The organism is Marinobacter vinifirmus (assembly GCF_002258215.1).
GTDB classification, from domain to species: Bacteria; Pseudomonadota; Gammaproteobacteria; order Pseudomonadales; family Oleiphilaceae; genus Marinobacter; species Marinobacter vinifirmus.
Genome location: NZ_NEFY01000001.1, coordinates 1 through 57,671, shown reverse-complemented (window position 1 = coordinate 57,671; position 57,671 = coordinate 1). Strand labels below are relative to the sequence as shown.

43 protein-coding genes and 1 tRNA gene (1 of these 44 running past the window's edge) are annotated in these 57,671 nt (G+C 57.5%); 15 read left to right on the top strand and 29 right to left on the bottom strand.

Features of this window, described 5'->3' with window-relative positions:
• Positions 1-1,327: the 5' portion of an exonuclease domain-containing protein gene (locus B9Q17_RS00220; RefSeq protein ID WP_094623638.1), read on the bottom strand. It extends 125 nt beyond the left edge of the window; 1,327 of the gene's 1,452 nt are visible here — the first part of the coding sequence; the start codon lies at positions 1,325-1,327; the stop codon falls past the left edge of the window.
• A gap of 161 nt (positions 1,328-1,488) precedes the next feature.
• On the opposite strand from B9Q17_RS00220, the gene B9Q17_RS00215 reads away from it, so the two are divergent.
• Entirely contained in the window at positions 1,489-2,646 is a 1,158-nt protein-coding gene (locus B9Q17_RS00215; protein WP_094623637.1) for a DcaP family trimeric outer membrane transporter, read from the top strand.
• A 403-nt stretch (positions 2,647-3,049) separates the two neighbouring features.
• On the opposite strand, the gene B9Q17_RS00210 is transcribed toward B9Q17_RS00215, so the two are convergent.
• On the bottom strand, positions 3,050-4,303 hold the full coding sequence (locus B9Q17_RS00210; protein ID WP_094623949.1) for an NADH:flavin oxidoreductase/NADH oxidase family protein: 1,254 nt from the start codon (positions 4,301-4,303) through the stop codon (positions 3,050-3,052).
• 282 nt (positions 4,304-4,585) lie between these two features.
• Here B9Q17_RS00210 and B9Q17_RS00205 point away from each other — a divergent pair, with 282 nt between their 5' ends.
• Complete coding sequence (locus tag B9Q17_RS00205) at positions 4,586-4,831, top strand: type II toxin-antitoxin system Phd/YefM family antitoxin (RefSeq protein WP_094623636.1); 246 nt, start codon at positions 4,586-4,588, stop codon at positions 4,829-4,831.
• A 29-nt stretch (positions 4,832-4,860) separates the two neighbouring features.
• Here the strand turns inward: B9Q17_RS00205 and aceF are convergent, their stop codons facing one another.
• Together aceF and aceE are read right to left on the bottom strand one after the other, a co-directional pair.
• Entirely contained in the window at positions 4,861-6,510 is a 1,650-nt protein-coding gene (gene aceF, locus B9Q17_RS00200) for a dihydrolipoyllysine-residue acetyltransferase (RefSeq protein ID WP_094623635.1), read from the bottom strand.
• Positions 6,511-6,520: 10 nt separating this feature from the next.
• A complete protein-coding gene (gene aceE, locus B9Q17_RS00195) occupies positions 6,521-9,184 on the bottom strand; it encodes a pyruvate dehydrogenase (acetyl-transferring), homodimeric type (RefSeq protein WP_058341781.1) in 2,664 nt (887 codons plus the stop codon).
• A 488-nt stretch (positions 9,185-9,672) separates the two neighbouring features.
• Between aceE and B9Q17_RS00190 the strand changes: the two genes are divergently transcribed.
• Positions 9,673-11,037 (top strand): KamA family radical SAM protein, encoded by a 1,365-nt coding sequence (locus tag B9Q17_RS00190; protein WP_058341782.1) that lies wholly within the window; start codon positions 9,673-9,675, stop codon positions 11,035-11,037.
• A 73-nt stretch (positions 11,038-11,110) separates the two neighbouring features.
• Here B9Q17_RS00190 and B9Q17_RS00185 read toward each other — a convergent pair whose 3' ends face one another.
• The 3 genes from B9Q17_RS00185 to trxA all read right to left on the bottom strand — a co-directional run bounded on the left by B9Q17_RS00185 (position 11,111) and on the right by trxA (position 16,579).
• Positions 11,111-12,202, bottom strand: a complete 1,092-nt coding sequence (locus tag B9Q17_RS00185; RefSeq protein WP_094623634.1) for a hypothetical protein — start codon at positions 12,200-12,202, stop codon at positions 11,111-11,113.
• Positions 12,202-15,462, bottom strand: coding sequence for a hypothetical protein (locus tag B9Q17_RS00180; RefSeq protein WP_094623633.1), 3,261 nt, complete (start codon positions 15,460-15,462; stop codon positions 12,202-12,204). Before B9Q17_RS00180 ends, B9Q17_RS00185 begins: the two co-directional genes overlap by 1 nt.
• Positions 15,463-15,715: 253 nt before the next feature.
• The gene (trxA, locus tag B9Q17_RS00175; protein WP_094623632.1) at positions 15,716-16,579 is read right to left on the bottom strand and encodes a thioredoxin; all 864 of its coding nucleotides are present in this window, start codon (positions 16,577-16,579) and stop codon (positions 15,716-15,718) included.
• 137 nt (positions 16,580-16,716) lie between these two features.
• Between trxA and lon the strand changes: the two genes are divergently transcribed.
• On the top strand, positions 16,717-19,167 hold the full coding sequence (gene lon, locus B9Q17_RS00170) for an endopeptidase La (RefSeq protein WP_094623631.1): 2,451 nt from the start codon (positions 16,717-16,719) through the stop codon (positions 19,165-19,167).
• A gap of 399 nt (positions 19,168-19,566) precedes the next feature.
• Here lon and B9Q17_RS00165 read toward each other — a convergent pair whose 3' ends face one another.
• Complete coding sequence (locus tag B9Q17_RS00165) at positions 19,567-20,061, bottom strand: MarR family winged helix-turn-helix transcriptional regulator (protein ID WP_022988280.1); 495 nt, start codon at positions 20,059-20,061, stop codon at positions 19,567-19,569.
• A gap of 203 nt (positions 20,062-20,264) precedes the next feature.
• Here B9Q17_RS00165 and B9Q17_RS00160 point away from each other — a divergent pair, with 203 nt between their 5' ends.
• The 6 genes from B9Q17_RS00160 (at position 20,265) to B9Q17_RS00135 (ending at position 26,216) form a co-directional block, all read left to right on the top strand.
• Positions 20,265-21,176, top strand: coding sequence for a tetratricopeptide repeat protein (locus B9Q17_RS00160; protein WP_094623630.1), 912 nt, complete (start codon positions 20,265-20,267; stop codon positions 21,174-21,176).
• 162 nt (positions 21,177-21,338) lie between these two features.
• Complete coding sequence (locus B9Q17_RS00155; RefSeq protein ID WP_094623629.1) at positions 21,339-22,451, top strand: branched-chain amino acid ABC transporter substrate-binding protein; 1,113 nt, start codon at positions 21,339-21,341, stop codon at positions 22,449-22,451.
• Between the two features lie 98 nt (positions 22,452-22,549).
• Positions 22,550-23,473: a high-affinity branched-chain amino acid ABC transporter permease LivH gene (gene livH, locus B9Q17_RS00150; RefSeq protein WP_022988283.1), complete on the top strand. Its 924-nt coding sequence runs from the start codon at positions 22,550-22,552 to the stop codon at positions 23,471-23,473.
• Entirely contained in the window at positions 23,473-24,744 is a 1,272-nt protein-coding gene (locus B9Q17_RS00145; RefSeq protein ID WP_094623628.1) for a high-affinity branched-chain amino acid ABC transporter permease LivM, read from the top strand. The genes livH and B9Q17_RS00145 overlap by 1 nt, the downstream gene beginning before the upstream one ends.
• 5 nt (positions 24,745-24,749) lie before the next feature.
• Complete coding sequence (livG, locus tag B9Q17_RS00140; protein ID WP_022988285.1) at positions 24,750-25,505, top strand: high-affinity branched-chain amino acid ABC transporter ATP-binding protein LivG; 756 nt, start codon at positions 24,750-24,752, stop codon at positions 25,503-25,505.
• A 9-nt stretch (positions 25,506-25,514) separates the two neighbouring features.
• Positions 25,515-26,216, top strand: coding sequence for an ABC transporter ATP-binding protein (locus B9Q17_RS00135; RefSeq protein WP_094623627.1), 702 nt, complete (start codon positions 25,515-25,517; stop codon positions 26,214-26,216).
• A 72-nt stretch (positions 26,217-26,288) separates the two neighbouring features.
• Here B9Q17_RS00135 and B9Q17_RS00130 read toward each other — a convergent pair whose 3' ends face one another.
• The gene (locus B9Q17_RS00130) at positions 26,289-26,678 is read right to left on the bottom strand and encodes a hypothetical protein (protein ID WP_094623626.1); all 390 of its coding nucleotides are present in this window, start codon (positions 26,676-26,678) and stop codon (positions 26,289-26,291) included.
• Between the two features lie 363 nt (positions 26,679-27,041).
• Between B9Q17_RS00130 and B9Q17_RS00125 the strand changes: the two genes are divergently transcribed.
• The 3 genes from B9Q17_RS00125 (at position 27,042) to B9Q17_RS00115 (ending at position 30,300) form a co-directional block, all read left to right on the top strand.
• Positions 27,042-27,506 (top strand): DUF3015 domain-containing protein, encoded by a 465-nt coding sequence (locus B9Q17_RS00125; RefSeq protein ID WP_022988288.1) that lies wholly within the window; start codon positions 27,042-27,044, stop codon positions 27,504-27,506.
• A gap of 83 nt (positions 27,507-27,589) precedes the next feature.
• On the top strand, positions 27,590-29,455 hold the full coding sequence (locus B9Q17_RS00120) for an Lnb N-terminal periplasmic domain-containing protein (RefSeq protein WP_094623625.1): 1,866 nt from the start codon (positions 27,590-27,592) through the stop codon (positions 29,453-29,455).
• Entirely contained in the window at positions 29,425-30,300 is an 876-nt protein-coding gene (locus B9Q17_RS00115) for an alpha/beta hydrolase (RefSeq protein WP_094623624.1), read from the top strand. The genes B9Q17_RS00120 and B9Q17_RS00115 overlap by 31 nt, the downstream gene beginning before the upstream one ends.
• A 97-nt stretch (positions 30,301-30,397) precedes the next feature.
• Here B9Q17_RS00115 and pnp read toward each other — a convergent pair whose 3' ends face one another.
• The 13 genes from pnp to ftsH form a co-directional block, all read right to left on the bottom strand.
• Positions 30,398-32,512: a polyribonucleotide nucleotidyltransferase gene (gene pnp / locus B9Q17_RS00110; RefSeq protein ID WP_244177287.1), complete on the bottom strand. Its 2,115-nt coding sequence runs from the start codon at positions 32,510-32,512 to the stop codon at positions 30,398-30,400.
• A gap of 299 nt (positions 32,513-32,811) precedes the next feature.
• A complete protein-coding gene (gene rpsO, locus B9Q17_RS00105; protein WP_011786757.1) occupies positions 32,812-33,081 on the bottom strand; it encodes a 30S ribosomal protein S15 in 270 nt (89 codons plus the stop codon).
• A gap of 78 nt (positions 33,082-33,159) precedes the next feature.
• A complete protein-coding gene (gene truB / locus B9Q17_RS00100; protein WP_094623622.1) occupies positions 33,160-34,083 on the bottom strand; it encodes a tRNA pseudouridine(55) synthase TruB in 924 nt (307 codons plus the stop codon).
• Entirely contained in the window at positions 34,080-34,511 is a 432-nt protein-coding gene (gene rbfA / locus B9Q17_RS00095) for a 30S ribosome-binding factor RbfA (RefSeq protein ID WP_022988293.1), read from the bottom strand. Before rbfA ends, truB begins: the two co-directional genes overlap by 4 nt.
• Positions 34,511-37,045, bottom strand: coding sequence for a translation initiation factor IF-2 (gene infB / locus B9Q17_RS00090; protein ID WP_094623621.1), 2,535 nt, complete (start codon positions 37,043-37,045; stop codon positions 34,511-34,513). The genes rbfA and infB overlap by 1 nt, the downstream gene beginning before the upstream one ends.
• 20 nt (positions 37,046-37,065) lie before the next feature.
• Positions 37,066-38,559, bottom strand: coding sequence for a transcription termination factor NusA (gene nusA, locus B9Q17_RS00085; protein ID WP_022988295.1), 1,494 nt, complete (start codon positions 38,557-38,559; stop codon positions 37,066-37,068).
• Between the two features lie 54 nt (positions 38,560-38,613).
• Entirely contained in the window at positions 38,614-39,075 is a 462-nt protein-coding gene (rimP, locus tag B9Q17_RS00080; protein WP_094623620.1) for a ribosome maturation factor RimP, read from the bottom strand.
• Positions 39,076-39,387: 312 nt separating this feature from the next.
• Positions 39,388-39,472, bottom strand: a tRNA-Leu gene (locus B9Q17_RS00075).
• Between the two features lie 8 nt (positions 39,473-39,480).
• On the bottom strand, positions 39,481-39,864 hold the full coding sequence (gene secG, locus B9Q17_RS00070) for a preprotein translocase subunit SecG (RefSeq protein ID WP_022988297.1): 384 nt from the start codon (positions 39,862-39,864) through the stop codon (positions 39,481-39,483).
• A gap of 24 nt (positions 39,865-39,888) precedes the next feature.
• Positions 39,889-40,647: a triose-phosphate isomerase gene (gene tpiA / locus B9Q17_RS00065; RefSeq protein ID WP_081697549.1), complete on the bottom strand. Its 759-nt coding sequence runs from the start codon at positions 40,645-40,647 to the stop codon at positions 39,889-39,891.
• A 95-nt stretch (positions 40,648-40,742) separates the two neighbouring features.
• A complete protein-coding gene (glmM, locus tag B9Q17_RS00060; RefSeq protein WP_094623619.1) occupies positions 40,743-42,086 on the bottom strand; it encodes a phosphoglucosamine mutase in 1,344 nt (447 codons plus the stop codon).
• Entirely contained in the window at positions 42,086-42,916 is an 831-nt protein-coding gene (folP, locus tag B9Q17_RS00055; protein ID WP_094623618.1) for a dihydropteroate synthase, read from the bottom strand. Before folP ends, glmM begins: the two co-directional genes overlap by 1 nt.
• A gap of 96 nt (positions 42,917-43,012) precedes the next feature.
• Positions 43,013-44,956 (bottom strand): ATP-dependent zinc metalloprotease FtsH, encoded by a 1,944-nt coding sequence (ftsH, locus tag B9Q17_RS00050; RefSeq protein WP_173637051.1) that lies wholly within the window; start codon positions 44,954-44,956, stop codon positions 43,013-43,015.
• Positions 44,957-45,235: 279 nt separating this feature from the next.
• On the opposite strand from ftsH, the gene yhbY reads away from it, so the two are divergent.
• Entirely contained in the window at positions 45,236-45,544 is a 309-nt protein-coding gene (yhbY, locus tag B9Q17_RS00045) for a ribosome assembly RNA-binding protein YhbY (protein WP_094623617.1), read from the top strand.
• 57 nt (positions 45,545-45,601) lie between these two features.
• On the opposite strand, the gene greA is transcribed toward yhbY, so the two are convergent.
• From greA to grpE, 7 genes are all read right to left on the bottom strand, one after another.
• Complete coding sequence (gene greA, locus B9Q17_RS00040; protein ID WP_081697550.1) at positions 45,602-46,081, bottom strand: transcription elongation factor GreA; 480 nt, start codon at positions 46,079-46,081, stop codon at positions 45,602-45,604.
• A gap of 4 nt (positions 46,082-46,085) precedes the next feature.
• On the bottom strand, positions 46,086-49,304 hold the full coding sequence (gene carB / locus B9Q17_RS00035; protein WP_094623616.1) for a carbamoyl-phosphate synthase large subunit: 3,219 nt from the start codon (positions 49,302-49,304) through the stop codon (positions 46,086-46,088).
• 82 nt (positions 49,305-49,386) lie between these two features.
• Positions 49,387-50,517, bottom strand: a complete 1,131-nt coding sequence (carA, locus tag B9Q17_RS00030; protein ID WP_208618739.1) for a glutamine-hydrolyzing carbamoyl-phosphate synthase small subunit — start codon at positions 50,515-50,517, stop codon at positions 49,387-49,389.
• 441 nt (positions 50,518-50,958) lie between these two features.
• Positions 50,959-51,762, bottom strand: a complete 804-nt coding sequence (dapB, locus tag B9Q17_RS00025) for a 4-hydroxy-tetrahydrodipicolinate reductase (protein WP_094623614.1) — start codon at positions 51,760-51,762, stop codon at positions 50,959-50,961.
• An 11-nt stretch (positions 51,763-51,773) separates the two neighbouring features.
• On the bottom strand, positions 51,774-52,901 hold the full coding sequence (gene dnaJ, locus B9Q17_RS00020) for a molecular chaperone DnaJ (RefSeq protein ID WP_022988307.1): 1,128 nt from the start codon (positions 52,899-52,901) through the stop codon (positions 51,774-51,776).
• 78 nt (positions 52,902-52,979) lie between these two features.
• Positions 52,980-54,899: a molecular chaperone DnaK gene (dnaK, locus tag B9Q17_RS00015; RefSeq protein WP_094623613.1), complete on the bottom strand. Its 1,920-nt coding sequence runs from the start codon at positions 54,897-54,899 to the stop codon at positions 52,980-52,982.
• 120 nt (positions 54,900-55,019) lie between these two features.
• On the bottom strand, positions 55,020-55,598 hold the full coding sequence (gene grpE, locus B9Q17_RS00010) for a nucleotide exchange factor GrpE (RefSeq protein WP_022988309.1): 579 nt from the start codon (positions 55,596-55,598) through the stop codon (positions 55,020-55,022).
• 264 nt (positions 55,599-55,862) lie between these two features.
• On the opposite strand from grpE, the gene recN reads away from it, so the two are divergent.
• Positions 55,863-57,542 (top strand): DNA repair protein RecN, encoded by a 1,680-nt coding sequence (gene recN / locus B9Q17_RS00005; RefSeq protein ID WP_094623612.1) that lies wholly within the window; start codon positions 55,863-55,865, stop codon positions 57,540-57,542.
• Positions 57,543-57,671 lie beyond the last annotated feature (129 nt).

Here is a 57,671-nt window from a genome sequence, read left to right as displayed (position 1 = left end):
CGTTTCCAGGCTGAAAGTCTACCAGTTCCTCTTCACTGTGCAGGGTTTGCAGGTGTATCCAGTTCCAGATAACCAGCAGGTCTGTGCGTTCGTTATCCGGATTCTGCTCCACCAGAGCTACCGGACCGGCCCAGGGCCAGGTTTTCAGGCGCAGGCCATGGAAGGCAATCTGCATGCGCAGGTTGTAGCGGGTTACGTCCTCGGCACCCTCACAGGCACCTTTGCAGCGCCCAAGGCTTCGCTGGAAACAGGGCCCGGGGCCTGTAGGTTCCAGGCCCAGCAGCTTGCCGCAAAGGTCATTCTTGCCAGCAATGCCCCGTAACGCCGCCACCGCATCCCGCTTGCTGCGAAACAGGCCGTAATACTGCCCCAACTGATCCGGCTGCAGGCTGCGGGCAATGCGTGCCTGCAGATAGCCGCCGGCACCCTCTTCCAACACCATGCTGGCCAGCTGCTTTGCCGCCCGGGAGCGGCGGTTGTAGAGGGGGTTCAGGGTTTTGATCTGTTTGAGTTCCAGCAGCAACGCCCCCAACTCACCGGCGGTTTCTGTGAACTCCACCCTGCGCAGGCTTTCAGACAGCCGTAGCCCGCGGCTGGACTGATGGTCTCCCGAGAAATGGGATGCCACCCGCTGCGCTATGTTGGTGCTTTTGCCAACGTACAACAGCACATCGTTGTCACCGTAAAACCGGTAAACACCCGGGCCATGGGGCAGTCCGGCGAATAATTCGGCAGGTACGTTTGAGGGCGTGCTCTGGCGCTGCAAGAGCTTCCGAATAGCGTTGTTGATGGCATCCGAACCGTGCTCTGCGCGGGCATGCTCGAAAAACGCCAGCATCGCCGCTACATCGCCCATGGCCCGATGCCGCTCCACCTCAGGTAAATTGTGACGGGCAATGAGGGCATCCATGTTGTGCCGGCTATGTTCCGGATACAACGCCCGGGACAGGCGCACCGTGCACAAAACCTTCGCACTGAACGGACGGCCCAAACGGCGAAATTCGGACTTTATGAAGCCATAGTCAAAGCGGGCGTTGTGGGCAACAAAGACCTTTCCCTGCAGCTGCTGCTCCAGCTCATCAGCAATATCGGCAAACAGCGGCGCATCAGCCACCATCACATTCGTGATGCCAGTGAGCCTTTCGATAAAGCCGGAAATTCTGGTCTCCGGGTTCAGCAAGGTTTGCCATTCCCCCACCACCTCACCGGCTCGCCAGAACCGGATGCCGATTTCCGTGATCCTGTCGCGCTGCGGGTTTCCGCCGGTGGTTTCGATATCCAGGAAAGCGAAGGTTTCTTGCTGCAAGGGTGTGTTTCTGGTTGTCATCATGGACCGTACGCAGATTGCTCAACTTTGGTTTAGCTCACCTTGAGCTCAGGGCCTATAGACATTCGTCTAAAGAGTGATCAATTCTGTTTGAATTGTCACCTAACCGTAACTAACTTCTTTGTGGGTCCAACAAAAATAAAGATGTGGAGACAACAACGATGCAAAATAACAAATTGAGAATGGCCATTCGTGCGACGGCGGCTGCGGCAATTTTTGGCGTTGCCGGGCAGGCTGGTGCCGTTAGCTTTGAGGCCAATGGCTATGAAGCAAATCTGTATGGTTTCGCGAGGGTCGTAGCATCCTACGACATTGATGAGAATATCGCCGCCGGCGGTCAAGCTGGCAATTATTCAAAAATCACCACAGGTTCAGGCGATACCTCAGACGGCCATTTCGGCATGGATGCAAATACCAGCCGACTGGGTTTTTCAGTAACATCGCCGGAAGACGTAAAGGTTGTGGTTGAACTGGACTTTGATAACAACGACACACTTGAGCCGCGCCTTCGTCACGCCTATGGCGAATATAATAACGTCCTGATCGGTCGCACCTGGTCTAACTACAACTCATTTGTAGGCAACACTGCGGGCATCGACTTTGACGGTGCTCCAGGCCGGCCGGGTACCCAGGGGCGTACAGAACAGATCCGCTACACTTCAGGCGCACTGTCATTCTCTCTCGAGCAGGCCACCAATAGCGTAGGTAACGGAGTGGATGCTGACGGCCCGATCACCGACGACACGAAGAGCAGTACGCCAGCTCTGACTGTACGGCTTGAGGACTCCTCCGGAGGACTATCTTACTCAGCGGCAGCAATGGTCAAGCAAACAGCCTATGACACCGGATCTGAGGACGATGCAACCTTCGGATATGCTGCATTCTTGGCCGGTAAGGTTGCAGTTACTGACATGCTCTCGGTTCAGGGTGCTATCAACTATGGTGAGGGCGCTACCGGGTATGTTTGGCGAGCAGGCGGCAACTTTGGCCAATATGATGGCTATGTAGACGCCAACGGTGACATCGAAACAGTCGAAGCGTACGGTGGCACAATTGGTGCCAGCATGAGCCTTGGCGGCGGTCGTTCCGTTAACCTGGGCTACGGTATGGCAACTGTGGATCTGGACGACGCGGTTCGGGACACAACGTTGTCTGCTGATGAGACCGACACTAACTCAATGATCTATGTTAACTACATGTGGTCGCCAGTCAAAAACGTCAATATGGGCGTAGAGTATGGCTACCTGGAAACTGAAACTCAGGGTGGGGATGACGGCGACGCTAACCGCGTACTCTTCCTGGCGCAATACAGCTTCTGATTTCCTAGGCAGTTAACTCAGAATCACCCCGGCTCCGGCCGGGGTTTTTCGTTTCTGGCTGGTGCACATGCACCATTCTGGCTCAATTCCCAAACCCCACACCTGCTCGACTCGGGCCCTTCCCCCGGGTATTCAACACCTTACAAGCCAGAAAAAAATCTGGCATAGCTAATGCTAGTACCAAACTGCAAGCCGGTGAAAACCACTCACCGCATCAACCGCTGCAACTCTGTGAGGTAATGCCATGAAACTTGCCAAAGACCAAAGCCTGTTGTTTGAACTTACCCAAGCCGCAGAAGCCTATGCCATGCAGGATCTACACGATTACTTTGACTGGATGTACTTCGCGAACTAACCAGGGGACGATGCAGGGCCGGGCCAAAGGCCCCGGCCTGCAAACTGCCTATTCACCCGCCCGGAGCCTGCTACGGACGCTTCGGGTTGTCATCACGCCGAGAACCTCCATCAACGACAGAATCCCCCGGTCATGCTGTTTCGGTGCTATGCCCCTGGCAATCCGGCCGATCTGCCGGGTGTACCAGCTCACTTCCATCAGGGCCATGTCATCAATCAGTCGAATCCCTGTTTTGATGGGCCTAACCGCGCTGGTCACCTGATCGCCTTTCATAATCCGGTTCGGCAAATCCGGCTCCACCACCAACGGCCTCGCCAGGCCCACCAGGTCCGTGGCGCCGGAAGCCAACGCGTCGGCCATTCCGGTCTCGGTGCGGAAGCCGCCCGTCACCATCAAGGGTACGTCAGTGAGATTGCGCACTTTCTCGGCGAACTCCAGGAAGTAGGCCTCCCGCGCCAGGGTACTGGCCTTTACTTTGCCATTTTCAGCGCCCTTTGCCATGGCCGGGTTCTCGTAATTGCCACCTGAGATTTCCACCAGATCAATGCCCTCGGCCACCAGGGCCTCAATCACCGCCAGCGATTCCCCTTCGGTAAAACCTCCTCGCTGAAAATCCGCTGAGTTCAGCTTGATGCCGATGTTGAAACTAGCGCCACAAACCTCCCGAATGGCCCGGTACACGGCCAACACAAAGCGCCTGCGGTTCTCCGCCGAACCACCCCACTGATCCGTGCGCTGGTTGTGGTGGGGTGACAGGAACTGGCTCACCAGATAACCGTGGGCGCCGTGGATTTGCACGCCGTCGAATCCGGCTTTCTGGGCAATGGCAGCGCTGCGGGCAAAGCGCTGGATGACATCCTCAATTTCCGGGCCGGTCAGGGCGCGGGGTGTGGCAAACATGCTGCGGAGCTCTTTTTTGAATGGTATCGCGCTGGGCGAGACCGGGTCCTTGTTCAGCATTTTGGGGCTTTGCTTGCCGGGATGGTTCAGTTGCATCCAGATCTGTTTACCTCCCTTTTGCCCGGCCTTGGCCCAGGCGGTAAGAAGCTCAAGGTCGCCTTCGTCTTCCACCACCACATTCTGTGGCTCTCCGATCTGCCGGCGGTCGATCATTACATTACCCGTGATCGACAGCCCGGTGCCGCCCTCTGCCCACGCACGATACAGGGTTGCCAGCTCTTTGGTGGGGTGGTTGTCAATGGTGCCCAGAGTCTCGCTCATGGCGGACTTGGCAAAGCGGTTGGGGATGACAGAGCCATTAGGGAGCTTGAGCGGCTGAGAGAGCAGTTCTGCGGGAGTCATAAGGGCCTCAAGGTGGTTTGCGGGTTCCATGAGGCTGATAGTGGATCTGCCCGGCGAACCGGTCATTGGCCGAAGAGACTGATTTTATCAAAAGAAAGCCTGAATGCCGGGCAACACCGAATTCGTCACTGATGCCATTGCCACCGAGCATGTCGCGGGCCAGCCATAAACGGCGACCCGACAGGGGCATCCGTCGGAGGCCGAAAGCCAGAACGAGCCTGATGACTGCGTTAGGGCTTGTGATGCATAGTTGCACGAAATATCCACACATAGAGGTGCTTCATGGACACAATCAGTGTAAACAAGTTTAGAGATAACTTGGAAAATGTTGTTGAGCAGGTAATTAGTCAGCATGAACCGGTCAAGGTTACACGCCGAGCCGGAGAAGCTTTCGTGGTGATGAGTGCTGAGGACTGGGAGCGAGAGCAGGAAACCCTTCTCGCTCTCCAAAGTAAGAGCCTGATGCAGCAAATTGGTAGAGATTTGGCCAAACTCAACGCAAAAACGAGAAAGCCGCCCCGCAACTAAAAAGCTACGGAGCAGCCCTCGACTCAGGACTACAGCAACAAGGTCCGAATATCCCCCAGCAGCTGCGTCAGCAGGTTGGTAAACCGAGCGGCATCTGCCCCGTTCACTGCACGGTGGTCGTAAGACAGCGACAGCGGCAGCATCAGCCGCGGCTGGAATTCCTTGCCGTCCCACACCGGCTTCATGGATGCCTTGGAGACACCCAGAATCGCCACTTCCGGCGTGTTCACAATCGGTGTGAACGCAGTGCCGCCAATGCCTCCCAGGCTGGTGATGGTAAAGCAGGCGCCCTGCATTTCTGCTGGCTTCAATTGCTTGTCCCTTGCCTTCTGGGCCAGCTCGGCGCTTTCCGCCGCCAGCTCCCACAGGCCTTTCTGGTCGACATCCCGGATCACCGGAACCATCAGGCCATGAGGCGTATCCACCGCAATACCGATGTGGATGTACTTCTTGCGCACTACCTCTTTGCGTTCCATGTCCAGGGACACGTTGAACTGAGGCAGTTCCGCCAGTGCTGCCGCGCAGGCCTTTAGCAGGAACGGCAGCGGGGTCATTTTCACGCCACGCTTTTCGCCGGCTGCTTTCTGGCCTTTGCGGAAGGCTTCCATTTCGGTGATGTCGGCATCGTCGAACTGGGTTACGTGGGGCACGTTCAGCCAGCTGCGCTGCATGTTGGTGGCCGTAGCCGCCATCATGCGGGACATGCCTTCACGCTCGATCTCACCAAACTGACTGAAGTCCGGCAGTTTCACGCCCGGAATGCCCGAGCCAACCGCCACGCCGCCGCCCTGCTGGGCCTGCTGCAACTGGCTCTTCACGTAGGCGTGCACATCATCTTTGATGATGCGTCCTTTCGGGCCGGAGCCTTTCACGCGGGTCAGGTCTGCACCCAGTTCCCGTGCCAGTTTGCGCACGGCCGGGCCGGCATGCACCTTGGTGCCCGGTGCCGGCGGCTCGTAGGTAGAGCCTTGTGGCTGCGGGGCCGCTTCAGGCTTGCTGTCTTTCTTCTCCGGCTTGCTGGCCTGGCTTTCGGCCTTGGCACTGTCACCGGAATCTGCCGCTTCTTCCTCATCCTCACCATCGTCTTCGATGGTCATTTCCAGCAGGTCAGAGCCTTCAGAAAGCTTGTCGCCTTCCTTCACCAGAATCTTGCCAACCTTGCCGGCATAGGGAGACGGAATTTCCATGGTGGCCTTATCGGACTCCACGGTCACCAGCGGATCATCCTCGCCCACGGTGTCGCCTTCGGACACGTTGATCTCGATTACCGGCACGTCGTCGAAGCCATCCAGCGAAGGCACCTTCACCACTTCGGTGCGGGAGCCGCCAGACTTTTTCTTCTTCGGTGCAGGCTTGCTGTCTTCAGACCTGGCCTCGGATTTCTCCTCGGCCTTTTCTTCAGACTTGTCCTCTTCCGCATCGTCAGAGCCACCGGCGTCTCCGCTGGCAGACAACATGCCGATAACGTCGCCTTCCTTTACCTTGTCACCCACCTTCACGGTGATCTTGGTGATCTTACCGGCCGCCGGGGCTGGCAGTTCTACCGAGGCTTTATCAGATTCAACGGTCAGAATCGGATCTTCTTCTGCAACCGAGTCCCCTTCGCTGACGATGATTTCGATGATCTCGACTTCATCTGCACCGCCAAGATCGGGAACCTTGATTTCCTGTTCACTCATAGCGGTCTCCTTAGCTCAGCACCGGGTTCGGTTTGTTGCGATCGATTCCGTACTTGCGCATAGCTTCGAGAACCTGCTCCTGCTTGATTTCACCGTCTTTGGCCAGGGCTGCCAGCGCGGTTACCGCCACGTAGTAACGATCCACTTCGAAGAAGCTGCGCAGCTTCTCGCGGGTGTCACTGCGGCCGAAACCGTCGGTGCCCAGGGTCATGTAGGTTTTCGGGATGAATGCCCGCAGCTGCTCGGAGTGCAGCTTGATGTAGTCGGTAGACGACACTACCGGGCCCTGCGCATCTTCCATGCACTGGGTCACGTAGGCCTTGCGGGGCTTGTCGTCCGGGTGCAGGTGGTTCCAGCGCTCCACGTGCTGGCCATCACGGGCCAGTTCGTTGTAGCTGGTTACGCTCCACACATCGGAAGCCACACCCCAGTCGTCTTTCAGCATCTGTGCGGCGGCGCGCACTTCATTCATGATCGAGCCGGCGCCCAGCAGCTGAACCCGCGGGCTCTTCTTGCGGCCCTTGGTTTCTACAGACTCGAACTTGTACATGCCCTTGATGATGCCGTCTTCACAGTCTTTCGGCATGGCGGGCTGTTCGTAGTTCTCGTTCTCGATGGTCAGGTAGTAGAAGACGTTCTGGTTGTCTTCGAACATCTCCTTCATACCGTGACGGATCACCACGGCCATTTCATAACCGTAGGCCGGGTCGTAGGCCTTACAGTTCGGAATGGTGTTGGCCAGTACGTGGCTGTGACCGTCCTGGTGCTGCAGGCCTTCGCCGTTCAGGGTCGTCCGGCCGGCGGTACCGCCGATCAGGAAGCCTCGGGCCTGCATGTCGCCGGAAGCCCAGGCCAGGTCACCCACGCGCTGGAAGCCGAACATGGAATAGAACACGTAGAACGGAATCAGCGGGAAGCTGTTGGTGCTATAGGACGTAGCCGCGGCCATCCAGGTAGACATGGCACCGTCTTCGTTGATGCCTTCCTGAAGGATCTGGCCCTTCTTGTCTTCCCGGTAATACATGATCTGGTCGCGGTCCTGGGGCACATACTTCTGCCCTTCCGCGGTGTAGATGCCCAGCTGGCGGAACATGCCTTCCATACCGAAGGTACGGGCTTCGTCCGGCACGATGGGTACTACACGCTTGCCGATGCGCTTGTCTTTTACCAGCGCGGTCAGGATGCGCACGAACGCCATGGTGGTGGAGATTTCACGGCCACCGGAGCCTTCCAGCACCTGCTTGAAGATATCCAGTTCCGGAATCTGCAGCGGCTGGCAATCCTTGTTGCGCTTGGGATAGAAGCCACCCAGCTCCTGCCTGCGCTTCTTCATGTACACCAGCTCCGGGCTGTCCGGCGCCGGGCGGTAGTAAGGTACGTCTTCCAGCTCTTCGTCTTTCAGGGGCACACCGAAGCGATCCCGGAAGGATTTCAGGGTATCGATGTCCAGCTTCTTCAGGGAGTGCGCGGTGTTCTGGGCTTCGCCCGCTGCACCGAAACCATAACCCTTGATGGTGTGGGCCAGAATCACGGTGGGCTTGCCGTTCGCGTGGTTTACCGCCTTGTGGTAGGCCGCATATACCTTGTACGGGTCGTGGCCGCCGCGGTTCAGCTTCTGGATATCTTCATCCGACATATCCTCCGCCAGCTTGGCCAGCTCCGGATGCTTGCCGAAGAATTCCTTGCGGGTGTAAGCCGGACCCTTGAAGGTCAGGTTCTGCAGCTCGCCATCACAAATCTCGTCCATGGCCCGCTGCATCACGCCGTCTTCGTCTTTCTCGAACAGCGGATCCCACATGCGCCCCCAGACCACCTTGATCACATTCCAGCCGGCACCACGGAACACGCCTTCCAGCTCCTGGACAATCTTGCCGTTACCACGCACCGGGCCGTCCAGGCGCTGCAGGTTGCAGTTCACCACCCAGATCAGGTTATCCAGCTTCTCGCGGCCGGCCTTGGAGATGGAGCCCAGGGTTTCCGGCTCGTCACACTCGCCGTCACCCACGAACGCCCACACCTTGCGGCCGTCCATGTCGATCAGCTCACGGCTGTGCAGGTACTTCATTACGTGGGCCTGGTAGATAGACTGGATAGGGCCCAGACCCATGGATACAGTCGGGAACTGCCAGTAATCCGGCATCAGCCAGGGGTGCGGGTAGGAAGACAGCCCGTCGCCATCTACCTCTTCACGATACTTGTCCAACTGCGCTTCGCTGAAGCGGCCTTCCAGGAAGGAACGGGCATAGATACCGGGCGATGCGTGGCCCTGGAAATACACCAGGTCTGACGCGCGTTCGTCGCCACCGCCGTGGAAGAAGTAATTGAAGCCCACGTCATAAAGGGTGGCTGCAGAAGAGAAGGTGGAGATATGGCCACCCAGGTCACCCGGGCGCTTGTTGGCCCGTACCACCATGGCCATGGCGTTCCAGCGAATCAGGGAACGGATACGGCGCTCCATGAACAGGTCACCCGGCATCCGGGATTCCTGGGTAACGGGAATGCTGTTGCGGAACGGCGTGGTAATGGAATACGGCAGCTCAGTGCCGTCCCTGCTGGCGCGCTCAGACAAGCGCTCCAGAATATATTTGGCACGGTCGACGCCTTCGTTTTCGATTAACGACTCTAGTGCGTCAAGCCATTCGCTGGTTTCAATGGGATCATCATCGCGGTACATCAAACCCTCCCCCTCGGGAACAATTTAAGCTCTCACAAGCATAGAACAGCTCTGGCATTTTTCCTGCTGAACGACAGAAGAGCATTCAGGAATAAAACTTTCGTACTTTTACTACAAAACGGCGCTCAAAAACAAACAAACAGGCGTTTGAAAGTACTTTAATTAGCATTAGTTACGTAATAATGACTACTTCCGATGACAGGAACAAGACGCTCTCAGACCAATGTCTCACACGTACTTCCAACGATAATTCCATCGCCTGACTAAACACTGACCTTAAAGATTTTTTGACGAAATTAGCCGAAAAACGGCACAAATCCATGCAATTTGACACTTTTAAAGGCACTGATCAGCGCCAGGAATCTCTACTATTAATTAGACCTGAAAATGAATTGCGATTTATGTATACTTGCCTGCCCGATTTTTGACCAGTGAAGGAGGAAAACACCCCTCCTTTTGATTTTCCGACACACAACAGAGGGCGATCTATGAACTCCATCGTCACCTTTCCGAACCGCATCCCGGTTCAGGAATTCGAGGAACGCCGGTTCAAGGTTTTTACTGACCGCCAGCTCGACAAAATTGAGGCGATCCAGAATCTCCCTGAAGACACCCTGTTCGAGATGAAAGTGGTAGCCAGCGTGCTGCCATTCCGGGTTAACGAATACGTGATCAACGAACTGATCAACTGGGACAAGGTACCAAACGACCCCATCTACCAGCTTGTCTTCCCTCAAAAAGGCATGCTGAAAGACGAACATTACGAGCGCATGGCCAAGCTGCACCGCGAAGGCGCAGAAAAAAAGGACATCCAGGCCGCAGCCAAGGAAATCCGCGACGAGCTGAACCCGCACCCGGCCGGCCAGATGGAAATGAACATGCCGGAGCTGGATGGCGAAGTGCTTGACGGCGTACAGCACAAATACCGCGAGACCGTGCTGTTTTTCCCGTCCCAGGGCCAGACCTGCCACAGCTACTGCACCTTCTGCTTCCGCTGGGCGCAGTTTGTCGGTGACAAAGACCTGAAAATGGCCAGCACCGATGCCGAGAAACTGCACGGCTACCTGCAGGAACACACCGAAGTGACCGACCTGCTGGTGACCGGTGGCGACCCCATGGTAATGAAGACCAAGAACCTGGTTCAGTACCTGGAACCGCTGCTGCAGCCAGAGTTCGACCACATCCAGACCATCCGCATCGGCACCAAGGCCCTCACCTTCTGGCCGTACCGTTTTGTGACCGACAAGGATGCCGACGAACTGATCGAACTGTTCGCCAAACTGGTTGATGCCGGCAAGCACGTGGCCATCATGGCCCACTACAATCACTGGCAGGAAATCACCACCGACATCGCGGAAGAAGCCATTCGCCGCATCCGCGCCACCGGTGCCGAAATCCGCGCCCAGGGCCCGCTGATCAAGCACGTGAACGACGATGCCGACGCCTGGGCCAAGCTGTGGAAGAAAGAAGTGAAGCTGGGCATCATCCCCTACTACATGTTTGTAGAGCGGGACACCGGCGCCAAGAACTACTTCGAAGTGCCCCTGGCCGAGGCCTACAACATCTACCGCGAAGCCATGAAGCAGGTCAGCGGCCTGGCCCGCACCGCCCGCGGCCCCAGCATGAGCGCAGGCCCCGGTAAGGTGGAAATCCAGGGCGTAACCGAAATCAAAGGCGAAAAGGTGTTCGTGCTGCGCTTCCTGCAAGGCCGCAACCCGGACTGGGTACAGCGCCCGTTCTTTGCCAAGTACAGCGAAACGGCCACCTGGCTGCACGAGCTGGAGCCCGCCTTTGGGGAGGAGAAGTTCTTCTTTGAGGATGAGTTTGAGGCGATGAAGCAGGGTAATGCCTGAGGCTCTAGCCTGAACTAGACGAAAAAAGCCGGATGGTTTCGCCATCCGGCTTTTTTACAGCTTTTCCTGCTGCTTAGTAACCGTAAGCAATACCAACCGACATCGCCTGTACTTCATTCCAGTCAAACTGATCCAGCACCAGCGTGCCCCGCCAGTTCCCGGATTTTGCCTCGATCCCGAACTGATCATATTCGGGCCAGAACAACCCGGTAACAGCAAAACCGTTGGCAAACCGATAACCACCACCTACTCCGGCATAGCCATAGCCGAACTGGTATTGGCCACGTAACGACCCGTGCCAGGCATCAGCATTCCAATCCAAACTCAAACGATATCTCGGGTCAATATCTTGATAATAACGGTCTATCGTACCCTCAGCCCACAGCCCCACAGGAGCCTGCTTACTATCCTGAATACGCCGATCCAGAGATACAGGCTCCAGCGTTCGTGTTGCCGGCACATCTGTCCAGCGAATTCTCGCAAATAGGTCCTCGGCTGCAAACTCAAACCTCAAATGATCATGTGCCTGCCAAGCGAGCACTAGGTCACCACTCCAACCGACACCTTCGGGCCGTGAGGTATCCTCCCTCCCGAAAATCAGATCTTCGTAGTACACGTAATCAATGCTCGCTTCGAAGGAAAAGTCCTCTGGCGTCTTAGCCAGCATCTCACCCCAAAGATCCCCCTCAAGCAAATAGTCAGCCTTGAACAGGGAGCCCCCAAGAGCAACATCCCAACCACCTTCTCGCACCCGATAACCTATGCGTAAGCCATCTCCGGTAAATCCATGTGCCGATACCTTCACAGGAATCTGCTCACCAGGCATCAAAGCTTCATCACGCTTTACCCTTCCATAGAAACGCGCAGCTTCTTCATTGAACCTCAGGTCCGCCAACGCTCTTGCAAAGAGTGAAACCTCAAGACCGCTGCCATACCTTACACCGAGCTCTGTGCGGGCATCGATCCACTGCCGCTTTCCAGACTCGAATTCATCGCCCCAATTACCCAACATGCCATTGACGGGTTCAGGCTCGCTGATGGCTTGGAGACGGAATTGCCCGAAGAAGTTAAGCTCCCCAGCGCACACCAGTACCGGAAGAAACAGAATCAAAAAAAAGGCAGGGCCGAAGCCCCACCTTTTTCTGTCAGAAGACAGTCCTATCATCAGAACAACGTCTCTACGATAGTTTCAGAACCACTGTTGTACTCAATTACTGGTATCTTCCCGGCAGCGGTGTCACGAAGAGTAACTTTGCCCACTTCTTGACCGTTCGCCATGGCTTTGCCAGTCAAGCCCACCAGTTTCTTATCCGCATCAAACGAAGGGGTCAGCTGAAGCAAATGTCCCTCGGCATTGAAGAACTCCGCATTCACCTCCGTTCCCGCCAGATCTTCGAAATTGGTTGAAGCAACCCTTACGCTATAGTTACCGCCATTCCAGATGACATTAGCCAGAACAGAACCACCTTTCTGGGCAGTTCGATCCAGTGTTACGGTCGCTTTGGCCAGCGGCAGTTCAGGCAACTCCACTTCAGCCGACACAGTGATACTGCCGTTCAGGAAGTAATCAGCTGTTTCGAGATCCGGGAACTCAGCCAGCATTTCTATGGTTGCAGCGTTAGACAGCCCAGAAGCCGCAGAGCCAAATGTCAGCTCAGAGTAGTAGGAGCGAGTATCTACGTCCTCAGCAAAGTCACCAAGTTCCGACACAAGGATGTTCCGCCCAACCTGATCCAACTGGGAGAAATCAACACTCATACCCTCGTAGTCCGAATAGCCAAAATCAACCCAGTTACCGGCTAAGGTATTCTCAGCGCAATGCACTAGGGTTTCTTGCTCGGACAAGTCTGAGTATGCCCATCCAGTCAGCTTTTGGAGTTCGTTCGGAGCATTGCTCACACAAGCCTCAAAACGAGACAAGGAAACTGGGACTTGATAATTCACGTTACCCCAATATTCAACCTCACCTGACATTGAACTAAAGTCCAACCAATACCCTCGGTATGTGGCGCCCTCAACGTTAACGTACTGTGACGCATCAACCTCTAAGAGTGGATTAGGCGTACCAATAAGTTGGGCCCCACCGGAAACCCAATCCTCCAAAACATTAAACGATGCATCAAAAGAAAGGGTGCTTCCTCCCTCTTCGTCTGACCAGACGTTTCCGACACTAATACGCCCGCCATTAGCATCTACAAAAACTAAATTGCTGTCCTCGAAACTTCCAAGAGATCCGCCGTCCATGCCTAAGGTAACATTTCCATAGCCAACTACTTCATCGTAGTTAATCCACCCGTAAACAAGCGGCAGCGTCGTAAACTCCTCCGGAGTTAGCTCATAAATCGCACTATTTGTCTCCCAAGACTCGAGAACAAACCGCCCTTCAAGCCCTCGTAACCGCTGAAGCACAGAATTTACAACCTGATCTGTCATACCACTCAGGTTGCTATCGCCAGGGTACAGATAGTTTTCACGGGCTTGTCCATTATCAACGAAGTACTGCCCATAGCCCCACTGCCCCTGATAGTCAGCATCGAAACCACCCTGAACAAACCCTACAACAACGTCGTCAGAGAAGGGTTGAGACATAAAGCCCAGCTCTTCTTCCGTCGCGGAGAGCGGTAACCAACGGGTCTGGGAGCTGTACTCCCCCCATGACAACACATCAAACTCCGCACCATTACGAATATTTAATGCTGCGGATGCCGAGAAGCTTCCGACTTCCGGATTTGCGGAATCGAACTCGCCTGAGACCCTGAAGCGCTCGACCGAAATACGTGTAAAGTTCAGTGCAGAATATGGAAGATCAGCGTCTTTGAGTCGAGTGAGACCAACTTCCAGGTCACCAGAGAATCGATCCCCCTCCGCGCTATTAATAGTCACCTGTCCCGCAAGTTTTGCAGATGCAAATTTTGCTTCGATGCTATCTGCCTCATCCATCATGCCGCCCGCAGCGCTTGCGGTGATGCTTTCCTGCAGACTCAGATTCAGTGAGAGGTTGTTCAGAGCAATCAGATCACTACCAATCGTGCCGGATAGAGCAATACTGTTTTCTTTTTGCAGACTATTGATCAAAAGGTTAATAGAGCCCTCGCGATCCGGCTGCGCAACAACATCCAGTTGACTGACAGGAATGCTTGTTGCCATTACAAGATTCACAGGCTCAAAAACTTCACCTGTTCCAGCCTGACCCGTAATCTCAATGTTCAACCCATTATTATCAGAGAACTTCAGAGTCGCCGCCCCAACAGTCCTACCATTGTCATCTTCAACGGTGACAGACTTTGAGCCACCATTATTAATTAGCACACTGACCTGCTCAGGACTATTGAGAAGGAACTCGTTAGCAGCGTCGAGTACATGCCCAAGAAACGCAAACTGCCCCTCGGTGCTCGCAGAAAAGATATTCTTGATGGTTTCGCTGTCGGCCTTTACTGCCGCAGACAATTCTTCACTGTTAACAGACTCGATACTGTTGGCCCAAGCCCTGACTTGCGACACGAACCCTCTAAAGCTCAGCTCACTGTCAGTCGAGTTGCTTACGTCAATACCTTCTTTTACTTGATTCGCAACACTGTCCAGCTCTTTGCGAACAGATTCAGCTAATTGAATCGTCGAGTCTTGACTCACCTTGACTGTGGCGTCAGCCAGCGCCGTCCTTAACTCGCCATCATTGTCATCCAGAGCGCCATCATCGAGAACTTTGCTTAACTGCTCAAATCTGGTAACAAAATCCAACACTCCACCATCACCAACAGAGAAAACCGCTTCTGCAATGACAGCATTCATCGCTGCAGCCTGAACTTCCTTCTCAGACGCTCCAGCCAAATCACTAATGTCTCTTGCCGTGGTGCGGGAAACATCGAAACCTGCGACAAGACTAACTTCGCTTGATGCCCGACGAGACGCATCACTATATGAAAGCCCTTCACTGACGAGGGCTTTGGCGCGGTTAGACGCCATCGTGGACCAAGCAGTGACAGGAGCAGAGATCTTGGCAGACCCACTTTCTTTTTCAACAAGAGCAGTCATTTTGAAACCAGAGGGGATATCAAAGTCTTGTCCCTTCTCCACAGTTCCGCATGCAGAAGCATCACATACCATCCGGGTCTGTCCCGGAACAGAAGTAACCTCTACTTCAAGTAGCCCGCCCTGATAGTTGCCAGAAAGTTGGACCTCATACTCACCGTCATCATTAGTCTTTGAAGCCCCAACTTCCGTTCGTTCACCAGAACCGCTTAGTTCAAATATGGTCACTGCGGCATTCTTCAAAACACCCTTTACAGCCGCACCTGCTACTGACTGTACCGAGCCGCCGGGAGGTGCAACTTCACCGCCACCAGAGGATGAACTGTTACTACAACCAGCGAGGGCAAAAGTAGAGGCAACCGCCAGCGCAAGAGCGGCCTTCTTGAGATGAATCATAAAAACTCCTGAGTAATTATTCCTTGGTCCTTGACTGCACAGCAGACCTCCGGAGCTTAGCTTACAACTCAATTGACAAATGTTAATGTTGGTAAAATGTGTGACTACTTTTTAGCCACAATTTTGTCGATATGAAAGGCGACTAGCGAGGTATGGACGTTATTCGGGCCAGGAAGGAGCAGAACGAGGGTGGGACCAATGGAAGTAGTTAGGGGCGATACAGGTGGCTCTCGCCACCCGTGTAACAGCAGCTTCAGTGCATCAAGGTATACAACTTCCTGCGGTAAGCCCGCACATCCGGATTGTTATTCCCCAGCTTCTCGAACAGCTCCACCAGCGTAGTTTTAGCGATGCCGTCTTTATAAGCACCGTCTGCCTGCATCAGGCGAATCAGCAGATCCATGGCTTCGGCATTTTTGTCCTGTAGCACCATGTGCAGGGACAACTGGTGCAGTGCCTCGGGGTCTTTCGGGTTGGTTTCCAGTTTAGCTTCCAGCTCGGCCTGCGGCGGCAGCTCACCAGATTGCTTGAGGAACTTCACCCTGGCCGCCAACTGTTTGGCTTTGTGCTGCAGTTTCTCTTCCGGCGGCAGGCTGTTGAGTACCTGCTCGGCGGTGTCGAGATCGCCCTGCTCGGCTTTCAGCTGGGCCAGGTCGATCAGCACATCCAGGTTTTCTGGGTCTTTCTGGTTCATCTCGGTGAGGATCGCCAGGGCGCCATCTACATCACCGGCTTCCCACAAGGCGTGGGCTTTTTCATACGGGTCTTCCGCCGGGGCTTCGATGTGCTTTTCCAGTACCTTGCGGATTTCACTTTCCGGCATGGCACCGTTGAAGCCATCCACTGCCTGGCCATCCTTCACCAAAATGACTGTCGGCAGGCTGCGCACACCCAGGGATGCTGTCAGCTCCTGCTGCTCGTCCGCATTCACCTTGGCCAGCTGGAAATTGCCCTGATACTCCTCCGCCAGCTTCTGCAGAATTGGCATCAGCTGTTTGCAGGGCGCGCACCACTCGGCCCATACGTCCACCAAAATCGGGGTGGCGGCGGAGGCTTCCATCACTTTCTGCTGAAAGTTGTCGGCGGTGGCGTCGAATATATACGGCGAGTTGCTCATAAGTCGGGAACCTGAACCAGAATGAATAAAATTGCCTAAAGATATGGAGCCGGCAGCAGAAAAATCAAGCCAGCTTGAAAACCTGGCTTTCGTCGTCACATAGGTCTTTAACCACTCAGCCTTGAGAGCAACACGGTATGAATGACGAGAACCGCAAAGACTCCCTGGAAGAATTTGAAGACGACGTTACCGAGTACATCGGCAAAGACGAGAACAGCAAAAGCCTGATCCTGCCGCAGCAGGCCAGGCCGCGGCGTATGTATGTACTGCCGGTGTCTAACCGGCCGTTCTTCCCGGCCCAGGTGCAGCCGGTGGTGGTCAACCAGAATCCCTGGCAGGAGACCTTGAAGCGGGTGGGTGAAACCGAGCACAAGGTTCTGGGTATCTGCTTTGTGGAAGATCCGGAATCCGACACCGGCATTCCCGCCAGCGACGACCTGGAAACCATTGGGTGCGCGGTGAAGGTTCACCATGCCCAGAGCGAAGGTGGCAAGGTTCAGTTTATTGCCCAGGGCATGCAGCGGTTCAGGATTGTTCAGTGGCTCCGCCGTCGCCCGCCCTACCTGGTGGAGGTGGAATACCCGGAGGAGCCGGAAGAACCGGCCGATGAACTCAAGGCCTACACCCTGGCCATTATCAGCGCCATCAAGGAGCTGCTGCGCACCAATCCGCTGTACGGCGAAGAGGTGAAGCAGTATCTGTCCCGCTTTGGCCCAGAAGACAGCTCGCCGCTGGCGGATTTCGGTGCCTCCATGACCAGCGCCCCGGGCCGCGAGTTGCAGGATGTGCTGGATACCGTGCCCCTGCTTCGGCGCATGGAGCGGGTATTACTGCTCATGCGCAAGGAGCAGGAGGTGGCGCGCCTGCAATCCGAGATCAACGAGGAAGTAAACGAGAAGGTTCAAAAGCACCAGCGCGAATTCTTCCTGCGTGAGCAGCTGAAAGTCATCCAGCGGGAGTTGGGGATCGCCAAAGACGACAAGACCGCTGACGTGGAGCGCTTCGAAGAGCGCATGGCCAAGCTGAATCCGCCAGCAGCTGTGGTTGAACGGTTCAAAGATGAAATTCAGAAATTGCAGGTGCTGGAGCAAGGCTCCCCGGAATACGGCGTGACCCGCAATTATCTGGACTGGATTACCCAGGTGCCCTGGGGCGTGCATTCCGAAGACCACTTCGACCTGGCCGAAGCCCGCAAAATTCTGGACCGGGACCACGACGGCTTGGGTGATGTGAAAGACCGCATCATCGAGTTTCTGGCCGAGGGCACCTTCAAAGGTGAAGTGAGTGGTTCCATACTGTTACTGGTAGGCCCGCCAGGCGTAGGCAAAACCTCTATTGGCCATTCGGTGGCGGACGCGCTGGGCCGGGAGTTCTACCGGTTCAGTGTAGGCGGCATGCGGGATGAAGCCGAAATCAAGGGTCACCGCCGCACCTACATCGGCGCCATGCCCGGCAAGTTCGTACAGGCCCTGAAAGACAGCAAAGTGGCCAACCCGGTGATCATGCTGGACGAGATCGACAAGATTGGCAGCTCCTACCAGGGCGACCCGGCCTCGGCCCTTCTGGAAACCCTGGATCCGGAACAAAACAAGGAATTCCTGGACCACTACCTGGACGTGCGCATGGACCTGTCCAAGGTGCTGTTCGTGTGCACCGCCAACCAGCTGGACACCATTCCCCGGCCCTTGCTGGACCGGATGGATGTGATTCGCCTGTCCGGCTACATCGGCGAAGAAAAACTCGCCATCGCCAAGCACCACCTGATGCCGCGGCTGCTGAAACGGGCTGGCTTGCTGAAAAAACAGCTGAACATCACCGATGCGGCCATCCGCCAGGTGATCGAAGGCTACGCCCGGGAAGCCGGCGTGCGGAACCTGGAAAAGCTGCTGCACAAGATCATCCGCAAGGGAATCGTGAAACTGCTGGAAAACCCGGACCAACCGGTAAAAGTGGGCGTTGCCGACCTGCCGGACTACCTGGGCCAGCCCGCCTTCCGCAAAGAGAAATCCATGAAGGGCACCGGCGTAGTCACCGGCCTGGCATGGACCGCTATGGGCGGCGCCACCCTGAGCATCGAGGCGTCACAGGTTCACACCAGCCAGCGCGGGTTCAAGCTCACCGGGCAACTGGGGGATGTGATGAAAGAATCCGCCGAGATTGCCTACAGCTTTGTGTCGTCCAACCTGAAACGGTTCAAGGGCGACCCGACCTTCTTCGACAAATCCTTCGTGCACCTGCACGTACCGGAAGGCGCCACCCCGAAAGACGGCCCCAGCGCCGGCGTGACCATGGCCACCGCCCTGCTCTCCATCGCCCGCAAAGAAGCCCCGCAGCAGAACATCGCCATGACCGGGGAGCTGACCTTAACCGGGCAGGTGTTGCCGGTGGGAGGTATTCGCGAAAAGGTGATTGCTGCGCGCAGGCAGAAGATCAATAATCTGATACTTCCGGAGGCGAACCGGGGGGATTATGAGGAATTGCCAGAGTATCTGAAGGAAGGGATTACGGTGAACTTTGCGAAGCACTATAACGATGTGTTTCAGGTTTGCTTTGGGAATAAGCCGAGGAAGGGGGCTTCGGTGCACTGATTTTTTTTGCCACGGAAGGCGCGGAAGGACACGGAAAAAAGAAAGCTTCTTTGCCACGAAATCCACCAAAGAACACGAAAGGGAAAGACAGAAAGGCTTCTGATTGTCAGTGAATCTTTGTTCGTGTTTTTTCGTGGATTTCGTGGCAAAAAACCAACCGACTATAACTCACAAGCCTGCCGGTTGCGGGTGGGGTACAGGTTTTCTGCCGGAAAAAGATGTCTGAGCGAAGCGAGTTGTTTTTCCAAAGAAAACCTGTACCCCGCCCGCAACCAGCCACCATGGGTTTCAGGTTGGGTGCCATGGAGGGGAGCCCGAATAAGCCTTGTGCCATGGGGGTCTGTCCACGTAGGGACAGACCCCTTGCCAGCCCCCTTACCAGACTGCGGGGCTTAGCTTTCAGGCTTTTTCTTTCCAGCCGTCGTCTTTGAGGACGGAGCCTACGGTGAGTACCGGCGAGGCGTCGATGTCGTCGGCGTCCATCATATTGGCCACGCGCTGCAGCGAGGCCAGGATCATGGTCTGCTCCCACTCCGCCAGGCTCTGGAACTTCTGGATGAAATCTTCCTGCAGGGGGTTCGGAGCCCGGGCCAGGATCTCGGCGCCGGCTTCGGTCAGGTGGGCGTGCACCTTGCGCTTGTCCTGGGTGCTGCGCACCCGGTACACCAGCTTGCGCAACTCAAGGCGGTCCAGAATGGTGGTCACCGTGGCCTGGCTCAGGCTCACATTCTCGGCAATGGTGCCGATGGTCACCTCACCCAAGTCCCGGATGGTGCGCATAATCAGAAGCTGCGGCCCGGTCAGGCCTGCGTGCTTGCTCAACCGCTTGGAATGCAGATCCGTTGCCCGGATAACCCGCCGAAGTGCTACCAACACCTGCTCGTAATTATTCACACCCTACTCCACTCAGGACCAGTTATTTATACCTCTAATTATTAGAGGTCTTTGCACCGCAGAATGCAAGTGGCGGATATTACCTAGCTTGTGCCCTTTCTGCCCGCTGCATTCAACACCCTATGCGGCATTATTTCCGCCAGCCACTATGCTAAGGTCATCACCTGCTAGCCAATACATGCACCAGAAAACGGAAACGGTTGATGATCAGATACTTTCTAGCGTTCGTCTTTGCGCTCGCCTTCGCCACCACGCTCCAGGCACAACAGCAGCAACTGGGGCCGGACAAAGAGCTCACCGCAGAAGACGTTGAGGAAAGCATCAAAACCCTCGAAAAGCCCATGTACACTCCCTTTGTGGAGTTGTACCTGCTGGACGAGTCCAAGGCCCTGCGCAAAGAAATGCAGGACACCCGGGCCGAGCTGATCGAAAAAGTGGTAGAGAAAGAACTGTCCGTGGCCGACAAGTCCATGTCTTACGCCACCGATACCGTTACCTACTTTTTCTACCTGATTGCCGGTGCCACCTCCATCCTGGTGGTGATCGGCTGGAACTCCATCCGCGATATGCGCCACCAGCTCACCAGCCTGGCCGAAAAGCGGGTGAACGAACTGGTGGTGGAATACGAACAGCGGCTGAAGTTTATTGAAGAACAGCTGCAGCAGAAATCCGAGATCATTCACCAGAACCAGGCGGAGATTGAGCGCACCAACGAGGTGCACGCGCTCTGGTTGAAGGCAAGCCAGGAAACCTCCCAGCAGAACAAGATCGCTGCCTACGACCAGATTCTGGACCTGCGGCCAGACGACGTAGAGGCCCTGAGCTACAAGGCCGACGCGGTGCTGGAAATACGCGAGCCATTGTGGGCCATCAGCCTGTGCCAGCGGGCACTGAAGCTGGCTCCGGATAACGGCCACGCCCATTACCAGCTGGCCTGCGCCTATGCCGAGATCGGCCGCTGGGAAGATGCGGTAGCCACGCTGGAAAAAGCCATCAACATTTCCGAGGCGTACCGGGATGACGCCTCGGTAGACCCGAGTTTTGAACAGCTACAAGATCACGAGAGTTTCAGGAACCTGGTCTTTATTGACCAGGACGACAGCACGGACGCGTAATCATCCGGAGACCGGCACGGCGTTTGCTATTTCAACTTCGAATAGCAACGCTGTGTTCCGGAGCAAATGCCTCAGTTCCCATGCTTGACAAGGCTCGGGTGGTGGTGTTTCTTAAGTCTCTGAGAACATAAGAATAACCCTGACACAAACAGGAAAAACGCGATGAATACCTCCGTAAAGAAACTCGTTACCGCTGTAAGCGCCTCCGTTGCCTTGATGGCTGCCGGCCAGGCTGCTGCTGAAATCAAGATTGGTATTGCAGGCCCCATGACCGGCCCCGTAGCCCAGTATGGCGACATGCAGTTCTCCGGTTCACGCATGGCCATCGAACGCATCAATGCCGCCGGCGGTGTGATGGGTGAAGAACTCGTTGCCGTTGAAGTGGACGATGTGTGCGACCCCAAGCAGGCCGTAACCGTCGCCAACCGACTGGTGAACGAAGGCGTTCAGTATGTGGTGGGCCACCTGTGCTCAAGCTCTACCCAGCCGGCGTCTGACATCTACGAAGACGAAGGCATCCTGATGATTACCCCGGCCTCCACCAGCCCGGAAATCACCCAGCGCGGCTACGAGCTGGTGTTCCGGACCATTGGCCTGGACAGCATGCAGGGCCCGGTTGCCGGCAACTACATTGCCGCCCAGAAGCCCGAGCGCGTGGCGGTGGTTCACGACAAGCAGCAATACGGTGAAGGTATTGCCACGGCCGTGCGCGACACCCTGAAAGACGGCGGCATTGAAATCGCCATGTTTGAAGGCATCACCGCCGGCGACAAAGACTTCTCTTCCCTGGTTACCAAGATCAAGCAGGCCGACGTGGACTACGTTTATTACGGCGGCTACCACCCGGAGCTGGGGCTGATCCTGCGCCAGGCGCGCCAGGCCGATGTTGATGCCAAGTTCATGGGGCCTGAAGGTGTGGGCAACAAAGACATCAACACCATTGCCGGCGATGCCGCCGAAGGCCTTCTGGTAACCCTGCCACCGGCGTTCGACCAGAAAGAGGAAAACCAGGAACTGGTGGCGGCCTTCGCCGAGAAAGGTGAAGACCCCTCCGGCCCGTTCGTTCTGCCGTCCTACACCGCGGTTCAGCTGATTGCTGAAGGTATCGAGATGGCGGATTCCAAGGACCCGTTCGAGGTAGCCAGCGCCCTGCGTTCCGGCACCTTTGAAACTCCGATCGGCACCGTACAGTACGACAAGGCCGGCGATCTCAAAGCCTTCGAATTTGTTGTGTACGAGTGGCACGCCGACGGCAGCAAGACTCCGGCAAACTAAGCCAGATTCGTTTAATTGAAATATAAACGAGGGCACCTTCCCGCCGTGATCCGGGGGAAGGTGCCTTTCTGGGCGCTGTTTCTCGGAGCTCCACACCCATGCAAGACCTCCTGTATTTCTTTCAGCAGCTCATTAACGGGCTGACGATCGGGAGCACCTACGCCCTGATCGCCATCGGCTACACGATGGTTTACGGCATCATCGGCATGATCAACTTCGCCCACGGCGAAATCTATATGATCGGCGCCTACACCGCGCTTATTGCCATTACCGGCCTGGCTACCCTCGGCATTGCCTGGCTTCCCCTGATCCTGATTGTCGCGCTGCTGTGCGCCGTGATTGTGTCCAGCTCCATGGGCTGGGCGGTCGAACGGGTTGCCTACCGACCGGTTCGAGGCCGGCACCGGCTGATCCCCCTGATTTCCGCCATCGGCATGTCCATTTTCCTGCAGAACTATGTGCACCTGGCCCAGGGCTCCCGCAACATCGGTTTTCCGGCCCTGATGGAAGGCAGCTTCCGCTTCGGTTCGGCAGAGGGCTTCCAGCTTTCATTGTCTTACATGCAAATCACCATTTTTATCACCACCCTGGTGTGCATGACCATCCTCAGCCTGTTTATCTCCCGGTCCCGCATCGGCCGCGCCTGCCGCGCAGTGTCGCAGGATCTGGGCATGGCCAACCTGCTGGGTATCGACACCAACCGCATCATCTCTGCCACCTTTGTGATTGGCGCGGCGCTGGCTGCGGTGGCGGGCCTGTTGCTGGGCATGTACTACGGTTCGGTTGACCCGCTGTTCGGCTTTATTGCCGGCCTGAAGGCCTTTACCGCAGCGGTACTGGGCGGCATTGGCAGCATTCCGGGCGCCATGCTCGGCGGCCTGATTCTGGGTGTGGCAGAAAGCATGACGTCCGGCTACCTCAGTGGTGAATACAAAGACGTGGTGTCGTTCAGCCTGCTCATCCTGATCCTGCTGTTCAAACCCACCGGACTGCTTGGCAAACCGGAGGTTGAGAAGATCTGATGGCCACTCCCAACTTCAAACATGCGCTGTTCTGCGCAATCGTAACGCTGATTATTGCCTACCCCATTCTGGGCCTGAACCTGGTGGCGCAAGGCACAAAGGTGGGCCTGGAAGGCGCCACCACGTCTACCGTGATCTCGGTGGTACTGGCCGCATTCGTGGTGTTTTTCTTCCAGCTGTTCCGCGACAGCATTATGGGTAACCTGGGCAAACTGCCGAAACTGAACCCGCTGAGCGGGCGCGAGCCCATGCCCCAGGCCAAACGGGCAAAGCTGGAATCCTGGGTGCTCACCGCCATCGTGGTATTTGCCCTGTTCTGGCCGTTCCTGGTGTCCCGCGGCTCGGTAGACCTCGCCACGCTGGTGCTGATCTACGTCATGCTCGCACTCGGCCTGAACGTGGTAGTAGGCCTGGCTGGCCTGCTGGACCTAGGCTATGTGGCTTTTTACGCGGTAGGTGCCTACACCTTTGCGCTGCTGTCGCAGTATTTCGGCTTCAGCTTCTGGGCGGCCTTGCCCATTGGTGCCTGCCTGGCGGCCCTCTTCGGACTGGTGCTGGGTTTTCCGGTGCTGCGGTTACGGGGTGATTACCTGGCCATCGTGACCCTCGGCTTCGGGGAAATTATCCGCATCCTGCTGAATAACTGGACGGCGGTAACCGGCGGCCCCAACGGCATTGGCGGCATTCCCGAACCCACCCTGTTCGGCATGGAATTCGGCCGGCGGGTGAAGGAAGAAGGAAATACCTCCTTCCACGAAACCTTTGGCATTGCCTACAGCGGCGAGCACAAGGTGATCTTCCTGTACCTGATTGCCCTGGTGCTGGCGGTGATTACCGCACTGGTGATCCGCCGGCTGATGCGCATGCCCGTTGGCCGGGCCTGGGAAGCCCTGCGGGAAGATGAAATTGCTGCCCGTTCGCTCGGCCTCAGCCGCACGGCGGTGAAGCTCTCCGCCTTCACCATCGGTGCTTTCTTTGCCGGCTTCGCCGGTACGGTGTTTGCCTCCAAGCAGGGCTTTATCAGCCCGGAGTCGTTCGTGTTCCTGGAATCCGCCATTATCCTGGCCATTGTGGTGCTGGGCGGCATGGGCTCGCAGATCGGCGTTATCCTCGCCGCCATTGCGGTCACCATCCTCCCGGAGCTGGCCCGGGAGTTTGCCGATTACCGCATGCTGATCTTCGGTGCTGCCATGGTGCTGATGATGGTCTGGCGGCCGCAGGGGCTGATGCCCATGCGCAGGATTCACATTGAACTGAAACGGCAGGAGTGACAGGCATGCTCGAAGTATCCAATCTGTCCATGCGCTTTGGCGGCCTGCTGGCAGTCGACCAGGTAAGCCTGGACGTACAGGAACGGGAAATCGTATCGATCATCGGCCCGAACGGAGCCGGTAAAACCACGGTGTTCAACTGCATCAGCGGGTTCTACAAGCCAACCGGCGGCAAGATCCTTTTCGAAGGGCGGGAGATTCAGGGCACGCCTGACTACAAGATCTCCCGGCTGGGTATGGTACGCACCTTCCAGCACGTGCGGCTGTTCAACCAGATGACGGTGGTGGAAAACCTGCTGGTGGCCCAGCACCGGCACCTGAACACCAACCTGCTGGCAGGCCTGATTAAAACCCCGAACTACCGGGAGCGGGAACAGAAGTCACTGGACAGGGCCACCTACTGGCTCGACCGGGTAGGCCTGCTGGACCTGGCCAACCGGGAAGCCGGCAACCTGGCCTATGGCCAGCAGCGGCGGCTGGAAATTGCCCGCTGCATGGTGACCGAGCCCAAGCTGCTGATGCTTGACGAACCCGCCGCCGGCCTGAACCCGGCCGAAACCAAAGACCTCAACCAGCTGATTGTCAGCCTGAAGTCCGACTACAACGTGTCGGTACTGCTGATCGAGCACGACATGAGCCTGGTAATGGACATTTCCGACCGGATAACCGTGATCAACCAGGGCCGCCCCCTGGCCAGCGGCACCCCGGCAGAAGTCCGCCAGAACGACGATGTGATCAAAGCCTATCTGGGCGAGGCCTGAGGAAACACCATGCTAGTACTGGAAAACGTTCATACCCACTACGGCAAGATCGAGGCCTTGCACGGGGTGTCTGTGGAGGTGAACAAAGGCGAAATTGTCTCCCTGATCGGTGCCAACGGCGCCGGCAAGACCACCCTGCTGATGACCGTTTGCGGCAACCCGCAAGCCAGCGCCGGCCGGGTAATTCTGGAAGGCCGCGACATTACCAACGAAGCCACCTCCAACATCATGCGTTCCGGCATTGCCATTGTGCCGGAAGGCCGGCGGGTGTTCTCGGGGCTGACGGTGGAAGAGAACCTGCATATGGGGGGATTCTTCAACACCAAGGCCGAAATCCGCAAAAGCCAGGAGCACGTGTACGAGCTGTTCCCGCGCCTGAAAGAGCGGGAGCACCAGAGGGCCGGCACCATGTCGGGCGGTGAACAGCAGATGCTGGCCATCGGCCGGGCACTGATGAGCAAACCCAGAATGATCATCCTGGATGAGCCCTCACTGGGTCTGGCTCCGATCATCATCCAGCAGATCTTCGAGATCATCGGTCACCTGCGCGAAGAAGGCATAACGGTGTTTCTGGTGGAGCAGAACGCCCATCAGGCGCTGAACCTGGCAGACCGGGGCTATGTACTGGAAACCGGGCGTATCCGGCTGCACGATACCGGCAAAAACCTGTTGGCGAACCCGGAGGTGCGGGAGGCTTACCTGGGGGGTTAAGGCTGCCTGAAAAACACAAAAGCCGGAGAGGTCCTGCCCTGCTCCGGCTTTTTTCTGGCATGGCCAGATCCGTTACTCTACGCTGCGGATCGTGCCCTTATAACCTTCAACGGTTACGTCGATGGTGCCGTAAACAAGATAGTCATTCTTCTTTGCGATGTAGCGTGGAGCTTCAATCACATCGGCGCCAGAGGTTTTGATGGCATTATAGGCAGCAGAAGACTTCACCGCAGAAACCGGATCCAGGCCACCCAGCCCCAGACCGCTGCCGCCGCCGTTGCCGTAGGTCATGCCATCGGCGTATTCGCTGTCGTCACTCATGGTGAAGAACAGGATCTTGGTTGCGGAGGATTTGCCAGTAATCTTCTCACCCACTTCGATATCGGCCTTGATATCGGTGGTCACGCTGCCATGCAGGGGAACCGGGTTAGAGCTGACATTCAGGGAGGAACAACCGGACATTGCGCCGGCCACCAGAAGGGTAGATGCAATCAGTGCTTTTTTTCACAAAACTTCTCCATGTGTTGTTACTCGGCCGTCATGGCCGCGCGCACTATACTGAAAGTGCCTGCTTATGACAAGATCGGTTAAATTTTGAGAAAACCATCACATTTAGGCATAAGAAACCTCTTCGCCACGCCTCCCCGCCACCCCTTCCCTCTTCCAATACACTGATTTATTTACCCAAGCCAGTTTTGATCTATACTCGTAGTAACGGTCTTCAACCAAACCGGCACCGGCCGGGGCCGTTGTCTTGCAGCCAACCCAGGAAATTCCGGTTGCAGGGTATGCGACGAAGCAAAAAACCACATAAAGGAGTGGATAATGAAAAAACTGATCGCAGGTGCAATTCTTCTTGGCGCATCTTCCATGGCATTCGCCCAGCCTGGCTGTGGTGTTGGCGCCATGATCTGGAAAGGTCAATCCGGTATTGCTCCACACGTACTGGCCGCCACCACCAACGCAACCTTCGGCAACCAGACTTTCGGTATGACCACCGGTACTCTGGGCTGCTCCACCAACCAGTCTGTTCAATCCATGGCTATGTACATGGACAGCAACATCGACAAGGTTGCCCGTGACATGTCCCGTGGTTCCGGCGAAAACCTGGACACCCTGGCCGTTCTGCTGGGTGTAGAAGAAGCCGACCGTGATACCTTCCGCAAAGTACTGCAAGAGAACTTTGCAGCCATTTTCCCGAACTCTGACACCACCTCCGGTGAAGCGGTAGATTCCATCGTTTCCCTGATGGAACAGGACGAGTCTCTGAGCAAGTACGTAGCCGCCTGAACGGCTAAACCCGAAGGATTGAACCCGCGCCATGGATGGCGCACTATCGCCGTACCAATCTAAACCGGACGTAAACAATTCCCATGGGCTACCCCTTGCGCACTGGGCAGGCTGCACTCTGGCTTGCATGTTCACTCGCAACCCCGGCAACCTTTGCCGCCATTCCCGACAACCTTCACGAACATCCGGTATGGCTCACACTTGGCCACTACCACCAGGATGCCCTGGGCTCCGGTTTCACCAGCCAGGCAGACGACCCTGCGTTTTTCCTGAGCGAGAATGGCAAAACCTCACCGGAAGCAGAACTACAGGCAACCCTGGAAGCCATCCGCCAGCCCGGCGGTGGTGATGACCATGCCCGCTGCCGTTTCCCGGCCCGGGATGCCTGGTTGCGGGAACAACTGGATTTACCGAACACCCCGGTAGACTGCCCGGCTTACGACGAATGGGCCGAGACCCTGAACACCGAGAAAGTCACCCTGGTGTTTGCGGCCTCGTACCTGAACAGCCCGTCCTCCATGTTCGGCCACACCTTCCTGCGGCTGGACCCGCCCCAGGACGACGAAGAAACCGATCTGCTGCTGGCCAACACCATTTCCTACGCAGCCGATGCCGCCGAACACGACAGCGAACTGCTGTTTGCGTATCGCGGAATCTTCGGAGGCTATCCGGGCATCACAGCTATCCAGCCATATTACGAAATGATCCGGCTGTACAACGACATCGAACACCGGGACCTGTGGGAATACACCCTGAACCTCACCCAGCCGGAGGTCGACACGCTGCTGGCCCATACCTGGGAGATTCAGGACAAGAACTTTGACTATTACTTCTTCGACGAAAACTGTGCCTACCGCCTGCTGGCACTGATTGACGCCGCCCGCCCGGGCACTGACCTTCTGGATGAAGTAAGCACTCACGCCATTCCGTCTGACACCGTACGCTGGGTACGGGATGCCGGGCTGGTGGAAAGCATTCATTACCGCCCCTCCGCCGCCACCTCCGTTGCCCACAGCCTCGACAGCCTGCCTCCTGAACACCGGACCATCGCCGCTGCGGTCGCCAACGGCTATGTGGATGTGAACGGGCCGGAAGTCCGGGAGCTGGAGAAGAACGACCGTGCCCAATTGCTGGACGCGACCTACGACTACGTGCGCTACCAGAGCGAAGCCGAAGGCTGGCCCCGGGAGCATGCGGCACCGCTGTCCCACCAGCTGCTGGTATCCCGCAGCCAGATTGACGGGGCGGAAGAACTGCCCAAGGTACCGGAGCCTGACATCCGCGACGACCAGGGCCATGACACCTTCCGCCTGAGGCTGGGCTCCGGCCAAATGGCCCACAGCGAGTTCACCCAGCTGACTCTCCGGCCCGCCTACCACGATGTGCTGGACCCGCCCGCCGGTTACCGCACCGGTGCGCAGCTGCAATTCCTGCGCCTCGACGCCCGCCTCTACCACGACAACGACGAACTGCAGGTGGAGCAGATCACCGGGGTGGAAATACGCTCCCTGAGCCCGAGAAACCCGTTCTTCTCGCCAATCTCGTGGCAGGTGGGCTTTGGTGGCCGCCGCACCGATACCGGTGATAACCGCGTGCTCACGCCCTACCTGGAAGGTGGTGCCGGTGGCAGCTGGGGCCTTGGCCAGAATACCCAGGCGTTCGCCATTGCCACCGCCGATGTGGAAATCGATGACGACCTGCGCCGCGGCCACGATTTCGCCCCCGGTGCAGACCTAGGCCTGCTGCACCAGAACAACCGCTTCAGCCTGCTGGCCGGCGCAAAAACCAAGGCCTGGATCATCAGCAGCCAGCACCGGCAAGACCAGCTGTACGCCGAAGGCAACTGGCACATCGGCCGGGAGTTCAGCGTATTCGCCAAATTCACCCGGGAAGACCACTTCGACAGGTACCAAAGCACATGGCAAGCCGGCCTTCACGCCTACTTCTGAACCCCAGGGCGGCCATCGTCGCCCTGCTGGCCATCACCGCACTGCTGCAAACCGGCTGCAGCAGCGTGTTCTTCTACCCGGACAAAACCACCTACATCACCCCGGATCGCCTCAACCTGGACTACCAGGATATCTACCTCGACACTGCAGACGGCGAAACCCTCCACGGCTGGTGGCTCCCGGCCCTCACCGACGAGCCCGCCAAGGGCACGGTTTACTACCTGCACGGCAACGCCCAGAACGTCAGCGCCCACATCCTCAACGCCGCATGGCTGCCAGAACAGGGCTACAACGTATTCACCCTCGACTATCGCGGTTACGGCCAGTCTACTGGTGCACCCGATATCGAAGGCGCTTTACACGACGTAGAAACCGGCCTACGCTGGCTGATCGAACAGGAAGACACACACAACCGCCCGCTTTACCTGCTGGGCCAGAGCCTCGGTGGAGCCCTGGGCGTTGCCCTCGCCAGCGAATGGGTGCAGCGCAACGAACAACCCGAACTCAATGGCCTCATCCTCGACGGCACCTTCTCCGGCTTCCGCTACATCGCCCGGGAGAAGCTCGGCCTGTTCTGGCTCACCTGGCCGTTCCAGTACCCCCTGAGCTGGACCATTCCGGATGACTACGAAGGCACCGACAGGATCGCCGGTGTGTCACCGGTGCCGGTGATGATTATCCACAGCGTGCGTGATGGCATTATTCCGTTCGAGCATGGTGTGCGGTTGTATGAAGCGGCGGAGCAGCCGAAGGAATTTTTGCGAACAGATACTCCCCATGCGGCGACGTTTGTAATTCCGGCGTACAGGGAGGCAGTGCTGGATTTTATGGAAAGGAATTTTTAGCCACGAAAGCCACAAAATCACACGAAAAAAATAAAAGCTTATAAAACAGAAAACCCGCCATGAAGGCGGGTTTTCGTGTTACTGACTAACTGAAAAATCAGTCAGCGAAGTCAGTCGGCTGCTCGCCTTCCTTAACTTCCTTCATGGACAGCTTCACGCGGCCACGGTTGTCGACATCCAGAACCTTAACCAGAACTTCCTGACCTTCGCTCAGCTCATCAGTCACGTTCTCGATGCGGCGCTCGGAGATCTGGGAGATATGTACCAGACCATCCTTACCCGGCAGGATGTTAACGAAGGCACCGAAGTCCACAATGCGCTCAACGCGGCCCTTGTAGATTGCGCCCACTTCGATCTCGGCAGTGATTTCCTTGACCCGGTTTACAGCAGCCTGAGCGGCGGCGGCATCAGCGGCATAGATTTTCACGTTGCCGTCGTCATCCAGGTCGATAGAAGCACCGGTCTCGTCGCAGATACCACGGATGGTAGCACCACCCTTACCGATAACATCACGGATCTTGTCCGGATGGATCTTGATGGTGGTGATGCTCGGAGCGCGCTCAGACAGCTCGGCGCGGGGCTCGGCGATAACCTTGTTCATCTCGTCCAGGATGTGCAGACGCGCAGCGTTGGCCTGCTCCAGGGCGATTTCCATGATTTCGTCGGTAATACCCTGGATTTTGATATCCATCTGCAGGGCAGTTACGCCGTCTTTGGTACCGGCAACCTTGAAGTCCATGTCGCCCAGGTGGTCTTCGTCACCCAGGATGTCAGTCAGAACGGCAAACTTATCGCCTTCCTTAACCAGACCCATGGCGATACCGGCAACCGGCGCCTTCAGGGGCACACCCGCGTCCATCAGCGCCAGGGAAGAACCACATACGGAAGCCATGGAGCTGGAACCGTTGGATTCAGTGATCTCGGATACCGCACGGATGGCGTACGGGAATTCTTCGATGGTCGGCATAACCGCGGCTACACCACGCTTGGCCAGGCGACCATGACCGATTTCACGACGGCCCGGGCTACCCATACGGCCAGCTTCACCTACGGAGTACGGAGGGAAGTTGTAGTGGAACAGGAACGGGTCTTTGCGCTCACCTTCCAGGGCATCGATGATCTGCACGTCACGGGTGGTACCCAGGGTGGCAGTTACGATGGCCTGGGTCTCGCCACGGGTGAACAGGGCGGAACCGTGAACGGACGGCAGTACACCAACTTCGACCTTGATCGGGCGAACGGTCTTGTTGTCACGGCCATCGATACGCGGCTTGCCTTCGATAACCTGCAGACGAACCACAGACTTCTCGACCTTGCCGAAGTACTTCTTCACTTCCTCTTCGGAAGGCTGGCCTTCGTCTTCACCGGCCAGTTTTTCAACGGCGGCAGATTTGATCTCGCCCAGACGCTCGTAGCGGGCCATCTTGTCGCGGATCGCGTAGGCTTCTTCGATGGCACCACCAAATTCGGCCTTGATCGCGTTCAGCAGGTCGGTGTTCTCTGCCTCAGGCTGCCATTCCCAGCGCGGCTTGCCGTTTTCAGCAGCAAATTCCTTGATGGCGTTGATGGCAGTCTGCATTTCCTGGTGGGCGAACAGTACGGCGCCCAGCATCTGGTCTTCAGTCAGGCCCTTGGCCTCGGACTCAACCATCAGTACCGCTTCGTCGGTACCGGCCACAACCATGTCCAGCAGGGAGCTGCCCAGCTCTTCGAAGGTCGGGTTCAGGAAGTAGCCTTTCTCGTTGGTGTAACCCACACGGGCAGCACCAATCGGGCCGTCGAACGGGATACCGGAGATGGCCAGGGCTGCAGAGGCAGCCAGCATGGCAGCGATGTCCGGGTCCTGGTTCTTGCTGGACGACATAACCGTCAGCACAACCTGGACTTCGTTCATGTAGCCGCTTGGGAACAGCGGGCGGATCGGACGGTCGATCAGGCGGGAGGTCAGGGTCTCTTTCTCGGACGGACGACCTTCACGCTTGAAGAAGCCACCCGGGATTTTACCGGCGGCGTAGGTTTTTTCCTGGTAGTTCACTGTCAGGGGGAAAAAGCCCTGGCCCGGCTTGGGCTCTTTGGCGCCTACAACGGTGCCCAGAACAGAGATGTCACCACAGCTCACCAGTACTGCGCCAGTGGCCTGGCGGGCGATGCGGCCAGTTTCCAGGGTGAAGGTTTCGCCACCCATTTCGAATGTTTTAATACGTGGTTGCAGATCCACAATAAACTCCTGCTTTTTTCAGTTATGAACTCGGGTTTCAACTGCAGCAGCTTGACCTGTGAACCGAAAGGCAACCCGTCTGAAAGCTAACAGGCTGTTGTAAAACCCCGGCTGGGACTGTGGTTTCCCGACAGCACCCGGGCTTTCAACAACCTGCTATCAATATCGGCTTTCCATTAGACAGAGAAAATCCTTCGGTTTCACTGACAAATCAACTGCAGTAAAAATAACGGGAGAAAAGCGCGGTAAAGGCCGGGACAAGCCCGGCCTTTACCTTCAGGTCGAAACCCGGATTAGCGACGCAGACCCAGACGCTGGATGAGTTCCAGGTAACGGTCGGCGTTTTTACGCTTCAGGTAGTCCAGCAGCTTACGACGCTGGTTTACCATCCGGATCAGGCCGCGGCGGGAATGGTGATCCTGCTTGTTGGCCTTGAAGTGATCCTGCAGCTTGTTGATGTTGGCGCTCAGCAGAGCTACCTGAACCTCAGGGGAACCGGTATCGCCATCACCTTGCTGAAAATCCTTAACGATCTGAGCTTTCTCACTGGCAGAAAGTGCCATATTACACCTCATAGGTTGCGATGCTGTTAAATCCGGCCGAACCGCGCATCTCTACAGCCCGGCTAAACAACGGCGGGGTTACCTGCCGTTGTTTTTTACCAGCCGGCGCGGCACCAGATTGGTGTCGTCGCCTTCCGGCATAGCTTCAGCCAGCCCCACAAAGGAACGGTCGCCATAAATGCGCACGAAGCCTTCCAGAGACTGACCGGGTATTCTAACCGGTTGTCCGTTCAAGATCGATACCAGCGCAGGCCCTGCTAACCGGTGCTCGGGGAACATGGTCAGGGCGCTTTCCGGCGGCAGCAACAGACCATCCAGGCTCTCGCCCCGCTCACGCATGGCTTCCAGGTCTTTGACATCACGGGCATTTGCCAGGGTGTAACCGGAGGCCAGGGTTCTGCGCAGGGCAGACACATGGGCACCGCATCCCAGAGCTTCGCCGATATCTTCGACCAGTGAGCGAATATACGTACCCTTGGTGCAGGTAACCGCCAGGTCGAGCTCCTGCTCGCGCACCGCCAGCAACGTCAGCTCGTAGATGGTGACAGGCCGGGCTGGCCGGTCGATCACGATGCCTTCGCGGGCGTATTCGTACAGGGGCTTGCCCTGGTGCTTCAGGGCAGAGTACATGGAAGGAACCTGCTGGATATCGCCCCGGAAGTTTTCCAGGACAGCCTCCACCTGCTCTTCGGTCAGCGCCGGCACCGGCTTTTCTTCCACCACCGCACCCTCACTGTCGCCGGTTTCGGTACGAATACCCAGCTTCGCAGTGGTGATATAGGCCTTGTCACTGTCCAGCATCATCTGGGAGAACTTGGTGGCCTCCCCGAAGCACAGCGGCAATACGCCGGTGGCGAGCGGATCAAGCGCTCCGGTATGGCCGGCCTTGGCCGCACCATACAGGCGCTTGACCTGCTGCAGGATTCCGTTGGAGGTAACGCCCTGAGGCTTGTCGATCACCAGAATGCCGTTTACATCACGGCCTTTGCGTCTACGGCTCAAGCATCACGCTCCGGGTTGTCGGAAACGGGATCGTCGTTGTCGTCCCGGGGTACGGCCGGCTTGTCGCCTACCGCCTCGCGGATCAGCCGATCCATCTTACGGCTCTGGCCCAGCAGGGTATCGAAGTGAAAGCGCAGGTGGGGAACCACCCGCAGTTTCATCGCACGGCCTACCTGGCCCCGCAAAAAGCCGGAGGCATTGTTCAGCACTGCCAGCGATTCCTTCACCTCGGGCGATTCCTCGGTGAGCTCTTCGGTAGACAGCAGTGAAACATAGATATCGGCGTAGCCCAGGTCACGGCTGACCTTTACGTCGTTCACCGTGACCATACCAACGCGAGGATCTTTCACCTCGCGCTGGATGAGCTGGGCCAGCTCACGCTGCATCTGGTCGCCAATGCGTTCTACGCGACTGTATTCCCGTGCCATCAGGCCCCCGTGGATTCAAGCTGACGTTCAACACGGACGCGATCGAATACTTCGATCTGGTCGCCCACTTTCACGTCGTAGCCTTTAACACCGATACCACATTCCATACCGTTGCGAACTTCCGGCACGTCATCCTTGAAGCGACGCAGGGACTCCAGCTCGCCTTCGAAGATCACCACGTTGTCACGCAGTACGCGGATCGGCTTGTTCCGGTATACGGTACCTTCGGTCACCATACAGCCAGCCACCTGGCCGAACTTCGGTGAACGGAACACGTCACGCACATCGGCGATGCCCACGATATCTTCGCGGAACTCCGGCTTGAGCATACCGGTCAGGGCCGCTTTCACATCATCGATCAGGTTATAGATGATGCTGTAGTAACGCAGATCCAGGCCTTCCTGCTCAACCAGGCGCTTGGATGCGGTATCCGCACGCACGTTGAAACCGAAGATAACGGCGTTGGTGGCCATGGCCAGGCTGACGTCGGTCTCGGCAATGCCGCCCACGCCAGAGGACACGATCTTCACCTGAACCTCTTCGTTACCCAGGTCCTGCAGGGCCTTGGTAATGGCTTCCAGGGAACCACGCACGTCGGTCTTGAGCACAACGTTGAGGGTTTTGACCTCGTCCTTGCCCATGTTCTCGAACATGTTTTCAAGCTTGGCCGCCTGCTGGCGTTGCAGACGCTGTTCACGCTCGCGGGTCTGACGGAATTCAGCCAGTTCCTTGGCCTTCTTCTCGTCGGCTACGGCGAAGAACTCGTCACCGGCGTCTGGTGTGCCGTTCAGGCCAAGAATCTCGACCGGGATGGACGGGCCAGCGTCTTTTACCTGGCGTCCGGCTTCGTCGGTCATGGCGCGAACCTTACCGAAGAAGGAACCCGCTACCACCATATCGCCCTGGCGCAGGGTACCGTTCTGAACCAGAACAGTGGCTACGGAACCACGGCCACGCTCCAGGCTGGATTCAACCACAACACCTTTGGCAGCCGCATCCGGAGAAGCTTCCAGCTCGAGGATCTCGGCCTGCAGCAGCACCGCTTCCAGCAGGTCGTCGATACCCATACCGGTATGCGCTGAAACCGGCACGAACTGAACGTCGCCGCCCCAGTCTTCCGGAATCACGTCCAGCGCAGACAGCTCGTTCTTGATGCGGTCCGGATCAGCTTCTTCCTTGTCCATCTTGTTGATGGCAACCACCAGGGGTACGCCTGCAGAACGGGCGTGCTGAACGGCTTCCTTGGTTTGCGGCATAACGCCGTCATCGGCCGCCACCACCAGGATAACGATATCAGTACACTGGGCACCGCGAGCACGCATGGCGGTAAACGCCGCGTGGCCCGGGGTATCCAGGAAGGACACCATGCCGTGATCAGTTTCTACGTGGTAGGCACCGATATGCTGGGTAATACCACCGGACTCGCCGGCAGCAACCTTGGCGCGACGGATGTAATCCAGCAGCGAGGTTTTACCGTGGTCAACGTGACCCATCACGCTGACAACCGGTGCCCGCTTGATTTTCTCTTTGCCTGAGTCGTCGCCGGTGATTTCACTCAGCACTTCTTCTTCAAAGGCATCTTCGCTGACAGCCCTGGGCTTGTGGCCCAGCTCTTCGGTTACCAGAACCGCAGTTTCCTGGTCCAGCGCCTGATTGATGGTGGCCATTACGCCCATGCCCATCAGGGTTTTAATAACATCAGCAGCTTTGACAGCCATACGCTGGGCGAGGTCACCTACGGTGATGGTTTCCGGAATCTGTACTTCTCTTACCATGGGCTTGGTTGGCCTCTCGAAAGCATGACGCTTTTCTTTCGGTTTCTTTTTAGCCCGCAGCTGCTTGCGAGGACGGTTTTCTTCATCGTCCTCGGAAATAACAAGAGGTTCTTCAACCGGACGGCTGCGAGGGCCGCGATGACCAGCCTGCTTCTTCTTGGGCTTGCCTTCTTCGATTTCGTCGCCGCGCTCGCGTACCTTTTCTTTTTTCTTCTTGGGCTTGCGATCCCGTCCTTCATCTTCCGGCGGAGGCATGGGAATGTCCTCCGGTGCCGGCTCGGGCTCCTGGGCTTTCTTCGGCTCGGCAGCAGCTTGTTCCTGCTCCGGTGCCGGGGCAGCAGCGGATGTCTCCGGCTGTGCCTGTTCTGCAGTTACCTGCGGTGCCTGTTCCGGCGCTTGCTGTTCCGCTACCGGCTGCTCTGCCACTTCTTCCGGCTTCGGTGCTGCCACCTCCGGCTCGGGCTGCAGTTCCGCACGCTTGATATAGGTGCGGCGCTTGCGTACTTCCACGTTCACGGTTTTTGCCTTGCCGGCCTTCAACGTGGTTGTGGTTTTACGCTTCAGGGTAATCTTGTTCGGCTCTGCCTGAGCTTCACCGTGGGTCTTTCTCAGATAAGCCAGCAACTGCTGCTTCTCATCACTGGTGACAGCGTCGTTCTCACTGCGGGCTTTCAGGCCCGCTTCAACGATCTGCTTCAGCAAACGATCCACGGGAGCGCCTACATCTGCGGCCAGTTGTTTTACCGTTACTTCAGCCATACTGGTCCTCCTCTCCCGAATCAGGCCTGGTCTTCAAACCAGGGTGCGCGTGCGATCATAATCAGCTGACCGGCGCGCTCTTCATCCATACCTTCAATATCAAGCAGATCATCCACAGACTGCTCGGCCAGATCTTCCATGGTACGAACACCCATCCCGGCGAGTTTGAACGCCAGGCCACGGTCCATACCTTCCATATTCAGAAGATCTTCAGCGGGTTCTGCACCCTCCAGGGCTTCTTCACTTGCCAGCGCCTGATTCAGCAGCACGTCTTTGGCACGGCGGCGCAATTCAGAAACGGTGTCTTCGTCAAAGCCCTCGATCGCCAGCATTTCTTCCATCGGTACATAGGCCACTTCTTCGATAGACGTGAAGCCTTCTTCGATCAGAACACCGGCAAACTCTTCATCAACGTCCAGGTGAGCGGTGAAGTGCTCAACCAGGCGGTTGTATTCCTGTTCCTGACGCTCACCGGCTTCTTCTTCGGTCATCACGTTCAGGGTCCAGCCGGTCAGCTCAGTGGCCAGGCGAACGTTCTGGCCATTACGACCAATGGCCTGCGCCAGATTATCTTCAGCGACGGCGACATCCATGGTGTGGCGGTCTTCGTCCATCACAATGGAGGCCACTTCTGCCGGTGCCATGGCGTTGATCACCAGCTGCGCGGGGTTGTCGTCGTACAGCACGATGTCTACACGCTCGCCGCCCAGCTCATTGGAGACCGCCTGCACGCGGGAGCCCCGCATACCAACACAGGCACCCACAGGGTCGATCCGGCGATCGTTGGTCTTCACCGCGATCTTGGCGCGGGAACCGGGATCACGGGCGGCGCCACGGATCTCGATCAGGTCTTCGGCGATTTCCGGAACCTCGATGCGGAACAGTTCGATCAGCATCTGGGCATCGGTACGGCTGAGAATCAGCTGCGGACCGCGATGATCCGTGCGGATTTCCAGCAGCAGGGCCCGTACCCGGTCACCCATGCGGAAGGTTTCCCGCGGGATCAGGTGCTCACGGGGCAGCAGCGCTTCGGCGTTACCACCGAGATCTACAATAACGTTGTCCCGTGTCACCTTCTTGACGGTGCCGGATACCAGCTCACCGATGCGATCACGGTAGCTGTCGACAATCTTCATGCGCTCGGCTTCGCGCACTTTCTGGAAGATGATCTGCTTGGCGGCCTGGGCACCGATGCGCCCGAATGCCACAGATTCCACCTTCTCTTCGTGCATGTCGCCCGGCCGGAGATTGGTATCAATCTCTTCGGCTTCCTGCATGGTCAGCTCGGTGCCCAGTGCCGGAACCGCATCGTTGTCTACCACCAGCCAGCGGCGGAAGGTCTCGTATTCGCCGGTACGGCGATCGATAGCAACCCGGATGTCGGCTTCTTCGTCTTCGTAACGTTTTTTGGCAGCGGTAGCGAGTGCGAGTTCGATCGCCTCGAAAATCACATCCTTCTCGACGCCTTTCTCGTTCGAGACGGATTCCACTACCAGCAAGATCTCTTTACTCATTGGATTGCCCTGCCCTCAAAATAATCGATACATCTACAGATTTGTTCGAATGTGTCATTCAAAAACCGGAATGATGTTGGCCTTTTCAATGCTGTCGTACGGCAACAGGTACTCGTGGTCATCAACCACGACCACAACCTCGTCACCCTCGACGCCCTTGATCAGCCCCTGGAATTTGCGACGACCCTCGAAGGCCATGCGCAGCTTGATATGTACTTTATGGCCGACAAACGCCTCGTACTGTTCCAGGCGGAACAACGGCCGGTCCATGCCCGGGGATGAAACCTCCAGGGTGTATTCGCTCTGGATGGGGTCTTCCACATCCATCACACCGCTGACCTGCCGACTGACTTTTTCACAGTCTTCAATGATGATGCCGTTTTCGGCATCATCAATAAACACCCGGAGCATGGACTGATGCCCGCGGGAACGAAATTCAATGCCCCAGAATTCAAATCCGAGCCCTTCCACTACCGGGCGCAGGATGTCTTCCAGTTGTTTAAGCTTGGCTGACAAGTGTCGCCGCCTCCGTATTCAGATTTTCAGGGTACAAAAACAAAAAAAGGGCTGTTAATCAGCCCTTTTATGCACCAGGGCCCTTGCGCCAGGCCCCTTAATCAAAAAGCCCCTGAAAATGGGGCCTTTTGTTGCAAGAATTCGCAGAAAGCTAACCCAACCATGCTCTCTGCCGACAGACACCTGGCCTGCCTGGAAGCCAGAAAAAACACTGACTCCAATAACCGCCGGAGTATAGAGGACACCGCGCGGAGTGGTCAAGGACTGACCAAAAAAAACGGCCTGGGTTTGCCAAGCCGTCTTCTTCAAATATGGTGCCCGGGGCCGGACTCGAACCGGCACAGCTTTCGCTACCACCCCCTCAAGATGGCGTGTCTACCAGTTTCACCACCCGGGCAACACTCTTTACTCGAGGTCAGGGAGATCAGACTCCCCGGCCCCGGCTTCGCTACCTGCGCCTTCGTCAATAGCCGGCGCGCTGCTATCACTTGCAGGGGCCTGGGTAGATTCCTGAACTGTCGGAATACCCGCCTCACCTGCGACTTCAGCACGCTGCTTGGCAAAGATCGCCAGCGAAAAACTTGTCACAAAGAAGACAACCGCCATCAGGGTGGTCATCCTGGTCAGGAAGCTGCCGCTGCCCTGACTACCGAAAACCGTCTGCGAGGCACCGCCACCAAATGCCGCACCGGCATCAGCGCCCTTGCCCTGCTGGATCAGAACCAGGCCCACCAGCGCCACGGCGATCACGACGTGAACTACAACTACCAGTGTTTCCAACCAATCCATACAGACTCTCGTAAACGTTTCGGATTACGCACCCGCCGGGAATGCCCGACAGATACTGATAAACTCATCGGCCTTCAGCGATGCTCCGCCAATAAGACCACCATCGATATCCGGCTCTGAAAACAGAGCGGCCGCATTATCCGCTTTTACGCTGCCGCCGTAAAGTACCGAAATGGATTCGGCAGGTGCTTTCATGCTCGAAAGCACATTGCGGATTTCCGCATGCATAGCCTGGGCGTCCTCTGCGGTTGCGGTTCTGCCCGTGCCAATAGCCCAGACAGGCTCGTAGGCAACAACCACCTGCGACCAGCTTTCACCCTCAACACGGGCCAGCCCGCGTATCACCTGGGTGGCCACAACACGCTCGGCATCACCAGCCTCACGCTGCTCAAGGGTCTCTCCAACGCACAACACCGCCGTCAGACCGCTTTGCAGAACCTGTTCGACCTTGGCTGCAACCGTTTCATCGGTCTCGCCAAACAGCTGGCGACGCTCGGAGTGCCCGACCAGCACGTAGCCGCACCCCATATCACGGGCCATATCGGCGGAAACTTCACCGGTGTAGGCGCCGGACTGCCACTGGCTGACGTTCTGGACACCTGTCGCCAGGTCATCTCCTGCCTCAGCCTGAACAGCACTTACATACAGCGCAGGAGGAATAATCACCACCTTTGCACCGTTATCGAGACGGCCAGCCTGCTCGCGAACCGGGCCAACCAGTTGCTGCACCAGGTCTTTCGACCCGTTCATTTTCCAGTTACCGGCTACAATCCTGCGACGCATACTTATTCTCAGCTATCCCGAAAACCCCGAACAAAAGGGAGCGCGAACTATACAGCAGTCATTTCCTGCACACAACCCGCTCCCCGCACCGCCACTCAGGGGTTTGAACGCTCCACCACCCGGGCCAGCTCTTCGGCCACACGGGTAATTTCTGCGGCATCCCGGCCCTCTGCCATCACCCGGATCAAAGGCTCGGTTCCGGATGCCCGCAACAAGATACGACCGGCATCGCCCAGGCCAGCTTCCGCTTGGCGCACAGCCTCGACAATATCCGCCCGGGAAAACGGATCAAAACGCTGCGCCACCCGCACATTCACCATTTTCTGGGGCAGCTTGCTCATTCCCTGACGCAGCTCGCTCAGGGTTTTACCGGAATGGCGCACGGCCAGTAACACCTGCAGGGCCGACACAATACCATCGCCGGTGCTGGTGCAGTCACGAATAACCATATGGCCGGAGCCTTCGCCCCCGACCACCCAGTTGTTAGCCAGCAACCGCTCCATCACATAGCGGTCGCCCACTTTCGCCCGCTCGAACTGGATGCCGAGTTCACGCAGGGCCAGCTCAACACCCAGGTTGGTCATCAGGGTGCCCACCACGCCGCCTTTGAGGCGCCCTTCGGCCTGGCGCTGGTACGCGAGAATGTACAGCAGCTCATCGCCGTCCACCTCGGAGCCGTCACGGTCAACCATCAGCACCCGGTCACCATCGCCATCGAAGGCAATGCCCAGGTCGGCTTTTTTCTCGGCAACTGTCTGCTTAAGAGCATCCAGGTGGGTGGAACCAACATTCAGGTTGATGTTCAGACCATCGGGCTCGGCACCGATCACGGTAATCTTTGCACCCAACTCCCGGAACACCTTGGGCGCCACGTGGTAGGTGGCACCGTGGGCACAATCCAGGACGATATGCAGGCCATCGAGGGTAAATTCGTTAGGTACGGTGCTCTTGCAGAATTCCACGTAGCGACCGGGCGCGTCATCAATCCGGGTCGCCTTGCCCAGTTCGTTGGGCTCACAGACCTTGATGGGCTGGTCCAGCCAGCGCTCGATTTCAGCTTCCAGGGCATCGTCCAGCTTGGTGCCAGCGGCAGAGAAGAACTTGATACCGTTGTCGTGGTGCGGGTTATGGGACGCACTGATAACGATACCGGCAGAGGCGCGGAAGGTACGGGTGAGGTAGGCAATGGCCGGTGTCGGCATCGGGCCCAGCAGCTTCACATCCACTCCGGCGGCAGACAGGCCGGCCTCCAGGGCCGACTCGAATATATAACCGGACAACCGGGTGTCCTTGCCGATCAGCACACTGTTGCGCTGGCCATCTTTCTTGAACGCCTGGCCGGCAGCCCAACCCAGGTGGAGCATGAACTCCGGGGTAATCGGGCCTTCGCCAACATGGCCACGAATGCCATCGGTACCAAAATATTTACGCTCGGACATCAGATTGCCTCCTTAACCGCCGCTACTACCTTAACGGCGTCTACCGTTTCCCTTACATCGTGCACCCTGAGGATACTCGCACCTTTCATGGCCGATATTGTCGCGGCCGCGAGGCTTGCGGGCAACCTTTCATTCACATCCCGGCCGGTGATTGCTCCCAGCATGGATTTGCGGGACAGACCGATCAGCAGCGGATGGCCCAGCATGTGCAGCTGCTCCAGGGTCGCCAGCAACTGCACATTGTGCTCGACGGTTTTGCCAAAGCCAAAGCCGGGATCCAGGATGATCTTGTCCGGGTTCACCCCGGCGGCCTCGGCCACGCGCATGCGCTCGGTCAGAAACGAGCTGACTTCCCGGCGCACATTCCGGTAACGGGGATCATTCTGCATGGTGTCCGGCTCACCCTGGATGTGCATGATACACACCGGAATATCCGCTTTCGCCGCCACTTCCGGCGCTCCGTCACGCTGCAGGGCACGGACATCATTGATCAGGCCCGCGCCGAGCTTTGCGGTTTCTGCCATTACCGCCGGGTTGCTGGTGTCTACGGAAATAACGGCATCCAGCTCCCGGGCAATGGCCTCGACCACCGGGCACACCCGGTCCAGCTCTTCCTGGGTGGAAACCTCTGCCGCTCCCGGCCGGGTGGATTCACCGCCTACATCAATAAATGCTGCACCGTCCGCCACCATCTGGCGGGCGCGGATCATGGCGGATTCCAGCGAATTGAAGCGACCACCGTCCGAAAACGAATCCGGGGTTACATTCAGGATGCCCATTACATGGCACAGGGAGAGGTCCAGTTCACGGCCGGCAAAGTTCATTTTCATAGCGAGGATTCCAGGGGCAGTACTTTCGGGGAAACAAAAACAAACGCCGCCCGGAGGCCGGGCGGCGCGTTATATCACTCAGGCTTCGGCTGCGAGTCAGTGCTCGCCGGCCGGACGCCCTACTCCGGGCTGGCGCCCGTCGTCAGAGCCTTTCGGCTCCGGAGCCTGCTCCGGCTCTTCAGCCTTTACGCCACCGGCAGGACCACTATCGCCCCAGTTCTTCGGCGGGCGCGGCTCTTTGCCGGCCATGATGTCGTCAATCTGGAAGCGATCGATGGTTTCGTACTTCATCAGCGCTTCCGCCATCATGTCGAGCTTGTCCCGGTTATCAATCAGGATCTGCTTGGCGGTCTCGTAGCAGGTATCAATGATGTTACGGACTTCCTCATCAATACGCTGTGCCGTTTCCGGCGAATACACGGTATGAGACTGCCCGGCAGAACGACCCAGGAACGGCTCTTCGCTGTCGGTATCGTACTGCAGCGGGCCCAGCTTCTCGGACAAACCCCAGCGGGTGACCATATTGCGGGCCAGGCTGGTGGCTCGCTCGATATCGTTGGACGCACCGGTGGTCACACCCTCAAAGCCCAGAGTCAGCTCCTCGGCAATACGACCACCGAACAGGCTGCAAATCGAGCTGGTCAGGTAGCGCTTGGAGTGGCTGTACTTGTCCTCTTCCGGCAGGAACATGGTGACACCCAGTGCCCGACCGCGGGGAATGATACTGACCTTATAGACCGGGTCATGCTCCGGCACCAGTCGACCCACAATCGCATGGCCAGACTCGTGGTACGCGGTGTTCCGCTTCTCTTTCTCACTCATCACCATGGACTTGCGCTCGGCGCCCATCATGATCTTGTCTTTTGCCAGCTCCAACTCTTCCATGGACACCAGGCGCTGGTTACGGCGCGCCGCAAACAGGGCAGCCTCGTTCACCAGGTTGGCCAGGTCTGCACCGGAGAAGCCGGGAGTACCACGGGCAATCACAGCCGGATCGATGCCATCGGCAAGGGGCACTTTCTTCATGTGCACCTTCAGGATCTGCTCCCGACCCAGGATATCCGGCAAGCTCACCACCACCTGGCGGTCAAAGCGGCCCGGGCGCAACAGCGCAGGGTCCAGCACGTCCGGACGGTTGGTTGCGGCAATGACGATAACACCTTCATTACCCTCAAAGCCGTCCATCTCAACCAGCAACTGGTTCAGGGTCTGCTCACGCTCGTCGTGTCCGCCACCCATACCGGCGCCACGATGGCGACCCACGGCATCGATCTCGTCGATGAAGATGATGCAGGGGCTCTGTTTCTTGGCCTGCTCGAACATGTCGCGAACACGGGAAGCACCCACGCCCACGAACATTTCCACGAAGTCCGAACCAGAGATAGAGAAGAACGGCACCTTGGCTTCACCGGCAATGGCCTTGGCCAGCAGGGTTTTACCGGTACCGGGAGGACCTACCATCAGCACGCCCTTGGGAATGCGGCCACCCAGACGCTGGAACTTGCTCGGATCGCGCAGGAAGTCCACCAGCTCTTTGACGTCTTCCTTCGCTTCGTCGACACCAGCCACGTCAGCAAAGGTGGTCTTGATCTGATCTTCGCTCAGCAGGCGCGCCTTGCTCTTGCCGAACGACATGGGGCCTTTGCCGCCACCGCCGCCCTGCATCTGGCGCATGAAGAAGACAAACAGGGCAATGATGATCAGTATCGGGAATGCGGCCACCAGCAGCTGAGTCCACAGGCTCTGGCGCTCCGGCTCCTTACCGATCACCTCAACCTCATTGGCCAGGAGATCGTCCATCAGCTTGTTATCGGATACCTGCGGGCGGATGGTCTGGAACTGGGAGCCGTCACCACGGACACCCTGCACCTGCAGCCCATCAATCGTCACCTGCCGTACCTGGCCCTGCTGGACCATTTCGACAAACTGGGAATAGTTAACTTGTTGCCCGCTGGTGGTGGGAGTGAAATTCTGAAACACCATCAGCAGCACGGCGGCTATCACTAGCCAGAGAACCAGATTTTTTGCCATATCGTTCAAGGATCATCACCTGTGAATTGCAGGGCTGCCGCGTCGAAGCCGCGAACCCTTTTCCGACACCTTACACTAATTGTACGTTCGTAAACCAGAAACGGCCTAAGGGAAAACGGCCGCACTACCACTTATATTGGGCACTCCGGGGCCGATTGCAACGCCGGTTGTAAGTGAATACGACCATTTGTGGCGGTGCGCTATCTGTTACAATCACGAAATTATACGACGTTGTCAGCCAGTTCGCCGCTGACCTTTTGTTAATTGCACCGATAAAGAGATTACATCATGAGTCTGTCACCGGAACAGCGCCGGGAATACCGGGCCATTGCCCACAATCTGAAGCCCGTCATCATTGTTGGCGACAAAGGCCTGTCCGAAGGGCTCCAGGAAGAACTGGAGAGAGCCCTGAACGACCATGAGCTGATCAAGATCAAGGTAGCCAGCACAGACCGCGAAGCCCGCCAGGAAGCCATCCAGGCCCTGTGCGAAAGCTCCGGCGCCGAGCTGGTGCAAACCATCGGCAAAATCGCCGTCATCCTGCGCCGGGCCAGGAAGCCAAATCCGAAGCTGTCTAACCTGCTAAGAAATAAGTGATAAAAAAAGCCGGCGAGGGCAACCCCAGCCGGCTTTTTCGTGTGGGCGCGGATTTCGTCAGATGTACTCTACTTCGGAAATCTCGTACTCCACGGTGCCCGAAGGGATGCGGATTGCCACCACATCACCTTCGTTTTTGCCCACCAGCGCCCGGGCGATCGGAGACGATACCGACAGCTTGCCGGCTTTGATGTCTGCCTCGTCTTCGCCCACGATCTGGTAAGTCACTTCTTCATCGGTGTCCATATTCACCAGGTGCACCGTGGTGCCGAAGATCACCTTTCCGGTGTTCTCCATGGTGGTTACGTCGATCACCTGAGCCACTGACAGCTTGCCTTCGATTTCCTGGATACGGCCTTCGATGAAGCTCTGCTGTTCACGGGCTGCGTGGTATTCGGCGTTTTCCTTGAGATCTCCGTGTTCACGGGCATCGGCGATAGCCTGGATGACCCGCGGACGATCTTCGGACTTCAGCTTTTTCAGCTCCTCGCGCAGACGGGCTTCGCCGGTCTGCGTCATGGGTACTCTTTCAGCCATAATCTTACTTCCCTGCGTGTAGGTCCTGGAGGCGACGAACGGTGCGCTCCGGGCCAAATTTGATTGCGCGGCAGAAGGCTTCGCCACCCGCCAGCGTCGTTGTGTAAGTTACCTTGGTCTGCAAGGCGGACTGGCGAATCTGCGCCGAGTCGGAAACGGCCTTACGACCTTCGGTGGTGTTAATGATCAGCTGAACCTTGCCGTTCTTGATGGAGTCAACAATGTGCGGCCGGCCTTCACCAACCTTGTTGACCCGCTCAACCTCGACACCCTCGGCTTCCAGGGCCTTGGCTGTACCGGTAGTGGCGACAATCCGGAAGCCGGCATCAACCAGGTCGCGGGCAACCTTGGCCGCCCCCGGCTTGTCGACGTCACGAACCGACATAAAGGCCACACCCTTGGCCGGCAGGCGCTCACCCGCGGCCAGGGATGCCTTGGCAAAGGCTTCGTCGAAGCTGTCACCCAGTCCCATCACCTCACCGGTAGACTTCATTTCCGGGCCGAGGATCGGGTCAACCGCCGGGAACTTGTTGAACGGGAACACGGACTCCTTCACCGCATAGTAAGTCGGCACGATTTCCTGGGTGAAGTTCAGTTCTTTCAGGGTCTTGCCGGACATTACGCGGGCCGCTACCGCCGCCAGGGACACACCGATGGCCTTGGATACGAACGGCACGGTACGGGAAGCACGCGGGTTCACTTCGATCACGTAGATCTCGCCGTCCTGCCAGGCCAGCTGCACGTTCATCAGGCCGATAACGTCCAGCTCGATGGCCATTTTCTTGACCGCTTCGCGCATTTCATCCTGCACTTCTTTAGGCAGGCTGTAGGGCGGCAGTGAACAGGCAGAGTCACCGGAGTGAACACCAGCCTGCTCGATGTGCTGCATGATGCCACCGATAACCACGTCGGTGCCGTCACTGATGGCATCGATATCCACCTCGATGGCGGCATTCAGGAAGTGGTCCAGCAATACCGGACTGTCGTTGGATACCAGAACGGCACTGCGCATGTAACGCACCAGCTCGGTTTCGTCATAGACGATTTCCATGGCACGGCCGCCCAGCACGTAGGACGGACGAACCACCAGCGGATAGCCGATTTCGCGGGCCGCAAGGATACCTTCTTCATGGCTGCGCACGGTGGCGTTCTGGGGCTGTTTCAGGCCCAGGCGCTGGATCATCTGCTGGAAACGCTCACGGTCTTCGGCACGGTCAATAGCATCCGGGCTGGTGCCGATAATGGGCACACCGGCAGCTTCCAGGCCACGGGACAGTTTCAGCGGGGTCTGACCGCCGTACTGCACAATGACGCCCTTCGGTTTTTCGACGTTGATGATTTCCAGCACGTCTTCCAGGGTGATCGGCTCGAAGTACAACCGGTCGGAGGTATCGTAGTCGGTCGACACGGTCTCCGGGTTGCAGTTGATCATGATGGTTTCGTAGCCGTCTTCACGCATGGCCAGGGCCGCATGCACACAGCAGTAGTCGAATTCGATGCCCTGGCCGATACGGTTGGGGCCGCCACCGATCACCACAATCTTCTCGCGGTCAGACGGCTCCGCCTCGCACTCTTCCTCGTAAGTGGAGTACATGTAGGCGGTGTCGGATGCAAACTCAGCGGCACAGGTATCTACCCGCTTGTACACCGGGCGAATGCCCAGGTCGTGGCGCAGCTTGCGCAGGCTGACTTCGGAAATGCCCAGCAGCTTGGCCAGGCGGGCGTCAGAGAAGCCCTTGCGCTTCAGGCGGAACAGCGTGGCCTTGTCGATATCGGCCTTGCCGGCGGATTTCAGGGCCTGCTCTTCTTTGACCAGGTCTTCAATTTGCACCAGGTACCAGGGGTCAACCTTGGTATGACGGAACACTTCGTCAACCGTCATGCCGGCGCGGAAGGCATCACCGATGTACCAGGCACGCTCGGCGCCGGGTACGTTCAGCTCCCGGATCAGCGTTTCGCGGCTGCTGTCCGAATCCAGCTCGTCCAGCTTCTCGTCAAAACCATCAGAGCCCACTTCCAGACCACGCAGGGCTTTCTGCATCGACTCCTGGAAGGTACGACCGATGGCCATGACTTCACCCACAGACTTCATCTGGGTGGTCAGGCGGGCGTCGGCCTGGGGGAATTTCTCGAAGGTGAAGCGCGGAATCTTGGTAACCACGTAGTCGATGCTGGGCTCGAACGAGGCCGGGGTTACGCCACCGGTGATTTCATTCTGCAGCTCATCGAGGGTGTAACCGATGGCCAGCTTGGCCGCCACCTTGGCAATCGGGAAACCGGTGGCCTTGGAAGCCAGCGCGGAGGAACGGGATACCCGCGGGTTCATCTCGATCACGACCATACGGCCGGTGTCCGGATTGATACCGAACTGCACGTTGGAGCCGCCGGTTTCCACACCGATCTCACGCAGCACCGCCAGTGAGGCGTTCCGCATGATCTGGTATTCCTTGTCAGTGAGGGTCTGGGCCGGGGCCACGGTGATGGAGTCACCGGTGTGCACGCCCATGGCATCGAAGTTCTCGATGGCGCAGACGATAATGCAGTTGTCGTTTTTGTCACGAACAACTTCCATCTCGTACTCTTTCCAGCCAATCAGGGACTCGTCGATCAGCAGTTCGTTGGTCGGAGACAGGTCCAGGCCACGGGTACAGATTTCCTCGAACTCGTCCTTGTTGTAGGCGATACCACCACCGGAGCCGCCCATAGTGAAGGACGGACGGATGATGCAGGGGAAACCGATATCCTCTGACGCTTCCCAGGCTTCCGCCATGGAGTGAACGATCGTCGCACGCGGACATTCGAGGCCAATCTTTCTCATGGCCTTGTCGAAACGGTCCCGGTCCTCGGCCTTGTCGATGGTATCGGCGTTAGCACCGATCATTTCAACGCCGTGCTTCTCCAGTACGCCATGCTTTTCCAGGTCCAGCGCACAGTTCAGCGCGGTCTGGCCGCCCATGGTGGGCAGCAGGGCGTCGGGTTTTTCCTTTTCGATGATCTTTTCGACCGTCTTCCAGGTAATCGGCTCGATGTAGGTGGCATCGGCCATGGCCGGGTCGGTCATGATGGTGGCCGGGTTGGAGTTCACCAGGATAACCCGGTAGCCCTCTTCGCGCAGCGCCTTACAGGCCTGGGCTCCGGAGTAGTCGAATTCGCACGCCTGCCCGATCACGATGGGACCAGCGCCCAGGATCAGGATGCTTTGGATGTCTGTACGTTTTGGCATGTCTCGGTAAACCTGTCAGCAACTTTTGAATTCTTGCAGCGCGGTGTTCAGCGCCGGTGAGCTATCGTCGATGGCCTTGCCCTCAGGCAGATCGCGCTTCCATCAGCTGGATAAACTCGTCGAACAACGGTGCCACATCGTGGGGGCCTGGGCTGGCTTCCGGGTGACCCTGGAAGCTGTAGGCCGCCTTGTCCGTGCGGCGAATGCCCTGCAGGGTGCCGTCAAACAGCGACTTGTGGGTGGCTTCCACATTGGCCGGCAGGGTTGCTTCGTCTACCGCAAAGCCGTGGTTCTGGCTGGTGATCATCACCGTGCCTTTGGCAATGTCCTGCACCGGGTGGTTGGCGCCGTGGTGGCCGTGGCCCATTTTCATGGTCTTGGCACCGCTGGCCAGGGCCAGGAGCTGGTGACCAAGGCAGATGCCGAATACCGGAATCTCGGTTTCCAGCACTTCCTGGATGGTCTTGATAGCGTAGTCGCACGGCTCGGGGTCGCCAGGGCCGTTGGACAGGAAGATACCGTCCGGGTTCATGGCCAGCACTTCCGAAGCCGGGGTTTGCGCCGGTACCACGGTGATGTCGCAACCGCGGGCAGCAAGCATGCGCAGGATGTTGAACTTTACGCCGTAGTCCCAGGCAACAACCTTGAACTTCGGAGCAGACTGTTCACCGTAGCCATCGGTGATGTCCCACTCGGTCTGGTTCCACTGATAGGTTTTCTCGCTGGTCACTTCCTTGGCCAGGTCCATACCCTTCAGGCCCGGGAAGGCCTTGGCCAGTTCCAGTGCACGCTCGGCGGTGGCATTCTCGCCGGCAACGATGGCGCCGTTCTGGGAACCTTTGTCACGCAGGATACGGGTCAGGCGGCGGGTGTCGATGTCCGCAATGCCAACAATGTTGTTGCTTCGCAGGTAGTCATCCAGGCTCTGCTGGTTACGCCAGCTGCTGGCGATCAGCGGCAGGTCACGAATGATCAGGCCGGCGGCGTGGATGCGGTCGGACTCTACGTCTTCGCCGTTCACACCGGTGTTGCCGATGTGCGGATACGTCAGGGTGACGATCTGGCGGGAGTAGGACGGGTCGGTCAGGATTTCCTGATAGCCGGTCATGGCAGTGTTGAACACTACCTCACCGCTGGTTTCTCCGTCTGCGCCGATGGCGGTGCCGTAGAAGAGGCTTCCGTCTGCGAGTGCAAGGATTGCTGGTGTGCTCAAGGCTTGTATCCTCATCGAGTGGCGTAAGTTCGTCACGAACAGGAACGCAAGCGCAAATTCAGGTTGCAAAAAAGCGAGACAGAGTAAAAACCCGGTCCCGCTTTCTTATAAACTTTTCAAAGGTACGCTTGGTGCAGTCAAATCGCCTTATTGTAAGCGATTCTGGCCGTTTTTGTCCACGGGGATTTGTCCGGTCGTCTTTGACGCAACTCCGGCCGAAGGTTCGGGTCGCTCTTCCGAAAACCGCTACAAGCTCGTCCATGAGCGCTTATTTCAGGCCATCCATGGCCTTCAAAATTTTCGGAAGAGCGACCCGAACCTTCAGCCTCAGCGTTAGCCTCACACGAAAAGCAACTCTTCAGTCTTTTTCCGTGCCCTTCCGTGGTTTCCGTGGCAAAAACCTTTTCTTTTCGTGTTCTTTCGTGGATTTAGTGGCAAAAATCAGCCTTTAAGCCCAAGAACATCCTGCATGTCGTACAGGCCCGCCGCCTTACCCTCAAGCCACAAAGCAGCCCGCATCGCCCCCTTGGCAAAAGTCATCCGGCTACTGGCCTTATGAGTGATTTCAATGCGCTCGCCCTCGGTAGCAAACAGCACGGTGTGGTCACCCACCACATCCCCAGCACGAATGGTTTCGAAGCCAATTTCCTTGCGGGTGCGTTCGCCGGTGAAGCCTTCGCGGCCGTACACTGCGCACTCTTTCAGGTCGCGCCCCAGGGCATCAGCTACGACTTCGCCCATACGCAGGGCGGTGCCGGAGGGGGCGTCTTTTTTGTGGCGGTGGTGGGCTTCGATGATTTCCACGTCGTAGTCGTCGCCCAGGGTAGCCGCGGCGGTGCGCAGGAGGTTGAGGACGACGTTAACGCCCACGCTCATGTTGGGAGCGAAGACGACCGGGGTGGATTCAGCGGCCAGGGCGAGCTGTTCTTTTTCGGCGTCGGTCATGCCGGTGGTGCCGATGACCAGCATCTTGCCGTTAGCGCTGCAGAATCTTGCGTTTTCCAGGGTTAGATCCGGGAAGGTGAAGTCCACCAGTACGTCGAAGTCGTCTTTGACGTCGTCCAGGCTGCCAGCCATTTTTACGCCGGTTTTGCCAACGCTGGTCATTTCGCCGGCGTCGGCGCCGATCAGGCTGCTGCCCGGCTCGACGATGGCGGCGCCGAGTTCAAGGCCCTCGGTGCCGCCTACCGCTTCGATCAGTACCTTGCCCATGCGCCCGGCGGCGCCGATGATTGCTACCCGCATCTGTTCTGCCCTCAGAATTTCATTTCGTCGAAGAAGTTTTTCACACCCTCAAACCAGGAGGTTTTCTTCGGAGCATGATGGGTGCCGTTGCTGCCGTCCAGCGTTTGCTGGAATTCTTCCAGCAGTTCTTTCTGGCGCTTGGTCAGTTTCACCGGGGTTTCTACCATCACCCGGCACAGCAGGTCGCCGGCAGGGCCACCACGCACCGGGCTAACGCCTTTGTTGCGCAGGCGGAAAAGCTTGCCGGTCTGGGTTTCAGCCGGGATTTTCAGCTTCACACGGCCATCCAGTGTAGGCACTTCCAGCTCACCACCCAGGGCAGCATCCACGATGCTGATGGGCACTTCGCAGTACAGGTTGCGGCCGTCGCGGGTGAAGATGGAGTGTTCACGCACAGCCACCTGAACGTACAGGTCGCCTGGGGGGCCACCATCTACGCCCATTTCACCTTCGCCAGACAGGCGGATGCGGTCGCCGGTATCCACGCCGGGCGGCACTTTGACCGACAGGGTTTTGTCCTGGCGAACACGACCCTGACCATGACAGGCCTTGCAGGGATCCTTGATGATCTGGCCAGAGCCACGGCAGGTCGGACAGGCCTGCTGCACGGTGAAGAAACCCTGCTGCATGCGTACCTGACCCATGCCCTGACAGGTGCCACAGGTTTCCGGCCGGGAGCCTTTTTCGGCGCCGCTGCCTTCACAGACGTCACATTCCTTGTGGCCCGGAATCTTGATTTCGACGGACTTGCCCTTAACGGCTTCTTCAAGGTCCAGCTCGAGGGTGTAGCGCAGGTCTGAGCCACGGGTATTGCGGCCACGACCGCCACCACCACCGAAGATATCGCCAAACACGTCTCCGAAGATGTCGGAGAAGCTGCCGCCACCACCGAAGCCACCGGCACCGGCCTGGCCGTCTACACCGGCATGACCAAACTGGTCATACGCAGCGCGCTTGCCGGAGTCAGCGAGCACCTCGTAGGCTTCGGTGGCCTCTTTGAATTTACTGTCGGCATCCTGGTCATCCGGGTTACGGTCTGGATGGTATTTCATCGCGAGCTTCCGATATGCCCGCTTTATTTCCTTCTCATCCGCTCCCCGGGCAACCCCGAGTACTTCGTAATAATCGCGCTTGGCCATACTTCAAAACCCTGTTGCTATAACGCGGAAAACGCGGGGCTACCCCCGCGTTTTCCAACTGCCTGATGTACTTCGGATTTACTTCTTGTCGTCGTCTTTGACTTCTTCGAACTCGGCATCAACCGCGTCGTCTGCAGCCTGGGCACCTTCCTGCCCGTCGGCCTGCTGCGCCTGGTCAGCCTGATCCGCGTACATCTTCTGGGCCAGCTCGGAAGAGACTTCAGTCAGCTTCTGGGTCTTGGCTTCGATATCTTCCTTATCGGTACCCTTCAGAGCTTCTTCGAGGTCCTTGATGGCGCCTTCGATGGACTCTCTCTCAGCCTCGGTGACTTTGTCGCCAGCTTCGGTCAGGGTCTTGCGTACGGCGTGAACCATGGCATCGCCCTGGTTACGAGCCTGTACCAGCTCTTCGAACTTGCGATCCTCCTCAGCGTTGGCCTCGGCATCGCGCACCATCTTCTCGATTTCGTCATCGTTCAGGCCGGAAGAGGCCTTGATTACGATGGACTGCTCTTTACCGGTCGCCTTGTCTTTGGCAGACACGTTCAGGATACCGTTGGCATCGATGTCGAAAGTCACTTCGATCTGCGGCACACCGCGGGGTGCGGGCGGAATGTCGGCCAGGTCGAAACGACCCAGTGACTTGTTCTGTGCCGCCTGTTTGCGCTCACCCTGAACAACGTGGATGGTTACCGCAGTCTGGTTGTCGTCCGCTGTGGAGAAGGTCTGCGATTTCTTGGTCGGAATCGTGGTGTTCTTCTCGATCAGCGGAGTGGCCACACCACCCATGGTTTCGATACCCAGGGTCAGCGGGGTTACGTCCAGCAGCAGTACGTCTTTCACGTCGCCAGACAGTACCGCACCCTGAATGGCAGCACCCATGGCTACGGCTTCATCCGGGTTTACGTCTTTACGCGGCTCTTTGCCGAAGAATTCCTTAACCTTCTCCTGCACCAGCGGCATACGGGTCTGACCACCCACCAGGATAACTTCGTCGATTTCAGAGGCCTTCATGCCAGCGTCCTGCAGAGCCACTTTACAGGGCTCGAGGCTGCGCTGAACCAGCTCTTCTACCAGCGATTCCAGCTTGGCGCGGGTCAGTTTCACGTTCATGTGCTTGGGACCAGACGCATCTGCAGTGATGTACGGCAGGTTTACGTCGGTCTGCTGGCTGCTGGACAGCTCGATCTTGGCCTTTTCGCCGGCTTCCTTCAGGCGCTGCATGGCCAGGGAGTCACCGCGCAGGTCGATGCCGCTGTCTTTCTTGAACTGGTCCGCCAGGTATTCGATGACCTTCATGTCGAAGTCTTCACCACCCAGGAAGGTGTCACCGTTGGTAGCCAGTACTTCAAACTGGTGCTCACCGTCTACATCGGCAATCTCGATGATGGACAGGTCAAAGGTACCGCCGCCCAGATCGTAGACCGCTACGGTACGGTCGCCGCTCTGCTTGTCCATGCCGTAGGCCAGCGCAGCAGCAGTCGGCTCGTTGATGATCCGCTTAACTTCCAGGCCGGCAATCTTGCCTGCATCTTTGGTGGCCTGGCGCTGGCTGTCGTTGAAGTAAGCCGGCACGGTGATAACCGCTTCGGTTACGGTCTCGCCCAGGTAGTCTTCTGCAGTCTTCTTCATTTTCTTGAGGACTTCGGCAGAAACCTGCGGCGGAGCCATCTTCTGGCCTTTCACTTCTACCCAGGCATCGCCATTGTCAGCCTTGGCGATCTTGTACGGCACCATCTTGATGTCCTTCTGAACCACGTCGTCTTCAAAACGACGACCGATCAGACGCTTGATGGCGTACAGGGTATTTGCCGGGTTGGTGACCGCCTGGCGCTTGGCAGACTGGCCAACCAGTGTTTCGTTATCGTCGGTGTAGGCAATGATGGACGGGGTGGTACGATCACCCTCGGCATTCTCGATTACCTTAACCTTGTCACCATCCATGATGGCCACGCAGGAGTTGGTGGTTCCCAGGTCGATACCAATAATTTTGCTCATCGAATCACTCCAAGATCTTTCTGAATTCTGCTCCGGAGTGAGACCACCCCGGCTGTCGCTGTTTAATCGCTATATTGGCGCTTTCAGCGGCTTTTCAAGCCCCGACGGCGCCTTTTTTGATCAATTTTCTGCTTTTGCCACTACAACCATGGCCGGACGAACAACACGGCCGTTCAGCAGATAACCCTTCTGCACCACCGCCACCACGCTATTGGGCTCGGCATCCGGGGCCGGCACCATAGACATGGCTTCGTGCTGCTGCGGGTCGAACGGTTCACCCACCGGGTTCACCTGCTCCACGTTGAATTTCTTCAGGCTGTTCATGAACAGGCTGAGGGTCATTTCCGCGCCTTCGCGGATAGAAGCCACCAGTTCGTTGGCGTCTTCCTGCCCTTCCGTGCTTTCCACGGCCTTCTCCAGGCTGTCGGCCACCGGCAGCAATTCCTTGACGAATTTTTCCAGCGCAAACTTGTGCGCCTTTTCCACGTCGATTTCGGCCCGGCGGCGCACGTTCTGCATTTCTGCCTGGGAGCGCAACGCCTGGTCCTGGTACTCCTGCAGCTTGGCCTTCAGGGCATCCAGCTCGGAACCCTCTTGCCCCGCCTCGCCAGCTTCCGGCTCGGCATCAGCCTGTTCCGCCTGTGCGGCTTCGTTCAGCTCTTCTTCTACCTGTTCGTTGCGCTTTTCGTCAGCACTCATGACAACTCCTGATGGATTTTCCCAGGGCCCGAAGGCCTGCGGCTGGTTTAAGCCCCGCCCGTTTCAGGGCAGGAAAATACGACTTTGCGAACGGATATGGGGCCCGCCGGGCGGGTTTCAACCTTCCGGGATGCATTCTTTACAAATTCGGGGGCACAGGTTATTTGCAAACAGGAAAAACTCTGTATATATTCACAGCAACTGTATGGAATCACAGTATTCGAAATTTTCAGAGACAACAGACTCTGAACGGAGGTAATCAGCATGCTTATCCAACTGACGGTCTCGAACTACGCCATTGCTGAACGGGTTGAATTGCAGTTCAGCAAGGGCATGACAGCACTCACCGGCGAAACCGGTGCTGGCAAGTCTATCGTTCTGGATGCCCTGGGCCTGGCCATGGGCGGCCGCGCAGACGCCGGAGCTGTGCGCCACGGAGCCGAGCGTGCCGATATCAACGCCAGTTTCGATATCTCGAGAATTCCGGAAGCCCGGCAATGGCTTGAAGCCCACGAACTGGATGACAAGGAAGACTGCATCCTGCGCCGCACCATCCGCAAAGATGGCCGCAGCAAAGCGTTTATTAACGGCCAGCCCTGCCCGCTGTCCCAGCTCAAAGAACTGGGCGGCCTGCTGATGGACATCCACAGCCAGCACCAGCACCAGTCACTGTTGCGCAAAGACACCCACCGCAAACTGCTGGACGAGTTCGCCGGCGCCGAACAACTGGCCGACCAGGCCCGCAACGCCTGGAAAGCCTGGAACGCTACCCGACAGAAACTGGAACAGCGCCGGCACAATGCCGACGAAGCCGAGGCCAGGCTGCAACTGCTTCGCTACCAGGTAGAGGAGCTGGATCGGCTTGCACTGGAAGACGGCGAGCAGGAGGCCCTTGAGCAGGAGCAGGCCCAGCTGAGCCAGGCGGATGCAGTACTGCACAGCAGTCACCAGGCCGCCCTGCTCTGCACCGAAGATGACACCAGCGCAGCCGCCCTGGTACGCCAGGCCCTGCAGCAACTGGAGCAACTGCCGCTGGAAGTGCCGGCACTGGCCGATACCCTGCAGATGCTGAACGAAGCACAGATCCAGATTTCCGAAGCCGGCGACAACCTGCGCCGGTTTGTCGACGACTATGAAGCCGACCCGGCGCGGTTGGCCGAGGTGGAAGAACGCCTGAGCGCCATTTACCAGATGGCCCGCAAGCACCGGATTACCCCGGAAGAGTTGCCGGAACTGCACCAGCGCCTGGCCGCAGAACTGGCCGAACTGGACGGCGGCGAAGGCAGCCTGGAACAGCTTGAAGCTGAGCTTGAAAACCTGCGTAAACAATTCGATGAGCTGGCAGCACAGCTGTCTGCCAAACGGGAACAGGCCGCCATGGAACTGGACCAGCGGGTTGCCCGGGAACTGGCCCAGCTGAGCATGCCCAACATGCAGTTTGTCACCCACCTGAGCGGCAATACTGACAACGAGCCGGCACCCCATGGCATGGAAGATATCGAATTCCTGGTCAGCGCCAACCCCGGCCAGCCGGCACGCCCACTGGCCAAGGTGGCCTCCGGCGGTGAATTGTCACGGATCAGCCTGGCCATCCAGGTGGTTGTGGCACAAACCTCCACAACACCCACGCTGGTGTTCGATGAAGTGGACGTAGGTATTGGCGGCGGCACTGCCGAAGTGGTGGGCCGACTGCTGCGGTCACTGGGGGATAACGGGCAGGTACTGTGTGTGACTCACTTGCCGCAGGTGGCCGCCCAGTGCCATCAGCACCTGTTTGTCAGCAAGTTTACTGAAAAAGAAGCGACTTACTCGCGCATTGAAGCACTGGATGATCAGGGCAGGATCAGCGAGGTAGCAAGAATGCTGGGTGGCGTGGACATGACCGAGCATACCATTGCCCATGCCCGGGAGATGTTCGTAAAGGGCCAGGCGACCCATCACTAAAATCCCCTCTCGATTCGGAGAGCTTCGGGGCCGGCACTTGCTGGCCCCTTTTTTTATCGTTTGATTACTTCTTACCGGCGTTCAGAGGTTTTACGTACAGGATCAGGCTGTGATCGACAATCTCGTAGC

What these genes read in the sequence shown, in the direction of transcription:
- B9Q17_RS00215 (WP_094623637.1), top strand. Translation starts at nt 1,489, where the DNA reads ATGCAAAATAACAAATTGAGAATGGCCATTCGTGCGACGGCGGCTGCG.
- aceE (WP_058341781.1), bottom strand. Translation starts at nt 9,184, where the DNA reads ATGTACCGCGATGATGATCCCATTGAAACCAGCGAATGGCTTGACGCA.
- carB (WP_094623616.1), bottom strand. Translation starts at nt 49,304, where the DNA reads ATGCCAAAACGTACAGACATCCAAAGCATCCTGATCCTGGGCGCTGGT.
- B9Q17_RS00120 (WP_094623625.1), top strand. Translation starts at nt 27,590, where the DNA reads ATGGGCTACCCCTTGCGCACTGGGCAGGCTGCACTCTGGCTTGCATGT.
- glmM (WP_094623619.1), bottom strand. Translation starts at nt 42,086, where the DNA reads ATGTCCGAGCGTAAATATTTTGGTACCGATGGCATTCGTGGCCATGTT.
- B9Q17_RS00115 (WP_094623624.1), top strand. Translation starts at nt 29,425, where the DNA reads ATGGCAAGCCGGCCTTCACGCCTACTTCTGAACCCCAGGGCGGCCATC.
- B9Q17_RS00135 (WP_094623627.1), top strand. Translation starts at nt 25,515, where the DNA reads ATGCTAGTACTGGAAAACGTTCATACCCACTACGGCAAGATCGAGGCC.
- recN (WP_094623612.1), top strand. Translation starts at nt 55,863, where the DNA reads ATGCTTATCCAACTGACGGTCTCGAACTACGCCATTGCTGAACGGGTT.
- dnaK (WP_094623613.1), bottom strand. Translation starts at nt 54,899, where the DNA reads ATGAGCAAAATTATTGGTATCGACCTGGGAACCACCAACTCCTGCGTG.
- dnaJ (WP_022988307.1), bottom strand. Translation starts at nt 52,901, where the DNA reads ATGGCCAAGCGCGATTATTACGAAGTACTCGGGGTTGCCCGGGGAGCG.
- B9Q17_RS00130 (WP_094623626.1), bottom strand. Translation starts at nt 26,678, where the DNA reads ATGTCCGGTTGTTCCTCCCTGAATGTCAGCTCTAACCCGGTTCCCCTG.
- yhbY (WP_094623617.1), top strand. Translation starts at nt 45,236, where the DNA reads ATGAGTCTGTCACCGGAACAGCGCCGGGAATACCGGGCCATTGCCCAC.
- lon (WP_094623631.1), top strand. Translation starts at nt 16,717, where the DNA reads ATGAATGACGAGAACCGCAAAGACTCCCTGGAAGAATTTGAAGACGAC.
- B9Q17_RS00145 (WP_094623628.1), top strand. Translation starts at nt 23,473, where the DNA reads ATGGCCACTCCCAACTTCAAACATGCGCTGTTCTGCGCAATCGTAACG.
- grpE (WP_022988309.1), bottom strand. Translation starts at nt 55,598, where the DNA reads ATGAGTGCTGACGAAAAGCGCAACGAACAGGTAGAAGAAGAGCTGAAC.
- rbfA (WP_022988293.1), bottom strand. Translation starts at nt 34,511, where the DNA reads ATGGCACGGGAATACAGTCGCGTAGAACGCATTGGCGACCAGATGCAG.
- nusA (WP_022988295.1), bottom strand. Translation starts at nt 38,559, where the DNA reads ATGAGTAAAGAGATCTTGCTGGTAGTGGAATCCGTCTCGAACGAGAAA.
- tpiA (WP_081697549.1), bottom strand. Translation starts at nt 40,647, where the DNA reads ATGCGTCGCAGGATTGTAGCCGGTAACTGGAAAATGAACGGGTCGAAA.
- trxA (WP_094623632.1), bottom strand. Translation starts at nt 16,579, where the DNA reads ATGAGCAACTCGCCGTATATATTCGACGCCACCGCCGACAACTTTCAG.
- aceF (WP_094623635.1), bottom strand. Translation starts at nt 6,510, where the DNA reads ATGAGTGAACAGGAAATCAAGGTTCCCGATCTTGGCGGTGCAGATGAA.
- livH (WP_022988283.1), top strand. Translation starts at nt 22,550, where the DNA reads ATGCAAGACCTCCTGTATTTCTTTCAGCAGCTCATTAACGGGCTGACG.
- rpsO (WP_011786757.1), bottom strand. Translation starts at nt 33,081, where the DNA reads ATGGCACTTTCTGCCAGTGAGAAAGCTCAGATCGTTAAGGATTTTCAG.
- B9Q17_RS00125 (WP_022988288.1), top strand. Translation starts at nt 27,042, where the DNA reads ATGAAAAAACTGATCGCAGGTGCAATTCTTCTTGGCGCATCTTCCATG.
- B9Q17_RS00205 (WP_094623636.1), top strand. Translation starts at nt 4,586, where the DNA reads ATGGACACAATCAGTGTAAACAAGTTTAGAGATAACTTGGAAAATGTT.
- B9Q17_RS00185 (WP_094623634.1), bottom strand. Translation starts at nt 12,202, where the DNA reads ATGATAGGACTGTCTTCTGACAGAAAAAGGTGGGGCTTCGGCCCTGCC.
- folP (WP_094623618.1), bottom strand. Translation starts at nt 42,916, where the DNA reads ATGAAAATGAACTTTGCCGGCCGTGAACTGGACCTCTCCCTGTGCCAT.
- B9Q17_RS00160 (WP_094623630.1), top strand. Translation starts at nt 20,265, where the DNA reads ATGATCAGATACTTTCTAGCGTTCGTCTTTGCGCTCGCCTTCGCCACC.
- secG (WP_022988297.1), bottom strand. Translation starts at nt 39,864, where the DNA reads ATGGATTGGTTGGAAACACTGGTAGTTGTAGTTCACGTCGTGATCGCC.
- dapB (WP_094623614.1), bottom strand. Translation starts at nt 51,762, where the DNA reads ATGCGGGTAGCAATCATCGGCGCCGCCGGGCGCATGGGCAAGGTACTG.
- B9Q17_RS00210 (WP_094623949.1), bottom strand. Translation starts at nt 4,303, where the DNA reads ATGACTCCCGCAGAACTGCTCTCTCAGCCGCTCAAGCTCCCTAATGGC.
- B9Q17_RS00190 (WP_058341782.1), top strand. Translation starts at nt 9,673, where the DNA reads ATGAACTCCATCGTCACCTTTCCGAACCGCATCCCGGTTCAGGAATTC.
- livG (WP_022988285.1), top strand. Translation starts at nt 24,750, where the DNA reads ATGCTCGAAGTATCCAATCTGTCCATGCGCTTTGGCGGCCTGCTGGCA.
- B9Q17_RS00180 (WP_094623633.1), bottom strand. Translation starts at nt 15,462, where the DNA reads ATGATTCATCTCAAGAAGGCCGCTCTTGCGCTGGCGGTTGCCTCTACT.
- infB (WP_094623621.1), bottom strand. Translation starts at nt 37,045, where the DNA reads ATGGCTGAAGTAACGGTAAAACAACTGGCCGCAGATGTAGGCGCTCCC.
- B9Q17_RS00155 (WP_094623629.1), top strand. Translation starts at nt 21,339, where the DNA reads ATGAATACCTCCGTAAAGAAACTCGTTACCGCTGTAAGCGCCTCCGTT.
- greA (WP_081697550.1), bottom strand. Translation starts at nt 46,081, where the DNA reads ATGGCTGAAAGAGTACCCATGACGCAGACCGGCGAAGCCCGTCTGCGC.